Origin of the sequence: Schleiferilactobacillus perolens DSM 12744, from assembly GCF_001435585.1 — a bacterium.
Taxonomy (GTDB): domain Bacteria; phylum Bacillota; class Bacilli; order Lactobacillales; family Lactobacillaceae; genus Schleiferilactobacillus; species Schleiferilactobacillus perolens.
The window spans coordinates 1-56,587 of sequence record NZ_AZEC01000012.1 but is presented as its reverse complement, the minus strand read 5'-3'; the positions used below and the strand labels follow the sequence as shown (position 1 = coordinate 56,587).

Genomic DNA, 56,587 nt, shown 5'->3' with positions numbered 1-56,587 from the left:
AAAGGCCGCGTTGGCCCAGCATCAAGGGCGAGTAGCTCTGGCGATCGCTGGCATTCAACAATAGGAGTGAAAAAATATGCCGATCAAACGTAAAATCACGAATACGCAAAATAGTATGTCGGAAGCGGAGGAAAAGGTCGCCAACTACGTCCTGGCCCACCCCCAGCCTGTCTTGAATATGACCGTCTCGCAATTGGCCCGGGCCGCTCAAACCAGTGCAGCATCGGTAGTACGCCTGTCTAAACGAATTGGCGTAGCGGGGTTCACTGCTTTCAAAATCGAGTTGGCTGCCGATCTCACAAAACAAAATATCGACATTGATCCCGATGCCGATATCACCCGGAACGAAAGTCTCTCCGTCATTAAGGAAAAACTGCTCTATAACGCCAAGGAAGCCTTACAGGACACCGTCGATCAAATCGATCCCCAAGCCTTCACCGACGTCAACAGACTGTTGGGCAGTGCCAAGCAAATCTATATCTTCGGCGTCGGTGCCAGTTTTCTTACAGCCCAAAATATCGCCCAGAAATGGAGTCGGATCGGCTATCCGGCCACAGCCATGAACGATCTCAACGTCCTATTGCCAGCCATTGCCAATGGCACCAAGCGGGATATGCTCTGGGTCGTTTCCAACTCTGGGGAAACCCCTGAAGTCATTTATGCCGCTCAGACCGCTAAAAAATCCCAAGTCTCCGTCGTCTCCCTTACAAAACTAGGGAAGAATTCCGTCACCGCCATCAGTGATGTAGCCATCCATACCAGTTTACCCATTGAACGCCGCCATCGGATCGCAGCGACCAATTCTTTGATGACCCAGTTCATGGTCGTGGACCTGTTATTCTACGATTTTGTCAGCCACCATTATGACGCCAGCACGCGAGCACTAAACCAGTCAAAGCACATCATTGAACAATACCAAACAGGAAAATAAGTCTCCTGAAAGAAATTTTATTTCTTAATCTGCTTAAAAAGTACAAATACTTGAAATATCATTTCAGGTGTGTATACTAAAAATTGTAAGCGATTAAAAATATCTTTGAGGAGGAGAAAAAATGGATCGATTTATGAAATGGGTCGAAAATAAGCTCGTTCCCCCAATGGCCAAAATTGGCGCTCAGCGCCATCTGCTCGCCATTCGTAACGGGGTTGTTTCCACGCTATCATTGATTCTGATTGGCAGTTTCTTTTTGATCTTTGTCAATCTACCATATAAGCCTTGGGCCGATGCCCTGGCACCTTATTCAGCCACCATTGCCCTGCCGTTCCGGATGACCATGGGATTAATGGCCATTTATGCCACCTTCGTTATGGGGTCCGATTTGGCGAAATCGTATGATTTGGATTCCACCACAGGCGGTATTTTGTCACTGGGCACATTCTTTATGCTGCAAATGCCCGTGAACGTATTGACTCCGAAGAAAGCACCGCTGGGTTTCGTTTTACCCATGGGCAATCTGGGCGCCGCCGGGATGTTCACCGGGATCGTATCGATGATCTTTGCCGTCGAAGTTTATCGCTTCTTCAGCGTCCACAAGATCACCATCAAGATGCCGGATCAAGTTCCGCCAGCCGTCGCCCGTTCCTTTGAAGCATTAATTCCAGGGGCGGTCATTATCATCGTCGCCTGGTTAGTCCGAGACATTGCCAACTTTGACGTCAATAGTGCATTACTAACAGTCTTCAAGCCCATTACTGGAATTTTGGGCAACAACCTGTTTGGGGCATTGTTGCCGATGTTCCTGATTCATCTGCTGTGGTCCTTTGGTATTCACGGGATGAGTATTGTGGGTTCCATCGTCCGGCCGATGTGGTTGATCATGCTGAACGCTAACGCAGATGCGGTTACAAAGGGCACCAGTATGACTCACTTGCCTTACATCGCACCGGAACAGTTCTATCAATGGACCGTCACGATTGGCGGGGCCGGGGCTACAGTGGTCGTTGCGGTGATGTTTTTGACCATCTGCAAATCTAAATTCTTGCGGGAAGTCGGTGGGTTCTCCTTGGTCCCTGGGATCTTTAACATTAATGAGCCCATGATCTTTGGGGCACCAATGATTTTAAACCCATACCTGATTTTACCGTTCAACCTGGTACCGCTGGTATTGACCACGATTTCCTACTTCGCAGTAAAATGGGGATTGGTCAATGGCTTCACCACTTATCAAGCTTGGACATTACCGGCTCCAATCGGTGGTTATCTCAGTGCCGGGAACGACTGGCGGGTAATTGTGCTGATCGTGATCAACTTGATCGTGGCCGCCATTATTTACTATCCATTCGTGAAGGCCTACGATAAAAAGATGGTCGCTGACGAACAGGCGAAAGCACATGATGCTGAAGCCGCGCCGGCACCGCAGGCGTAACGAATTAATTGAGGAGTGATCTTCGTGCTTTATTGGGCCGTCATGTTTTTCGCATTCTTATTGTTGCTGGCCGGGACACAATTTTTGTTAGGCTGGCTGAAACAGCGGCATATTCACATTAACCGATGGCTGTTTGGTGTGGCTGCTTTCTTGGTCGTGATTATTCCGCATGTGTTGATGAGGAATGTACCGTTGGCGCTGGATAGTGTGCTTTATCTGTTGTGCGCTGTGTTTGGGATTGCGTTTATGACGGAGACGCATAGTAAGATGCTGAAGTATGAAAAGGATCATCCGTTTACACCTGGCAATAAATGAGTAAATTAGTAATCCATCTGCCGTGCCAAAGCTGCGCAATCTCCGGCTGAATGGCGCTGCGACGCGCAGCTAGTGCGTAGCCGCAGGCGTAGCAAGTGGTGACGGCGCTTTGAGCCCGCAAAGTGCGCGGTCTCAAAGTCGCCTAACAGCATATAAATGTGGCCAGGCCCGGGCCACATTTATTGCTGTTTCCACCACTGAGCGCCATTCAGCCTCCGATTGCTCCGCATTGGCACTACATACGTTCGGATTCAGACTCTCGGTCTGGATCCTTTTTTGTTGCTGTAGAAAGCCGATTACAAATTGGACTATACCAAGCTCCTAACATACGATGTCAAAGAAATTTTGTTTCCGTGTCAAGAATATTTACATAGATCCTTGAAATTGAATTTCAGACTCCTATACTGAGGTTCAATGGCGGTGCGGTATGGGAGATAGCTGTTGGTGTTGATTCAGTTGAATTGATTTCGATGAACGGTGACCTGACCGCATGGATCGCTGAAATTAATGAAGAGGTGTAGACCAATGCGTATTTTGTTATCTTGCAGCGGCGGCATGAGTTCGTCACTGATTGCTGAAGCACTGTCTGATGAAGCAAAGAAGCGGAGTGTTGATTTGGCCGTCGATGCCACGGGTTCAGAATCAGTGGCGGATGACTTGGACGAGAAGCAATACGACGCCGTGTTATTGGCGCCCCAGACGGTTTATCGGAAAGACGCCATTAAAGCGGAAGCGGATAGTCACCACATCCCTTTCTTAATGATTCCCCGGCTGATGTACAGTCCTCTGCAGGCCGGTAAGCTGCTGGATTTAGTTAACGAAAAATTGGGGAAATAACCCGCGGAGGTCGATATTATGGCATTTAATACTGAAAAAATATCCACCGATATGGCGAAAATCGCCGGTAATCGGTATCTTACCGCCATTCGGGATGGGATGGCCGTCATTATTCCAGTCGCCGTGGTGGGCTCTTTCTTCACCATTGCTACCCAGTTGCCAATTGATTCTTGGAAAGCATTTATTAAACCCTATGTGGCCGCATTAGGCTTGCCGATCACGTTCTCCATTGGCTTGATGGCACTGTATTCTTGCTACGCCATTGCCAGCAGTTTGGCGCAAACCTATAAGTTGGATCGTAATTCCAGCGCCACCGTGGCTGTCATGGTGTTCTTGCTCTTAGTCATCAAACCCGGCGCAATCACCGCGGCAATATCTAAAAAGACAGGAATTGCCGTCGGAACAGTCTTCCCGACACAAAACCTCGGTGCTTACGGCCTGTTCACCGCCATGCTGGCCGCCATTGTTTCTGTTGAGGTCATTCATTTCTTCAAGGCACGCAACTTGGTGATTAGAATGCCCAAAGGGGTACCGGCTTCAGTGTCCAACTCCTTCATGGCCTTAGTACCGGCGGCCGTGTTGATTGTAGCGGCTTGGGCGGTTAAGGAAGGGTTGCACTTCGATGTCAATGCCGGGTTATTAACATTGCTGTCGCCATTGGCTCACTTCGGCAAGGATAACTTCTTGTCCGTCATCACCCCCATCTTCTTCAACTCCCTATTCTGGTTGTTTGGCGTTCATGGCGCCGTCAGTTCTACCCCGGTTTATCCCTACTGGTATAAGAACCTATACGCCAATATGGATGCCGTGACCCACGGTGCTACAGCAGCCACTGTACCGCATTTTATGACCGAGCAGTTCTTCCAGTTCTTCGTGTATATCGGCGGTTCAGGTGCCATCTTGGCGTTATGTATTTTACTGGCATTTGCTTCCAAGTCGTCCATGGGGCGGACATTGGGCAAAGTCGTCATTATTCCCAGTATCTTCAATATTAATGAACCGATTATCTTTGGTTTGCCAATTGTATTGAACCCTTATTTTGCTGCACCGTTTATTTTAGCTCCGATTGCCGATGGGATTATCACGTGGCTGGCAATGATCAGTCATCTCGTGAATAAGACCATTGCCCTGGTGCCTTGGACACTACCGGCGCCGATTGGTGCTTACATGGCCACTGGTTTTGACTGGCGCGCTATTATTTTGACACTCGTTAACATTGCAGTGGCGATGGTGATTTACTATCCGTTCTTCAAAGCTTGGGATCGCCGCCAGTTGGCCACAGAACAAGCAGCTGCTGCGGCAGATGCCCAAACCGGTGCAGCTGAAGCTTAGCTTGGAGGATTAACCAATGGATGGATTGGAACAAATCATTTTTGACATCATCAGTAATGCCGGGGAAGCCCGGTCCATACTGATGGGTGTGATTCAAGATTCAGAAAAAGGCGTCTTCACCGATTACGAACAGCACTTGAAAGATGCCGACGAGCGTATTAAAGATGCCGAGAAAGCCCACTTCAAAATCATCAGTTCCGAAGCTAAGCAAAAAGCGGTCCCATTCAATGTTTTGCTGGTTCACGCTGAGGATCAGATGATGGCCGCCGAGATTATCCGTGATTTGGCTAGCAGTATCGTTAAAGCCAATCGCCGCATTGCGGAATTAGAGCACCCGGAAACAAAGTAAGTGGTTGTCAAAGACTTGTGGTTGTCAGATGATGATAACGACAAGTCTTTTATTATTCAAAGGAAGTCATGATATGATCGAAAACACTCAGGGAATTGCCGCCCTCATGCATAACGCACTGGCGGATCAGGCCGCTTTCGGCGTTTCCTACGCGTTGATCGGGCCGGATCAAAATGAGCTCCATTACCTCGGCATGCAGGGTAGCGGCCCCGATGCACTGCCGCTTACTCCGAATATGCAATACGATTTGGCGTCATTAACCAAAGTCGTTGGTACCACCACGCGACTCTTGCAATTGTTGGCCGCCGGCACTATTCAGTTGGCCGATCCGGTGGGAAAATATGTCCCCAATTTGGCCCATCCGCAATTAACGATTGAACAACTCTTATTACATAACAGCGGTCTCCCAGCAGATATCCCAAACGCCTTAACAATGACTGCCGAGGAACTGACTGCCAAGATCAAACAAGCCCCCTTAGCCAATGCCCCGGGGACGAAATTTGTATATTCCGACCTGGGCTTCATTCAGCTGGGTTGGGTGATTCAGCAGGTCGATGGTGATTTAGCGGCCAGTTTACGGGAGAATGTCTTCTCACCACTGGGGATGAAGCAGACCGGGTTTAATCCAGATCAAAGCGACCTAAATGTGTTTGTGCCCACGGAAGATGTGCCAGCACGCGGCGGTGTTTTGCGCGGCGTCGTCCATGATGAAAAGGCGGCAGTCCTCCACGGAATCAGCGGTCATGCAGGCCTCTTCTCCTCGTTGACTGACCTGAATCAATTCGTTCGGATGTACCTCAACCACGGTTACTGTCGGGATCAACAAATCCTGCCGACCAGCGTATTTGATTGGTTTCGCCAGATTCACTTCCAGGGACGCACCCTGGGGTGGCAATGCTGGCGGCCGGGCGGTGATTTACTTTGGCACACCGGTTTTACTGGCACGTCCATTGCCCTGGATCTGACCCATCAAACCGGGTTTGTCTGCCTAACGAACCGCGTTTATCCCACGCGCACCAATCTGCGCTGGCTCACTTGGCGGCGGTTGGCGGTCAGTCTTTTTTACAATCGTCTGGAGGATATCGATGATGAGCAAAACCACAATTGAGCAGATCACCTGTGACCAAATTACATCGCCGTTGAAGCGGCCGTTTATTACCGCTATGCATCAAGTAAACGAAAACCGGGCGATTCGAGTTCGGATTGCGTTGGCGAATGGTCTTGTGGGCGTGGGCACTGCGACGCCGAATGAGAAAGTGACCGGAGAAACCTTAACCACTCTAAAGCAGGTGATGACAGACATCTTCAACCCGGCATTGCTGCATCAGGATGTCGCAGACTGGGGAAATCTGTTGACCCGAGTACGCACAGTCATCGTGAACAATACGCCTGCTAAAGCGGGGTTTGAAATTGCCCTGTATGATTTGCGACGACAACTGTTTGGCGTCTCCTTGACCGAATTGCTGGGCGGTCGGCCCCAGCCAGTGCAAACCGATTACACCATTAGTATTCGGCCGATTCCGGACATGATCGCCGAGGCAAGGGAATTGATCAAGCAGGGCTTTACCGCCTTGAAACTCAAGCTGGGGACACGTCCCTTTAAAGAAGATATCCAAATGGTGGCTCAGATTTCTGCCACAGTCGGCCCGGATATTCGTTTGCGGCTGGACATCAATCAGGCCTGGACCGTGAAACAAACGCTGCAGGCCATTCAAGTATGGTATGCGGCCGGCTTACCCATCGACTTTATTGAACAGCCGGTCGACCGACTGAATATTGCCGGCATGCAGGCCATTACGGCCCAATCCTTGATCCCGATCATGGCCGACGAGAGCGTCTTTTCGGCCCATGATGCGCTCCAAGTAATTCACCACCAGGCCTGCGACATGGTCAATATCAAATTGATGAAATCCGGTGGGCTCAGTGAAGCGGAAAAAATCAACACCATCTGCGAGACCGCAGGGATTCCTTGTATGCTGGGCTGCATGAGCGAATCTGAAATCAGCATTGCGGCAGCTGCGGCCTTTGTGGCCGCCCATCGCAATGTGCACTTTGCCGATCTGGATTCTGTCTTCATGGGCGCACAGCTTCCTGACCCCCACTACTTAACACTGCATCAAGACCAATTGTGGCCCGCTGGTGTCCGCCATGACTGATTTAGCCAATGAATTGGCTGCCCTTTTTGCCAACCAGCCCTTTGACTATGCCTATATGGTGACCGTTCCCGGCGAATCACCGGTGGCCAGTGTCCGAGCCACCCAAACTTTCCGCTCGGCTAGTCTCATTAAAATTGGCATTGCGGATTATCTGGGTCATCAAAGCATCGCTGCACCGCACTTGCTGGAGCAAACAGTGGCAGTACAACCGAATCAACGCGTTGGCGGCTCCGGCGTACTTTTCCATCTGTCCCAATCCACCTGGTCCGTGGGTGATTTATTGGATCTGATGCTGTGTGTGTCCGACAACACGGCCACGAATGTATTGCTGGATCACTTTGGCTTGGCGCCGATCAACCAATGGCTGCAGGCCCGATATCCCACCATTCAGTTGCGCCGCCGCATGATGACCGCCGCTGATCCCGCTCACGAAAATCTGTTGACCCTCACTGATCTCCTGCCGTTATGGAACGACTTGTTGGCCCTGCCCGATCCTGCAGGCGGGCGAATCCGGACTGCCCTGCAACAACAACAAAACCGGCAAAAATTACCGGCATTGGCGGATGCTATTGGATTTTCCGGGACGATTTTTAACAAGACTGGTGAATTATTGCACGAGGAATACGACGCTGCCAGATTCATTTATAGAAACCACATGGTAGATTGTGTTTTACTGACTAGTTTCCCATCCGAAAAGCAAAGAAGCACCGCCATTATAGTATTTCAGCAATTTGGCAGAATCGTCATGAGCCATCTGAAAAACGTTAAAAATAATGAATCATAATTGTTGACACGCGTTCAACCATGGTATATCCTTACGGCGTAAAGTGAATTAGTAATCAATGTCAATTGCTGAAAGGGAGTCTTGACCATGGGTGCGTGGCAATATGTGATCGGTATTGGGTTGGCACTGCTGGGTCTCTATACTTTGTGGGCAACGCGCAACCAGTATCGGTTTATCAAGGCAAAAGGAAACAAGGATACATCACCCTTTGTCATGTGGGGCATGTGGAGCAGCTCATTGATCGGTTTCGTCTTAGTGATGGTCGGGGTTACCACTTTCTTCGGTCAGTGGTAACTGATAAAAGGGCTGAGACAAAATTCCGAAACCAGACGATTGTAGTGCCAATGCGGAGCAAGCGGAGGTGGTAGGTGGCTCAGCTGTGGAAACCACACAGCGCGCTTTTTGCGCTGATGTGGTTAGGCGTCTTTGAAACCGCGCACCTCAGCGGGTTCAAAGCGCCGTCACAGCGTTCCAGCCACCTACCACCGCAGCTTGCGCAGCATTGGCACGGCTCGTCAATAGGAGTTTTGTCCCAGCTTCTTATTGTTCGCTCTGTCGCATAAAGCAGTCCACCAGGGCCTGCTGAACGGTGCTGACTGCACTGCCCTTCAGTGTGATCGCATAATTGATCGTGCGAATTTCTTGGCCTGGCAGTTCATATCGTTGCAGGGTACCCTCTGTTAAGTATGGTTCCGCAAATGGTGCTGGAATAATGGTCAATCCCAAACCGGCTTTGGCCGCATTGATCAGTACCGCAGTGCTGGTGCTTTGCAGCATCGGCTCGATGTCGATCTCCATTTGGTGCATCTGTTCATCAAAGTGGTCTCGCAAAGTACTGCCCTTTTCCCGCAACAGAAACGGTACTGTGAGCAATTCTTTTTTCGTGAGCTGGTTCGTGGGCGCCAGTTGCGGTGCACCCACTGCCAGCAACGGATATTCCGAAATTGGTGTGGCCGTGAAGGACTGGCTTGACTCAAAGCCCTCCAAAAAAGCCACGTCCACATCCCCATCGAGTAAGCGCGCTTTAATCCGCTGCACATTTTCAGAATAGATCTTGAGCGGCGTATCGGGATACAGCTGGCGAAAGCGAGTAACGGCTGCAGGGAGAGAAATTTGCCCAATGGTCATGCTCGTCCCCACGCGCAGTGGCAGCGCCTGAGTCTGGGTGCGGCCGAAACTGGCCAGTTCATGAAATTCCGTTAATAACCGGGTCGCTCGAATCCGAAACGCGCGACCGGCCGAATTCAAATGCAGCCGATTATCGATGCGATCAAACAAGGGGACGCCAATATCCGTTTCCAACTCCCGGATGGTCTTCGAGATGGCCGGTTGGGAAAGATACATTTGCTCCGCTGTTTTCGTAATTGAACCCGTTTCTGCCACGGCGGTAAAGATTTCTAATTGGCGAATATTCATCCACAAATCCTCCTTAACTGATTAGTTATGCTCAGTGTACTGAATATGTACTTTTAGTCAACGGTATGTTCCGGTAAACTGAATCCTAAGGAGGATTTTTCTGTGCACAAAAATTGGATCTTATTTAAAGTATATTTACTCGCCGGGACCTTCACCTTCTCCGGCGGGATGGCGATGTTGCCGGTCATTGAACGGGAACTCGTGGGTAAATACCACCTCATCGAACGCGATCAACTCTATGAATACGCCACGCTGTCCCAGACTTTTCCAGGGGTCATTGCGTTGAATAATGCCTGTTTTGTCGGCAAAAAAATTGGTGGCACCGTGGGCCTGATTGCCGCCAGTTTAGGGGCTATTTCCCCAGCCTTCGTACTGATGCTGGCCGCCACTATTGCCTACCAAATGATTCCCCAGGAGGGCGTCGTGCTGAGCATCATGGCCGCCATTCGGGCTGCTTCGGCGGCGTTCTTATTTAGTGCGGCCTATAGTCTCGCCCGCTTCAACCTCAAGGATGCACCGACCATTATTTTGGCCGTGGCCTGCTTTCTGTTGACAGTGTTGAATCTCGCTAATGCGCCCACCTTGATTGTCATTGCCGGTATCGTCGGGGTGGTACTGAGTCGGGTGAAGCAGGTGAAACGCGCATGATTACAATATTTTTAACGTTTCTCAAAATCGGCTTTCTGGGTTTCGGCGGCGGTTACGCCATGCTATCCCTGATTTTTCAAGAATCAGAAAGACTCGGCATGACGGTGCAGCAATTTGCCGACCTGAACGCTTTGGATGGTTTGATTCCCGGCCCCATTGCCATCAATTCCGCCACCTACCTTGGCCAACTGTACGGTGGCTTTTGGACCGCCGTGGCGGCCACATTGGCGGTGTGTGTGCCCTCGTTTATTTTCGTCCCATTGTTCTTGCACTACGAGGAAAAAAACAACGATAACTGGGTCCTGACAGCAATCCTGGACGGTATTAAGCCCGCTTCTGTCGGCTTGATTCTGGCAGTCGCTTTATCGTTGATGCTGCTGACGGTCTTTGGCATCAATGATATTGGCGCTTGGTCAAAGGCCTCTTTAGACTGGACGAGTTTACTGGTGTTGGGCGTGGTGTTCTTCTTGGATTCGAAGTATCACGTCAATCCTGTGTGGCTGATCCTGCTCGCTGGCGTTATTGGCGGCGTGGTCTATTATTTATAGAACTCTTGGAAAATTACGGTCTTCGGATACGGCCATTCGTCGATATCACTCCGCATCAATCTTGTGAAATACCATTTTCAGGACTTGTGCTGTTGTATCCAGCACCTGGTTTAGATTAGTCGTCCTTACGTAATCATGCTTACGTGAATATCCCCTCCAAGAGCTAAGCATCAACTTGGATGACTGATAATAACTAAGTAGACGCAATCCATCCTCAAGAGTGGCATGAAAAATCCCTTTAGAAGTGGCTGTCTTTTGAAATGCCACTGCCAAGTCCGCCAGTTGAATATCAGCACCTTCCAGCGTATAGATTACGTGGATATCGTACAAATCTTTCACGCGTGAATTTCGAATGTTCTTCACATAAATTGTCACCAGTTTATCCGCAAGCATTTGGACTTGTGGAAATGCTTTGATCAAAACAGTATCGCTGTAATCAATGATGCTATGATGAACAAATTCAATTGGCTGCGGATAAATAGTATCGCCAGTCGACACATCAATGCTCAATAACTGGTGGGTTGTCCCCATTTCTCCCACCAGATGAATGACGGCTCCAGGATATTGATTTTGTGGCATCTTATGATCTTCAATCTTCAAGATTGAAAAATGCACCGGACCATCAGCATCTCTAAATATCTCTGAGAACATTTCTTTCAAAGCACTTGCCTCAAGTGAATGACCGTTCACAGTTATATCCAAGTCCGTCGTCGTTCGTAATTTTGCGCCCATTACAGTTGATAATTCAAATCCACCTTTGAGGACGAAAGAGTCTCGGTACTTTGAGTGAGCCAACTGACGTAATAGTTCCTGTAACCGAAAAAGAATCTGATACGATTCCTTCGATGCCCCATGCGCAATAGCCTGTGCATTAATCTGATTTGAAATTTGCTGTGGCGTCATCGATCCAGTACCGCCATGATAGTGAGTAGTTCCGTAGTGGGATATAATGCTTTGGCATATTTTTCCAGCCGCAAGTTTTCTTCGAGTCCCGGGCGCTGTTTCAAATAATTGGCCACGGCTTCATACTTCACATTGGCACCGATATCTGGATCATTCCAAACATCCAACAGAGTCCGCTCTGGATCATATACTTTAATTGGATCACCACTGGGCGAGGCAATCGTTTCAATGCCTAGTTGATAACGTTCCAAAATTAAATGCCGTGCTGTCACTCGCCATTTATCCAAGTCAGGATTGTGATACCCGTGGGGAAATGTCATCTGAAAAGTCATTGGCATCTCTGTCGTTAATCCGTGCAAAATCAAGGCCGTTTCTTGTGAGAAAACACCCCGGCTAAACTTTTGGCTAAGCAGACTGTATTCGTCAGTCTCGGATCCTGCGATGACATACGTCCCAATTTCTTCCCGAACAATTTCATTTTTTTCGACCGCGGCTTGAAGCATGGATGATGAAACGCCATAACGCCGCGCTGTGCCTGTTGTGAAAGTAGAATGTTTTGCCAATAACCGGTCAAGATTGCGAGCCATTATACCCCTCCTTAAAAGTCCAAATATACTACATCATAAATTTATTGTAGTTTATTTGACCTATCTTGACAAGAATTATCTCAAACTCGAAGCGAATGTTGTTTCAAAGTTGTCTTTCTTCAGCTACGATTGAGATACGAAGCAGGGAGGATGCAAAATGCAGTCAACGGTGTTGTTAGTGGACGATGATCCAGGTATTTTGCAACTGGTCAGCCGGTATTTTAATTTGCAGCTGCCTGACTATGGCCTGGTGACTGCCGATTCCGGGAGCCGTGCCATGACCCAGTTACAAAATAATCCGGATCTTATTTTGCTGGACGTGAATTTACCGGATATTGACGGTTTTACGCTCACCAGCCAGATTCGGACGGTGACCAGTGCGCCAATTATTTTTCTGACCGCCCGGGTCACCGATGCGGATAAAGTCCGCGGCTTGGGTGCTGGCGGTGATGATTACGTGACGAAGCCGTTCAGTCTAGCCGAGTTAGGGGCGCGGATTCAAGCCCATTTGCGCCGTGCGCACTGGCCTGAAAAGCGTGCCCAGGTCGCTGCTTTCGGCGATCTCATTATTAATTACAGTGCCCAGCAAGTCATCGTCAATGGCCAGCCATTGGTCTTAGAAAAGAAGCAATATCAATTGATTGAATTTTTGAGTTTAAATCCTGGCCAAGTTTTCAGCCGGGAACAGCTCTACGAAAAGCTTTGGGGATTCGATGCCGCGGGGGACGCCCGAGTAATCACGGAGCATGTGCGCCGCATTCGCAATACATTCGTTCAAGCAGGGGCAGTGTGTCCCATTGACACTGTCTGGGGAGTGGGATATCGATGGCAAAATTAACTCATTGGCTGCGCAATCAGCCAATCAAAACGGCTTTATTGCGCGTCATTCTAGTGGGTACACTGGTTGCTGGTCTGAGCATTTTAGTCTATCTGCTACTCTGGAATGCCTTAATTTCGCTGTTGGCCCCCTACGTTACGCCCACTTGGCTGATTGCAGTGACCATTGTCTTTGTTACCGGTGCCATCGGGGGCAGTCTCGCGCTGCTTATCGCCATCATGACCGGTGCCGCCCGCCTCTTTTATCGGATTAAACTGGCTGATCCGCTCCAGCAGCTGCAATTTGGCGTCACCCATATCCAGGCCCAAGACTTGGACTTCCACTTGACCGCCACAGCACCCGATGAATTAGGCGCTCTGGTACAGGCCTTTGAAAAGATGCGGCAAGCACTGCAGGATGCTCTGCAGACCGCTTGGCGCTTGGCCGACGATCAAAAGCAAGTCAATGCGGCTTTCGCCCATGACTTACGGACACCATTGACCGTTTTACAGGGTAACGTGGAACTGCTCACATTGGAAAATCAAGAAGCTCAGCCCCTGAACCCGGACATTATCAAGGATATGCAGCAGCAGCTGGATCGCATTAATCATTTCATCCAAACAATGACCCATGTCGCGGCCATTCACGATATTGCGCTCAGCCCCACCCCGACCAGCACGCATGAATTAACCCAAACACTGAAGAACGAGGCCCAGAAACTGGCTGGGACGGTGCCGTTCACTTGGGCGGAAAAGCTAGCCGCCGCCCCGGACCACTTGCTGGCCATCGCGCCGGCTGCCATCCTGGAGGTGTTCGATAACCAACTGACGAACGCCTTTCGGTTTGCCCGCACGACGGTTGGCATTACGGTGACAGTCACCGAGAAAACTGTCCAATTGGCCGTATTCAACGACGGCCAGCCGCTTACCCCCGAGGAGCAAGCCAACGCCCAGCTGCCTTTCTTCTCCAGCGGTAAAGCAGCCAACCACTTGGGGGTGGGCATGTATATCTGCAGAACACTATGCACCGCGCATCACGGTCGTTTTTCAGTCGCCAATGTGGACCACGGCGTCACGTCGACAGCCTTGTTCACCTATTTTTAACAATTCAGAATTCTTGTCTTAATCTTGATAATCGCTTGTTAAAGTCTCCCTATAAGCAAAAGGGAGGCTTTTTTTGATGAATACGATTCAGATCGACCATTTAAGCAAACGCTACCGGGGCCAATCCAGACCGGCATTGAACGATGTATCGCTGACGATCTCGGCCGGTATGTTTGGCTTGCTGGGTAAAAATGGCGCTGGGAAATCCACGTTGATGCGCATCTTGACCACCCTGGACCAGGCCACCACGGGAACCGTCCAGCTATGCGGTATTCCCATCACTCAACGTGCGGCGGTGCGGAATCAGGTAGGTTATTTGCCTCAGAATTTCGGCTTCTATCCGAACATGACCGTCCGGGATGCGTTAACTTACTTAGCCATCTTGGCCCATGTGCCGCCCCGCAGCCAACACCGCCGGATCAACGCGCTGTTGGCCCAGGTGAACTTGACCGATCAAGCCTGCACCAAGGTCAAGGCGCTCTCCGGCGGCATGCGCCAGCGGCTGGGAATTGCCCAAGCGCTAGTCAACCAACCGAAAGTGCTGATTGTGGATGAACCCACCGCTGGCCTTGATCCTGAAGAACGGATCCGGTTCCGCAATCTGCTCACCGAATTTGCCCAGGACCGGATCGTCTTGTTGTCCACCCACATCGTTTCTGATATTGAAGCGACCACGAACCGGATTGGCGTGCTCAATCAAGGGCGGCTGCTGTTTACCGGCACCACTGCGCAATTACAAGCCCAAGCGACGGGTCATGTGTTCACCCGCACTTTGCCGCTGGCGGAATTAAGTGATTACAAGTCCCGCTACGAAATTAGCGAACAGGTCGTGCAAGGCAATACAGCCCACATTCGCTTTCTGGCGACTGCGGGAATACCGGGGGCCAATGTCGTGGCACCGACTTTAGAAGAAGCGTACCTGTATTTACAATCGCGGCAAACCCGCCAAGAGGTGCGCCAATGAGATTATTCTGGTTAGAATTCAAACGGTTTACCACGAGCCTGGCCTTCATTCTGTATACCATCGTCACAGCGGTATTTATTTTACTCAATGTTTGGCCCATGATCGGTCGGGGCTTAGCGACCCCGCCGACGAGCCCCACAGCCCACTATGAGCTGATCACGACCACTGACTTTCACCCCTTAAAGACCAATGCGCTCGATCAATTACAGGAAGCCCACACTGATAATGCGTATGTGACCTATCCATTTGGCTTTGCCAAACGCGTGACCTTGAATGCGCAGGTGCAAGCCAAAGTTGGAAAATTGCTTAACCAAGCACGCAGAATTGATAATCGGCCAACATTGGCAAAAACACTGGGCCATGTAGATCAGTTATTGGGTGGGCATTCCGATTACGCGCCGGCCACTTTGCAACGATTCGCGGTCCGGCCGATGACGCTGGCCGAAGCCCGCCAGGACCATACCCTCATTATGCGTAAAGACCGCATCACCGGCGCCTATGCCCGACTGTTTGCAGATATTGCGGGCATCATCGCTGCGATTCTGCCCACCATTGTCATCATCGCCTACTGTTACATCGATCGGCGAGCCCAAGTTATGCCGACCATTCAAGCCAAGCCGATGGGGACGCTCAAATGGCTGGGTACCCAGTATGCCGCCAGTGTAGCCGGATTAATAATTCCGGTGATTATCGCGGCTCTGGCATTGTTTGGCCGCGTGACCTGGCTTTACCCAGGCGTGGCCCTGGATTATCTGGCCTTCGCCAAAGCCGCCTGCTTTTGGGTGCTGCCTACTTTGATGGTGAGCACCGCGGTCGGTTTTCTCAGCGACGCACTATTCAGCAATTTCACCGGTTTTGCCTTACAGATCGGCTGGTGGCTGATCGTCATGACGATCGGTGCACGCCAAGTGATTGGCAATTACGGCTGGCTGCTTATTCCCCGGCACAACACGCTACACAACGTGGCCTACTTTTATGCTCACCTGTCAGAGTTGGCGATCAATCGGTTAGGCTACACCATCTTAGCCATCACGTTACTAATTTTGACGATGTTACTCATCAATTTGCAGAGAGAAGGAAAATATCGTGGTTTACACATTCGGCCAGCTCACCATTAAAGAAATCCGCGCCAACGAATTCTTACCCAGTTTATTGACAATCGCTTTTTGCGGTATCATCCCGATCCTGTTTACGCTGCATCCGACCACCATCGCGCAGGCCGCACTCCCTGGAGAAATGTTCATGCCCCTAGTAGCGATTCTTTGTTTCGGCGGTATTTTTCTGCCGGAACAAGTGGCCGGGGTAGCTGACGTACTGAATAGCAAAAGGACGCAACTGTTGACGATCTATTTGATCAGGTTGGGCTGGTACACCCTATTGCTCAGCTTAGTCAACACACTGCTGATCCTCAGCTATCAGCTGCCCACCGCGACTGCTGTGTTGTGGTTTGATTTCTTGACCAAGGCGCTGTTTATCGGCTCCTTGACCGTGTTCAGCTACGCCGCATTCGGCTCACTGGCGGCGGCTTACCTCATCCCCACCGTGTATTTCACCCTGTGCCTTGGTTATCCTCACTTGGGTCCATTGAATTTGATGGTGCTGATGCGCCAGCAATCGTGGACGGATAATTGGTGGCAACTGGGGGTGGCGGTTATATTTTTGGTGGTTGGTTTTAGATTGTTGAGAAATGCTGCCGCGAAGTCTTAGCCTGCAACTAATTGGATATCTTAGCTTTGCAAAAGTGATGGTAAATCTTGTATAATGACGCCGTGCAGAACCGTTAAAGACGGCCGGCAGTAAAATCTAATCAATCATAGTGCGATCGTCAGACTACTCCGAAATAGTCTACTGACGATCGTTTTTATGATTGTCGTTCAACTCAATGAGCTTGATCATCACGTCAACAAGCAACAGTACAAGACTGCCGAATGTGAGCATGACAATAAGCACATCAGTGTCAGACAAAATAGCGCCTCCTTTCGCTCGAAGTTTTCACGTTGCCCATAGGCATCAACCCCTTCGCGATCAGATTTGCCGACCGTGGTTCAACTATTCTGCTTGGTTATTGTATCATGACATATGCTGAACCACTAGAGCCGCAAGGGAAGTGGGACTTTTCGGACCGGCTAATGCAGTTCGAAATCGCTCATAAATTTCTTTTTAGCACGTGTCCCCCGCAACACGACTACTCTTGGGGCTGATTTCTGCGCTGCCAGCGCTTTCCGCAACTTATCGCCGTCATAGTGCCAGATAAAAAGCAAAAAGTCCCAATAGTCTTTATCGAAATGTTCCGTGAATTCCGCCGCCATATCTGGGCGGCTATTTTTGTCTCGCCGGTAACGCAGCGACCGGCGAATGACCCGAATGATAGATCGGACCCGGCTGACTTGCAGCCAAATCACTAAGTCCGCTTCGGCCAAACGTACCGCCATCGAACCGCTGTAGTTGCCGTCAATGATCCAGTCGCTGTGGGCCGTCATAAATTTTTTTTGCTGCTGAATAAACCATCGTTTGGCCGTCGTTGAATAATCGGTGGTATGCCAAATTTGGTCCAGATACATCACGGGATACCCCGTCTGAGCCGCCAACCAGCGGGCTAAAGTGGATTTCCCAGTCCCGGCATTGCCGATCAGCATAATTTTCATGCGCGCTTATGCCGCATGAACGTCATCACGTGCAGGATGATTGCCAACAACACGAAGAAAATGACCACGAAGCTCACATAGCGCAGCCAAAAGCCATTTGTGAGCGCCGGCCATAATTGTTGGATTCCCATGGTGGCCAAAGCCATCACGGCGATCATGCAAAATAACAATCCGTAGCGTTTCAAGGTTTCGTCATCCTTTCGCTGATAGTGACTCAGTTGGCGGCCAATTACCCGCGCGCGGGCCAATTTCTTAACCGTGGGTATACGCTGGCGCCAAGTATTTGGGCAAACCAGTTCGGTGATCTTGTGCACGCCCGCCAAGGTCATGGCCCCATCAATTGCCCGTAACGTCAGATCCGTTTGGCCGGTAAATAAATTATCCCATGTTGGTGCAAAGCAACTGGTCACCGAGACATAATGTTTGTCCTGAAAAGTACCGTTCGGCAGACTGTCCCCATTTTTCGTCATCCGGGTCCAGCGGTGGCGCATGACATCAAAGAATTGTTTCAGCTGTCCCGGAATCGTGGTGTAGTATGTCGGCGCACCGAATACCCAAATATCGGCGGCCTGCAATTTAGCAGCCAATTGATCCAAATCAGGGTTCGGCCGCTGCGGGCTTTCTGGATGCAAATCAAAATCATTAAGGTCTAAAAACGCCGTGGTGGCGGGTGCTTGAACCGCGCCCAGGATTTCCTTTACCACGGTCGCGGTGAGGCCGCTGGCGTCTTGGCCGCCATAAATACCCAGTATCTGCATCAGTGCTTCCCTTCTCGATCCAGTTTACGCTGCAACTTTTTCGACAGGGTATGCTTCTTTTCATGGGCATGACCCCGCGCCTCGCCGACACGCTTTTGCGCGTAAAAGACAAAATAGCCGTTGTCTTCGATCACTTTCACCCCGCCAAAAACAGTCCGAATCTTATTTTCGTACCAAGGCCGCCGCTTCGTCACCATATAGAAACGCCCATTGGGATTCAACTGGCGATAGCCGTCTTCGATAAAGTGTTTAGGGACAGAAAAGTTCTCGTGGTACGGCGGATTTGATAATATCACATCGAAATGGGCATCCGCGATCGCGGTGAGACCGTCGCTTTGCTTAATCGTTGGTGATACGTGATTCTTCTCCGCGTTTTCTTGCGCAAGTTGCACAGCATTGGGATCAATATCCACCATAGTCACCTGAGCGGCAGGTAATGTGGCGGCAAAATAAATGCCGACGAAGCCAAACCCGCACCCGAGATCCAGAATCTGGTCCGTGGCGTGGACCACGGCATGATTCAGCATCGCCTCTGTGCCCTTATCCAGACCATGGGGTGAAAAGACCTCCTGATTACTGGTGAAGCTGAGTGTTTTCCCTTGGTACGTGATTTCCATATGCCCGACCGCCTTTCCTAATACCATCATACCGCGTGTGGACATCGTTTCGGCGAGATTTTCAGTAAACGGCAATGACAAATCACACGTTCAAACACGGTTTGGAGAGTGCACCGTGTTTGAACGTGTGCTGGCTTTGGCTAAAAGAACGGGAATAACCGGATAATTCACAATCACACTGATATTGACATTCTCCACAAAAGAGCCAAGGATAGGAAGTTATATAACTCAAACAAGGCGATGACAGTCGTGAATTGGCATGTACTTGGTGACACCTTTTCTTCTTTACGCTCCAAAAACTTCCGTCGGTTCTGGATCGGCCAATGTATTTCCGTCATGGGCACCTGGATTCAACGGACAACGCAAACATGGATGGTTTATCAGATGACCAAGTCGGCCTTCTTGGTGGGCCTGTTAGCGGCCGCCCAATTCGTGCCGATCATGGCGCTCACCTTAGTGGCTGGTACTTTGATCGACCGTTATCCAAAACGCCGGATCCTGCTGATCACGCAATGTGGATTCCTGGTATTGGGCGCCATAATGACCACCATCACCTATCTCAAAATTGTGCAGTATTGGCAAATACTCGCCATTGCCCTGGGTTATGGCATCCTGCAAAGCTTTGATACACCCACGCGGCAGTCTTACGTGATCGAATTAGTCGGCAAGAAGGATTTGATGAATGGCATTTCACTCAACTCATCAATCTTCAACCTGGCTAAAATTGCCGGTCCTTCTTTGGCCGGTATTTTGATGGTCGCCCTGGGCGTGGCCCCGTGTTTCTTGATTGATACCCTGAGCTACATTGCTGTCATTATTGGTCTCTTAATGATCCACCAAGCACATCCCGTGGCCAGCCACACGCCCCGGCATATTGTAGCCGACGTCAAGGAAGGGTTAGCCTATGTCGTGCATCACGACAACGTGAAACTCAGTGCGGAATTGATGATGATCATTTGTACGCTGAACTTCAATAACAACGTCATTATTCCCATCTATGCCCAGGAAGTGCTGGGTCGCGGCGCCCAAGGCTATGCCAACCTCTTGTCGGCCACTGGCATTGGGTCTCTTGCCGCCGCCTTCCTCATGAGCTACTTGTCCCGCTTTGGCTTGCGGCGCGATCTGTATCTGGTGGTGGCGTTGGCCACGGCGTTGATGCAGTCGTTAATGATCTTTGTCCATATTTATTGGCTGGCGATGGTCTTTATGGTGGTCATTGGTTTTTGCAACATGGTCTTTCTGAATCAGTCCAACGCTGCTTTTCAGTTTTCAATCCCCAACGAATTGCGCGGGCGAATCATGAGTGTCTACGTGCTGCTGAATCAGGGCTCAACTCCCATTGGCAGTCTTTATTCCGGCGGTTTCATGGACTTAGCTGGAGGTTTGTGGGGGTTCCCATCCTGCGGCATCTTGGCCCTCATACTGGCCGTTCCCGTCCTGATGAGTCATCGTCAAACTGTCAAACAATGGCTCAACGCATAAAAAAACACATCACCCAATTAGTGATGTGCCTTCATCAATGAAATTAAATCACGTGCGGAGCAAACGACTTGTCCAGGTCCTGATAAGTGACCTCTGTGACAGTTGGATCGACCGTCTTCACTGTGGGAGTCATGTAATGAGAATCTTGGACAACCACCGTGCGCTTGGCCAGATCGAAGCCAGCCCAGTATTGGGTGGAATCTGTGCGGTCAGCATTGTCAGCATCCCGGCCCAATCCTTGGGGCACCATCACCGTTTTGAAGCAATTGTACAATTGTTGAATGCCCTCAGCCCGGTGGAACGGGGGAAGATTACGGGAAACCACCATTGCCCGAACAAAGCGGGATGGTGAGGTGTAATCTCCTGGCAATCCAAACATACCGTAACCCGTCCCGAATTCAATCGGTTGAACGTGATAATCGCCCAATTTGCTGCCATCACCGCGATTAGTCGTATCTAGGGAAACGTAATTCCGTAAATTAGTCGTATGGTAGCCGTATTCGGGACTATTGGTCATCGCGCCGACATTATCGTAAATTTTGAACGCGCCGTGGTCAGTGGGTTCCAATACAACTCCCGCCCCTGTTTCATCCACAAAAGCATAGTGCAGTGGAATTCCCCGAGCGGCTGAATCTTCCAAAATACCAGTTTTGGCAGCCGCCGCCCGAACATCTGCCACCGTCTTGCAGGTGGTCAAAATATAGGCGACATATTCTGTGGCAAAAACACCCTTCAGGCCACGTTCAGCCAATGATTCTTGAGAAGCGGTGGTGGCTTCTACCAAGACCTGCATATCCCCGGCCAACCCATGTTCGTTAACCCCGTCAAATAGTCCGAAAGTACCGGCCACGCCGACACCAGTGGCGGCGTATTGGGTGGTCCAATCCGGTGTTTGGCTCGGAATCTTTACACCCCGGGGAAAGCTAGTGATCTTCCCAGGTAATTGCTGTCCGCCCTTCGGATTAGTCGGATGGAAAAATGAATCTGCAAAGTCCATGGTGCGGCCCCAAAAAACGTCACCCTCCAGTGATTTGATCTGCATCGATGTACACATAAAAATTGCCCCCTTGTATGTATTATCCCCATGGTGCTATTTCTTTGGCTAATAGTCAACCGGCGTCACAGACGGACTCATTTATTTTTCATTTTGACAGTTGACATCCTCAAATTTCCTGTTATGATATGAATCATCAATAAACGAAACGACAAAAGGAAAGACGAGTAAGTTTGGCTATCCCAACAGTGAATCGAGATCAGTGGAAACTCGACGGGGCAAAGCCTTCCTGAATAACACTTTCTTAGTCTCGGGCTGAACGATATTCTAGTAGGCCCCGACGTAACCGGTACGTTATCATCCGGAGGCGTATGCTTGTACGCTGTGTGAGGTGGTCTATTTCATGATAGACAACTTGGGTGGTACCGCGAAAAGTCTTTCGTCCCTTGAACTGGGGCGGAGGACTTTTTATTTTGCCCCGGGAGTTGATGCTTTCAATACTGTCATTGTCTCAATTATTAGGAGGTAATCTTATGCATCTCATCATTCCCCAACATTACGATCCCAAACTGTCGGTTATTCAAACCCAGGGCGCCATTCGTTACATTCGCGAAACTTTCCAAGATGAGTTTGGTCAGCAATTGCATCTGTCCCGGCTGTCTGCTCCCATGTTTGTGGAGAAATCGACCGGACTGAACGATAACTTGAACGGTGTAGAAAAACCGGTCAGCTTCGACATGGCTGATCTCCCCGGCGAACGCATCGAAATCGTCCATTCGCTGGCTAAGTGGAAGCGTGTCGCCCTCAAGCGTTACGGCTTCGGCATGCACCAGGGCCTTTACACCAACATGAACGCCATTCGTAAAGATGAAGATCTTGACAACTTCCATTCCATTTACGTCGATCAATGGGACTGGGAAAAGATCATTGCCCAGGATGAACGGACCATCGAGACATTGCAGGCGACGGTTCGCCAAATTTTCAAAGTGATCAAACACATGGAACACGAAGTTTGGTACAAGTATCCCCAAGCAGTGCATAAGCTGCCGGACGAAATCCATTTCGTTACCACCCAAGAATTGGAAGATCGCTGGCCGGATAAAACGCCCCAGGAACGCGAAGATGCGATCACTAAGGAACTGGGCTGTGTCTTCCTGATGCAAATTGGCTGGCCCTTAAAGTCTGGCAAGCGGCATGACGGCCGGGCGCCAGACTATGATGATTGGAAATTAAACGGTGATATTTTGTTCTGGTATGAACCGCTGCAACGCGCCCTGGAAATTTCCAGCATGGGTATCCGGGTGGATAAAGACGCCATGCTGGCCCAGCTCAAATCAGTAGACGCCGAGGATCGCTTGGCCCTACCCTATCATCAGATGATTGTGAAAGAAGAATTGCCCTTTACGATCGGCGGCGGGATCGGTCAATCCCGGTTGTGCATGTTACTGCTGGGTAAGGCTCATGTCGGTGAAGTCCAGGCCAGTGTGTGGCCGGATGAGATGATCGAAGAATGTGCCGAACACGACATTCATATCCTTTAAATTTGACTTCTTCCGCACCGCTCGCTAAACTACATGTATTCAATCGGTCATAGTAGTGCCGCCCAGAGAGTTGACGAATTGCTGAGACGTCAACATTGTGCACGAATCCTAGCCGATGGTGTCACATCCAGTATTCGCTGGTTATCGTATGTAAAAGAGCAAAGTTCGCTTTGAACGAGGATGGTACCGCCCAGATGGGTGCCTCGGACAGAGCGAACTTTTTTTATTTTTAGGGGGACTCGAATTTGGGTAAGGAACGGGCAATACAGTGTCAGCGGGTGGTCGTCAAGATTGGCACCAGCAGTTTGATTGACGCCGTCACCGGAAAAATCAAATTACGTACCATTGATCGGCTGGCTTTTACCTTGGCAGCACTAAACCACCAGGGTTACGAAGTGGTGCTGGTGTCTTCTGGGGCCATCGGAGTGGGCATGAATCAGCGGCACCTTACCAAACGCCCCAGTGCCATTGCAGAACAACAGGCGCTGGCGGCGGTGGGTCAATGCGAACTGATGCGGTTATACAGTCAACGGTTCAATGACTATGATGCGCAAATTGGCCAGTTATTGTTGACCCATGATGTGTTTGACTATCCGCTGAGCCGGGCTCACGTATTGGACACGATCGATGCGCTCCTGGCCAACCAGGTTATTCCAGTCATCAACGAAAACGATTCGGTGGCTGTGGACGAATTGGATCACCGCACGACGTTTGGCGACAACGATCAACTGTCCGCACTGGTGGCTAATCAAATCGGGGCAGAATTGCTGATCGTGTTATCCGATATTGATGGACTTTATGACAAAGATCCCCATCAATACCCCGATGCTGACCGATTAACCACGGTGCACCATCTTTCTAGCGACATCTTACAGAGCGCCGCCGGCAGTGGCAGCCGTCTGGGCACTGGCGGCATGGTCACCAAGTTAAAGGCGGCCGCCATGATGATGAAAGCCAACCACCAGATGGTCCTGGCCAGTGGGGCTGATCCCCGCATTATTTCACACATTCTGGCCGGCGAAGCCGTGGGAACATGGTTTATCAAGAAAGAGCATACGGAAAAGGAGCATATGGCACAATGATGACACACGAAAGTATCGATTTAACCACCATGGGCCAGGCCGCGCAAGACGCCGCCGGCGTATTGGCGCAGTTATCGAGCGTGAAGAAGAATGCGGTCTTACAGGCCATGGCGGATGCCTTAATTGCCCAAACGGATATGATCACGGCCGCCAATCAGGCCGACTTGGCCCACGCCCAGGATTTACCAAAGAAATTTGTGGATCGGTTGAAATTGACGCCGGCGCGGATTACCGACATGGCCAATGGGTTGCGCCAAGTGGCTGGATTGCCAGATCCGACTGATCAAATTGACAAGGGTTGGACCACTGCTGCAGGGTTGAACATTGTCCAACAGCGGGTGCCGTTGGGGGTCGTGGCAATTATTTATGAAGCCCGGCCCAACGTCACCGTGGATGCGGCCGGTTTAACCTTCAAAAGCGGTAACGCCGTAATCTTGCGCGGTGGCAAGGAAGCCATCCGCAGCAATACGGCACTGGCAAACATTCTCCAAGATGTCCTCAAAGCCCAAGACTTGCCCGTTGCCGCTGTGCAATTAATAACCGATACCAGTCACGCCTCCTCCCAAGCCCTGATGCGCCTAAACGGCTACGTGGATGTCTTGATTCCCCGGGGCAGTGCCCGGTTGATCCAAGCGGTCGTACAAAATGCCACTGTGCCGGTGATCGAAACTGGTGCCGGCAACTGTCATATTTATGTGGACAAGGCGGCGGACTTGCAGATGGCTGAGAATATCGTGGTCAATGCTAAAGTGCAGCGGCCGTCAGTGTGCAACGCCGCCGAGAAACTGTTGATTCACCAGGATGTTGCCAAGGAATATTTGCCGGTGTTGGCAAAAGCTTTGCGCGCCCATGGCGTCGAACTTCGCGGCGACGAGCGGACCCGGGCGATCGTACCGGATATGGTGGCGGCTACCGCGACAGATTGGGATACAGAATACAATGATTTGATCATGGCGGTGAAGGTCGTGGATTCTTTGGACGACGCGATCCATCACATTAACACGCACAACACGAAGCATTCTGAAGCGATCATTACGAATGACTATGCCGCCAGTCAGCGTTTCTTACAGCGGATTGATGCGGCGTGTGTTTACGTGAATGCGTCCACCCGGTTTACGGATGGGTTTGAGTTTGGGTTTGGTGCGGAGATCGGGATTAGTACGCAGAAACTGCATGCGCGGGGACCGATGGGACTGGCGCAGCTGACGACAACTAAGTATGAGATCCGGGGAGACGGGCAAGTACGGGCTTAATCTGCCACCCGTCAATGAAGCATTTGGTTTTACGATGAGCATGTTCCTGGCGATCAATACCGATTTCGCTGAAGTTTTTGAAGGATCTTTTCTGCCCGAAAAGCCCAACGGTTCTCCTCGATGATCGGATGCAAGTCATGTTTACCCGCCAAGGCATCGGCGATTTGCTGGGGACGCAGTGCCACCATATTCTTGGGTAACGCAGTCGGCGCAAAATACGCCAGCTCCTTTGTTTCCGGTCCGCTGCGCACCATTTGACCACCCTGGATCGTGACGACAAAAATCGACTGTTCGTCTTCGTGCAACAACCGAAAATACGTCCCCACCAGGTGATCAATGGTCACGTTGAGTCCAGTTTCTTCCCGGACTTCCCGGCGCACACCAATCTCTGGCAGCTCGTTTTCCTGCAAAGTACCACCAGGTAAATCCCACAATGGAAAATCTCGCCGCCGGACCAGTAATACTTGGCCGGTGTCATTCAAAATCACACCAAACGCGCCCCGTGTTGGCAAATTCAAACCTTCTTTCCGATCGTCTATACCGACTGCTTCTTGCTGTCAGTATAGACGATTTTTGGGTGGGGACGAAGTTTTTGAATTATTCCTTCTCGCTGGCAGTCACGAAAATTTTTATTCGAAGGTAAAAAAAGTCTTCTCTGCAGATGGGAGAAGACGTTTTTCGTGGTTTTTTGATTGACTCAGTGAACGACATTATCGCCATCAGAAGTGTGTAAATAAAGATGGTTCACAGCGGACGTGTTGTGCGTCAGAGTGCCATTTTCTTTGTGCTGGCCAAACAACGCATTGTCATCGCCGCCTTGAACTGTATACCCGTCCTGCCGGTTCGCGCCGCTCACCGTGTTGTCCCCATCAGAATTGCTGACTTTGACCATGTGTTGGAAAGTGCTGCTGTTCGCCGTGAAGTCCCCGTCGGACAAGTTGGCTGTCCCGTGATCAATGGTCGTATGCTGCAGGTCAACATCCCCATCGCTGGCCGTGATGGTTGCCTGACTCAGCAGGCTATTGCGCATCGTCATATCGCCATCGCTATTTTTCAGCGTGGCCCGAGCCGAGGCTTGAACGCGATCCAGAACCGTGTCGCCGTCACTGGTGGCAATCGTGAGATGCTGCGTGTTTTGATCCACCAAATGCACGTCGCCGTCCTGACTATGCACAGTGATGTCGCTGAGCTTCGTCTTTCGCGGTACGGTGATGATAATTCGTTGATTGGTATTCCAAGAAAAGATACCAATGAGCGGTGTGCGGTTGTGGGGTTGGCGAATGGTCAACTCGCCGCCCCGCACCGTGGCCGTGAAGTCCTGACGGTTATGCCCAGCTGTTTCCACCTGGAACTTTTCACCTGTTTGAATCGTGATGTCCCCAGCGGCCAGGTCGGCAGAAATCTTGGTGAACGCCCCCACCGTCCGCACCTGTTTGCCGGTGGTGTTGATTTCGGGCTGACCATTACTGCCAAAAGCGACGCTGCGCAACCCGCCGTGGGCGATCCCGATGCCTGCCAGGATGGCGCCAATAATCAAGAAGAGCAGTCCTGTTTTCATCAATTTCTTCATGCTGCGCCACCGCCTTCAACTGGTTTGTGCTGGAACGTGATTTTGCGGTAAATAAACGTGGCAAAACCGCCGATTACGTGCGCAGATGCGCGGGTAAGCTGGCGGCAGAAGGGAAACAGCAGTAGAGCAAGCCCAACCCCGGCCAAACCGAATCCGATGTAAGTGAGAGCCATAAAGTAATTGGCCCACAGGAGGCTGATTCCGATATAAAGGCCGGCCAGACCCACACCGGCCCCCGTCAAAATCAGAGCACCCACTGCCACGATGGCGGTAAAGGCTGTCGAAGCCAGGATTAACAGGCCGGAGAGTAAAAGGACCGCTACAATAATCACCAAAGGTAAGGATAATGGTGCCGATAATACGGCTAAGACGATGAGCCACACCATATGGGCATTCTTTTGATATCGCCGTTTGGGCGCGGTCACGGGTTCCGCTGCTTCTTCGATGGATTTATCCGCCAACAAATGGGCGGCCAACTGTTTAGGCGTGCCCAGCCGCTGAATCACCAACGTACTATCGGTGAGTCCGGCATCCTCAACATATTCTCGATAGTAATCCAACGCACTGGCCCGGTCATCCGGCTGCATGGGGCTGAGCGCTTGTTCTAATGCAATAAAATATTGATCAATCGTCATGATTGTTGGACTCCTTCCCCGGCAAAAATGCAGTACCAGTGGGACTTAAAATACCATCAATGCTGGTTTTATACTCTTGCCAATCCCCTAATATGGTCGTTAACGCTTTTTCTCCCGCTGGGGTAATTCGATAGTAGCGGCGGTTGCGGCCTTGATAAGATTTATCGTAGGTATCCAGCAACCCCGCTTTTTGCAACCGGCGCAGAACCGGATACATGGTGGAGATTGAAATCGGGACGGCGCTGGCAATGCGATTCGTAATAATGTAGCCGTACATGTCCTCTTGCCGAATCAGCGCCAGGACCATACCGTCCAGCAGTTCACTGCTGACTTGGATACTCGTCGCACCCACCTCCTTCTTACTTACGGTGCAATACTATATGAGATATAATATAATGTCAAGAATAATCGAAGCTTTTCGTCACCATGACACTCCAAAAAAGGCACCTGTTTCTTTTCACCCTTTTCTTCCCCAAATCCACGCCATTTTCAGAAAACTAGTGTATACTGGAAGTGAGCCTTGATTGAGTGCTCACTCAAAATGTGGGAGGATGTGTTAACGCATGGCGAGAGTGCAATACTTTGATTCTTATACCCAAGACATGGTGGCACTGCCTCCAGTCGACACGCCGGATCCGCGGGCGTTATCGCGGGAATACAACCCGACCGTGTATGCGGCAGCCAAGGCATTTGCGGAGTTGCTTTGTCGGGGAGCACTACATGTGCGCGTACAAAATGAACAGGTCTTAGACCCTTATCGGGGGCAGGGCTACTTTCTTTATGGCAATCACACCCAACCCATGGGGGATGCCTTTTTACCCATGCTGCTGGCCAAGGGCGTTCCAGCGAAAACGATCGCCAATGTAGCCAATTTACAGGTACCGATCATCGGTCCGTATATTCAGGCCGGTGGTGCATTGGTGGTGCCGCCGGATTTGCACCGAATGCCTGCATTCTTGCAAACCGTCACAGCCTGTATTCAGGCTGGCGAACCAGTGACGATTTATCCCGAAGCCCATGTGTGGCCGTATGACACACAAATTCGACCGTTCAGCCGCGCAGCTTTTCATTATCCGGTGACCTTACAGGTGCCCAGTTTCGCGATGACCAGTACGTATCAAGCGCGGCGGCTGGGGACAAAGCCGAAGATCACAGTTTATCTGGATGGCCCGTTTTGGCCCGATTCTACTCTGTCCACCCGCCAAGCTCAGCAGCAATTGGCCGATACTGTTCATGGTCAAATGGTGAAGCGCGCGGCGCAGTTCAGTACGTATGCCTATATTGATTATCGAAAGCGGGTGACATCTTGAATATTCTCTATTCTGGTGATGCGCGCATCGGTGATGGGGTGCTCACGTCCTTATTATCTTTGTTAAAAAATGTCTCGGCACCGTTGCACGTCTACATTTTGACGGCGGAGATGACCGTCGCCGATCACCAGTATCGGCCCTTAACTGACCAGCAGGCGGCCTTCTTGAATCATTTGGTCAGTCAGCAGCGACCAGGCAGCGATGTGACTAAAATCGATATCACCGACCTGTTTGACCAACAGCTGCCAGTCGCCAATATGGCCACCCGGTTCACGCCCGGCTGTATGTTGCGGCTGTATGCCGACGAAGTACCGCAACTGCCGGATCGGCTGCTTTACTTGGACAATGATGTATTGTGCCGCCAAGACTGCCAAACATTTTATCAGCAGTCCCTGGCCCACACGCAACTCGTTGGCGTTCTGGATCACTATGGCAAATGGTTCTTCCATCATCGCTGGCGCCCCTTCGACTACATGAATTCCGGTGTCCTGTTATTGAACATGCCGGAAATCAAACGGACGGGCTTGTTTGCGGATTGCCGCCAGCGAATGCAAACCAAAAAAATGTTCATGCCGGATCAATCGGCCTTAAATAAGCTGGCCACTACGAAGCGGCTGGCGCCGACCCGGTACAACGAACAGCATTCATTAAAACCCAATACCGTTTTTCAGCACTTCAGCACGACTCTGCACTTATTTCCCAAATTCCATACCCAAACCGTGAAGCCCTGGCAACCAGAGGCCATGCACCAAATTCTCCATGTGCATGCCTACGATGATATTTTACAGGAATACACTGCCCTGGCCCCGCAACTGAAAGGAAGCAATCTGCATGACTGAAACCACGTTACCGATTTTCTTCTCCATTAACGATGCTTATGTCCCCTGTTTGACGGTCGCCATTCATTCCCTGATTAACCACGCCCACTCTCGCCACCATTATCAGATCATCATTCTGCACCAAGGCCTGCAACCGGAAAACCAGGCGGCCCTCAAAGCTCTGGCCACCAATCAGGTATCGATTGAACTCCTGGCCATGGACGAAAAGCTAGAAAACCAAATCAACGACGAGAGTAATAAGCTGCGGGGAGATTATTTCACCTACACGATCTACTTCCGGCTATTCATCGCCGATATGTTTCCCCAGTTCGATAAAGCACTATACTTGGACGCCGATGTGGTGGTGCAAGACGACATCGCTGATCTTTTCAGCACCGACTTGGGTAATCATCTTTTTGGCGGCGTATCCGATGCCTTCATGGGCAGCGATCCGGCCATGGGGCATTATGCTGAGGCGGCCGTGGGTGTGCCGATCCACGACTACATCAATTCTGGTGTGTTGCTAATGAACTTGGCGGCACTGCGCCGGGAACGGTTCAGCCAGCATTTCTTAACATTACTGCACAAGTATCATTTTCAAAGTCTTGCCCCGGATCAAGATTATTTAAACGCCATGGGTCACGGCCGAATCCTTTACCTGCCGGCCAACTGGAATGTGCAGGCCCGGGCGACAGGAATCCCGGCGGAAGAGACTCATTTGGTCCACTACAATTTATTCCGCAAGCCTTGGCGTTACGCCGATGCCGCCTATGGTGATTACTTCTGGAACGCGGCCCAAGATCTTGATATCTGTGCGCAGCTGACCGCCGTCCGAGACGGTTATTCTGCCGTCCAGCGCCAAACCGACGAAGCCAAGCTGGCGCATTTGGAAAAATTGGCCTGTGATATCCCGAAGCAGCACCCGAGTTTTCGGGAGATTCAAGCAGCCACTGAGGAAGTGACAGTATGATTGCCCAATTATTTGCCCCCAGTGATCGGGCCCCGGTCATCGAGAATATTGAAAAAGCGGTGGCTTCCGATCAATTCAATCGCAAAGTGGAGACCGATGATCCCAACATCTCTAATACTAAGGAAAAACAGCTGTTGGCGGATTATGTTCAAAATCTGCAGACTTGGTCTTATCGGGTGAACAATTTGACCGCCCGTACCGCCATGAACGCGGCCGCCCGCATCATTACCCGGGATATGCCCATTGATGGTCAGGAAAACCTGGCCAAAATCACCGGTGGTGCCATTGTCACCAGCAATCACTTCAGCCCCATTGAAAACATGCTGGTCCGCCGCGGCATGGGCATGCATCGGCTGTACATCATCAGCGAAGCCACCAATTTCTTCATGGATGGCTGGCTGGGTTATCTGATGCGCTACGCCGACACAATTCCCATCAGCAAGGACCTGCATTATGCAGGCATTACGCTGCCGGAGATGTTGAAAAAGCGGCTGGATGCCGGTGCCCGGGTCCTAATTTATCCTGAACAGGAAATGTGGTTCAATTATCGCAAACCCCGTCCGCCTAAGCGTGGGGCTTACTTCTATGCGGCCCAGCTGCAGGTGCCGATTATTTCCTGTTTCGTGGAGATCGCCGATATGCCCAAACAGTTGACCGATCAATTCAACGAAACCCAATATCGGCTGCATATTCTGCCACCGATTTTTCCGGATACCAGTCTTTCCCCGCGGGACGACAGCCTGCGAATGGAAGCCCAGGATTATGCCCAGAAAAAAGCCGCCTACGAAAAAGCGTATCAGCGGCCGTTAGACTATGATTTTTCTCCAGCAGATATTGCCGGGTGGACCGGCCGTTTGGCGGTGCAGCATGGCCGAAACTGACTTGCAGCTGTTCCGCGACACCGGCATGCTTCAGGGCATGACCACGAAACAAATCAGCATTATCGCAGCGGCGGTGGATGTCTTTGCCGAGAACGGCTACGCTAATTCCAGCACAAAAGAGATCGCCAAACGCGCCGGCGTGGCGGAAGGTAATATTTTCAGTACCTTCACCAATAAGCGCGGCTTGCTCCACGCGATTATCGATCCGGTCAGCCAGTCGCTTTTCCCCCAGGCAGTGGAAAATCTGGTTCAAGGTAAGCTGTCCACGCACTATGCCACCCTGGCCGACTTTTTGAACGGAATCGCGTGGAACCGCATTGATTATCTGCGCCAGAATAGTAAAGTGATCAAGATCTTCGTGGCGGAAGTCTTTTACGACGAAAAGCTGCGGCAACGGTTCATCAGAAACTTCCCGATCAGTTACTGGCTGCGGTTTGATCATCAGTTTAGCCAGTTGAAAAGGGCGGGCCAGCTGGTGCAGTGGCCGAATGCTCAGATTGGGTCGACGATGGCGGGAATCATTGGCGAGGTGTTCTTGGGCTACTTATTTTTCAAGCAGCCGCTGACGGACGCGACGATTCAGCGGACGATCGATACGTTAGTGCTGGTATTGACGCCAAAATAAAAAGCAGGCTTGACGCAGAAATACGCCAAGCCTGTTTTTTAGTGGATCCCAAACGCTGGATCGTAATGAAGACGACCGTGCACATCAGTTAGAGCACCTTCCATTAACGGTTTGATCATGAAATTCTCGTCTGCTACCGTAAATGGGGCTGTGATTTTGTACTGACTGGCCGGAATAAAGCCAAAGCGACCGTAGTAGCCTGGATCGCCCAGGACAGCGATGGCCCGTAAACCATCACCGAAAGCCATGGCTTCCAGATACATGATCAACGCTGTCCCGAGGCCCTTGTTTTGGTCTGCAGGTAAAACACTGACCGGCGCCAGTACCCAGACGGGCCAAGCCTGGCCACTTTCAGCGACGACTTGGGCCTTGCTCAACATGGCGTGGCCGACCACAGCTTGGTCGTCGTTTACCGCCACGACATCGTATTCTGGACGGTAGGTTTCCCCAGCCCGCAGTTTCTGCACCAACTGAGCCTCATTCCCGTCACTGTGGGCGGCTTGGGCAAAGGCCGCGGTGATAACCGCTAAACTCTTTTGCGCGGTGTCGGGCGTGACCGGTGTAATTTGCAAAATGACTCACGCTTTCTGATTAGGTTTCTTCTCCATTGTACCCGTTTGGACAGCGGCCTGAGAATCCTGGCGCCATTGACGATACATGATCACGCCAAAAGCCACGGTGAGGACCAGTAAAATCAGCTCTGTGGCCACCGTGCCGATGGCTTGGGCCTGGCTGAGTGCTGGAACAAAATCCACAACGGCATGGACCAGGATCGGCACGCCCACCCAATAGAATTTCTTACCAGTGCGGACAAAATGCCACACGAGGATGGAAAAACCGATCTGTAGGATTAACGCCATGATGCGCTCTGCTAACGCTAAAGAAAAGAGACCGGCCGCACCACCGGTTAATTGTTTCACTGTGCTGGCCAGTAACGGATACTTTTGCAAAAAGGCGGTTGGACCGGTTTGATTAATGGTGAAAGACAACACCAGCGTGGATAAAGTGGAGAAGCCGCCGATGATCACCATTTCGATCCCGCCGTGGCCGAGGCCGTATAGGAGCGGAGTGCCGGGGCGCTGGAGCCGGTCGACACCTTTCTTCATGATGTGACGCATCCCGAGCCAGCGACCGATTTCTTCGAACACGCCGGCTAGCAAAGCACCATAAAGGGCATACAGCCACGGCGTGTTTTTGAAATTGGCGGCGATGCCCCGGAATGGAGTCTCTAGCAGCATGGCAAAGAGGATATAGACCACCAGGCCGACACCCACGGTCGCCCAGCTGTCGACGGCGGGATGGCGGTGAATCCACCAGAATGCGGCGCCGACGGGGATGAGGATGGATAATGCGATGGTGACGATTAAGATTGTTAATGTGGCTGATGTGACCATGACTTTTTCTCCAATCGCGGGGCTGGGACAAAATTTGGGTGGTAAACTGCCGTGCCAAAGCTGCGCAATCTGCGGCTGAAATGGGCTGGAACGCTGTGACGGCGGTTTGAGCCCGCAAAGTGCGCGGTCTCAAACACGCCTAACGTCATCAGTGGCCAAAACCGGGCCACTGTGACGTTTCCACAGCTGAGCCCATTTCAGCCTCCGATTGCTCCGCATTGGCACTACACTCATCATGATTCAAAATTTTGTTGCAACCCAAATTATTGTTTTCAGAATACCATACCCATACTGGAGTGCAAGGGAGGTATTAGACCCAGTAGGTGCGGCCGTCGCGGGTGCGCTGGAGGAAGCCGTATTCGATTAGGTAGCGGCGTACTGTGACGTAGTCGGCAACATGTTGTTGCAAGATTTCGTTGACTGCTTGTTCGGAATAATTTTTCTGGGGCGCAAAGTCTTCGCTGAGTTTTGCCAGGAGGACGAGCTTGCGTTTCTCCTTACTGGGCCAGGTGCTGATCCAGCCCTTTTCATCCATCAAGTTCTTGAGAATCTGTTGTTGCTCTTTCGGGGTGATGTCGTAGCGCTCATCTAACTGAGTGGCACCTGGGTGCGGTAGAAGTGTTTCTTTCTGACCCGCATGCATATTGTTCAAGACAGCGAGAAAGCGGGTGGCTTGGCGTTCTTTCTCCCGCAGCTTGAAGCGATGGTTACGGACGGTCGACGTGGAAATACCCATACGCTGAGCGATTACGGTATCGGTTAACCCCTTGGCTTGCAGTTGTAAAATATCGAATTGAGCTTGGGCCAGTCCCAGACTTTCCCGGCCCTGGGCAAACAACGCCGCCAAGGCTCCTTGGTGGACTCGGGCTAAGTGGGCCTGCATGGCCAATGGCGCCGTCAATAAGTCCTGGTCCTGGGGGTAGACCACCCCAATGCGGTAAGTCTGATCGCAGTACAAGCAGTGCAAGACTTCACCAATCTGTGTATAGCCTTGCTGATAATCCTTCATAGTATAAACGGTATGGTTATCCATCGTTTGTCCCTCCAACGTTTTTCCATTTTGTTTAAAGGATAACACAATTTTTTCCTGCAAACAAATTGATTGATCGTTTGCGTAAAAACAAACGGTTTAATCATTGCGTGGGAGCACAAGCTGGCCTACACTTTCAGTATGTACTTTGAAGGAGGAGATATTCCGTGTCTGAACGTATTGCTTTATTGGCGGATGTCCACGGCAATGCCACGGCCCTAGAAGCGGTGCTGGCCGATGCTAAAGCCCATCACGCCACCCGTTACTGGTTTTTGGGCGACATGATTTTACCCGGACCCGGGGCCGACAATTTGTACGACATGTTGGCTGATGTGGGAACCGATGTGATTTTGAACGGTAATTGGGAAGAGGCTTTCTTCGCTGCTTTGGCCGGTGCAATTTATCCCAATGACCCTTCAGATGTCTATTTCGTTCGGTTAAGCGAGTATTTGCAAACCCGTTTGTCCCCGGCTTTGCTGGCAACCATGAAAAAAAGACCTGTGGCGACGGTCCAAAAAATTGGTCCGTTAACCATTGGTCTTTCCCATAATTTGCCTCATCATGCGGGCGGCAACGCGCTTTATCCGGATCAGCCCCAGGATCATTACGACCACTTGTTTGATGCCCCTCATCTGGACGTGGCCATCTTTGCCCACATCCATCAGCAACTCCTGCGGTACAGCAGCCAAGGCCAACTGATCATCAACCCCGGTGCAGTAGGCCAAGCCTTTGATCCCTGGGCATCGCTGTCCACGGATCATCGCGCCCAGTATGCCCTGCTGGATATCGCCGCCAATGGCGTCAACCAGGTGGATATGCGCCGGGTGCCTTATGATGTAGACAAGGAACTGGCCGTAGCGAAGGCGGCGGATTTGCCCTACTTTGAACTTTACGAAAAACTGCGCCGTACCGGTAAAACCTATACCCACAACGATCCCGTGTTAGCCAAGATCAATGCCGCCCATGGGTATCGCCAAGATGTGATCGAGTTTTCTCATCATTTGGACGATCCCCAATAGTTAATCTCGTTTGGGCAAAAAGCGCAATTGGCGACGAGCGCGATGGCGATTGACCCGCCGAACCAGTCCCCGCGGCCAAGTCCTAAAGGGAACGGCCAAGTCGTATTTTTGCCGCCAGTGGGCCAGATCCGCGGCAATTTGCTGACGGCTCCAAAAGTCATAGTCGTGTTGCACGTACACCAGGGCATCTCGAATATCCTGGTCATCATTGCCCCGCCAGCGATCAGGCATAATAAACTGGGCGCGGGGGCGCGTTGAAAATCCGCGCTTTTGCCGTTGGACATAAATAATGCGGCCTAATCCCATTGGCGGGATGGTTTGGGACGTATAAGGACCCAGGGGATACACGATGAGTGCGCCCCGCAAATATTGGGTGGCAGCATCCAAGCCGTGATCGATTGTATATTGTCGCAGTGCACGTTGAAGATCGGTGGAAAACGTCATCCAGAAATAACGCCTTTTCCCGTGTCCATCCAGCCCCTCAATCTTGACGTTGTACCGATTCTTAGTAGTCACACTGCCTCGCCCCCCGCTCCTGCTGTATGTTAACTCTGGCAGGCCGGGGAAATCTTGTCAACTGTGAAAAAAATTCGCAGCGAATATCGATTGCTTAGGAAAACGCGGGACACCAAATAGAACCGACGCCGACCAAGTTCTAATGGGTATCGGTTCTATTTATTGGCCGCTTCTTAATGTGTCTTAGCATGTGTGGAACGAATCTGATAGTGCCGAAAAACGTATTGGAACGCCACAAGTAGATACAGAAACGTCACGGCGAGGCTGATGGTCCATGCGAGCACGCCGTTAATGCCTATTGTTGACAATAGCTTATCAACAGCGCCGAATGCACAAAAACCTAAAAAAAACACCAGTGTCAAAATCAACTGGCCTTTACGTTCTGGTCGCATACAAATCACCTTCTATATGTATTACTCGTAGCCTAAAGCAGGCCCATCTTTCAGTCAACCATCGAGAAATCCGCCTCATTCCGCTATGTCTCCATAAAAGCCGTTATTTTATACAGGCCATTATTTCCCATAATTGGTATAGAGCCACCATAATTCCTGATTAAAAACGACCACTCATGTTGTTTATCCGTTTGTGTTGCGCATAGACGCGGCAAGAATGTGACAACAATGTTAGTTTTCCGTTCAAAAAATAGGCGTACCCCCGAAGGAGTGCGCCAATGATACATGATTGAGTGTCTCACGGAGGGAATCGATCACCCGTTTTCCGAAAGTGCATAAACTTTTCCGCCTGGTGTACGCGCAATTAACGAATCAAATCCTGCTCCGGATGTTGCAGTACCTGTTCAATATCCGCCAAGCTAGCCGCTGGCGTATCATCGTAGGTACTGTGGGCCAACACATCATTGATGATGGCGATGGCCAATGTCCGCTCTGCTTCCCAGCCTTGTTCCCGGCCAAAGATAATCCCCGCGGCATACGCATCACCGGTCCCAATACGGTCCAGGACCTGGACGGGATATTGGTTGGAATAACGAACTTCGGTCGCATCTGCCCAGAATCCGGTGATGGTGCCCTGCCCATGGTCTTTACCCCGCTGCACCCCGGCAAAACCACTGAGATCATAATCGGCAACGAACCGCTGATACAAATCTTCGTTCGTCGCCTCTGCCGGATAGTCCAGTAGCGCCGTCAGATCCCGGCGGCTGCCGAAGACAAAATCGCACAACGGCAAAATTTGGCGATACGCCTGGCGGATTTCATCATGTCCGCGTTTTTCATTCAAGCTCGGCCGAAAGTTAAAGTCAAAATAGACCCGCTTTCCTAGAGTTTGTGCTTGCCGAGCTAACATGAGTGCCGCGGTCCGGGTGGCCGGAGTCAGACTCAGCGAGATACCGCAAATGTGAACGGCATCCACACGTGTCAGGGCCGTGGTGAAATCATAGGCGGCTGCTTCTGCTTGACCAAAGCTGGACGCACGCCGATTTTGATACGTGACATAAGTCGGCCGCGCCCCAAAGCCCAATTCCACGAAGAATGATCCCAGATGGTCGCCCTGCAGGCCGATAAAATCGGTGTGCAGGCCCTTTTGCCATAGGCCTGCCAACGCCGCTTGCCCCAACCGGTTGGCGGGAAGTTGACTGATCATGTAACTCTCCGCGCCCAACTGGTGCAAACTGCTTAAAATATTCACGCCGGTACCGGTATAACTGCTTTGCAGCATATTATTCTGCGTCAGCAATTGATGCTCCGGCACCGTGAGCCGTAACATAATCTCCCCAAACGCTGCAATCTTCATGATTTTCGCTTCCTAACCCAGCACTTTTTGGACAACGCTGAATAACTGCGCCACATCCTCTGGCCGAGTGTTGCCGGTGGCTTTATCAATGATCGAGCTGTACACGTGGGGAATAATTTTCGCCACGCCCGCATCCACAGCTACCTGTAACACGGTTTCGAAATTCTCTAGATCCAGCCCGCCGGTGGGTTCCAACGCAAAGTCCGCTTCCGCGCAGGCTTTCGCCACAGCCTTGAATTCATCCAAATGGGCCAGCCCGCCCATGGGAAAATACTTCACAGACGATCCGCCCATATCCTTGATCATGGCAATCGCGGTCGCCACGGGTACGTTACCCGCCGCCGTTTGACTGCTCAAGGGACCTGTCGCCACATTCACGACACCTGGCGTCCCTGTAGGTGAAACCAGGGCGTTAATGAAGGTCTCGTTTTCACCCAGCAAGGCGCGGGTGGCGCCGACGCCGGTGAAGACCTGATTCACGTGCTGGGGCTTGATGGCCGCACTGACCCGGGCCACCATCGCGCTTTGGCGCGGATCACCGGCACCCAGGCCGACAGAGACCGCATTATGGATTGCATCTTGATAAATCCGCATATCGTTGATGGCTGCTTCATCTGTGGCATAGTTTTTCGTCAACACACCCAAGACAATATGCCCATCAGCGGCGTCATAACACGCTTTGGCATTCACGACCGAATTAGCCAGTACGTTCAAGGCCACGCGGTCATGGTAGAAATTCGGTTGTAAGTCGCTCATCAATTTTTCTCCTTTGTGATAATGGTTTGAATTTGATCCACAATTTGCTGCAATTCTTCTTCCGTCAACGCCCGGGGATCGATTTCAAGAATCCCTTCGTTCACCCGATAAGCGCGCACATAAATGGCTGGGTTACCGTCACGTAAAGCATCCGCCAACTTCTCCGGCGCAATCACTTGGGGATCAACTTTAAGGCTGGCCCGGAAAATATCCCGGCCGGCACTGTCTTGGACGATATTGGCGGTGATCCCGTGAATAGCATTGAGCTGGCTGATCAGCGGTGTCAGTTGCTGTTTCATCGTGTCGCCGGATTTGGGCGGGACGGTCGTGTATTCGTCCAGGGCGGCGACTAGACCAAGAATATTTTCTTTCCCAATCTTCATCGCCCGACCGATGCCTTGTCCCTGCATACGGACCCAGTCAATGTATTGCTGGCGGCCGACCACAAAGCCAGACGTCGGACCGGAGAAAGCCTTGGTACCGCTGTAAATCACAAGATCCGCACCGGCAGTAATGTATTCGTGGAGATCTTCTTCCGCTGCCGCATCAATAATGATCGGCACGTGGCGAGCATGAGCGGCCGCGATTGCTTCGCTGGCCGTGAGCATACTCTTTTGGACGGCATGGTGGCTCTTCACGAATAGGACGGCCGCCGTTTGTTCAGTGATCATCATGTCCACCTGTGCCGGGGTGCATTCGTTGGCATAACCGGCATGGACCACTTGGCCACCGGCCATTTCGATCATCAGACTTTCTGGTGCACCGTAGTTGATGTCTTGGCCCAGAGGCAGAACGATTTCACGGCGGCTCAACGTCGGTTCAAAGGGGTGAAACACATGGTGCATGCTGCCTTGGCCAATCAAAGCAGCGACAGATTGCACGATGCCGGCAGAGGCAGAGTTCACGATGATCCCGGCTTCGGCACCCGTTAACTGCGCAATGTACTGGCCAGTGGCCTGACTCAGCGCGGCGATTTCAAAGAAGCGCTGGGCGCCTAACTTTTCCCCTGCGACCACGGCATCGGACAATGTCGATGCCCCAAGAATGGTCATCTTACCATCTGCATTGATTACTTTTTTTAAACCGAATCGCGTATACGGATCGAAATTAGTGTTTGTCAAGAGCGTAAACCTCCCCGCCGACAATGGCGTATTCTGGTTGCAGATAATGGTTGGTGGTGCGCTGATTACCATCGGAGTCGGTCAGCGTCTTGGCGCCATTCTTGTCTTGGAAAATAGTGATGTCGGCATCAAAACCGGGCGCTAACTGTCCCTTACCGGCCAGGTGGAAATTAGCCGCCGGGGCGGTGGTGATCATATCAATCACGGTGGGCAGCGAATAGCCGATCAGGCGCATTTTATCCAATGTTGTCGCCATATCGTAAACCGGTCCATTCATCCGGTTACGGGAATAAATGTCCGTACTGATCGAGGTGGGATCCAGCCCTACCGTGAAAGCAGTCGCGGCTGTCTTGAAGTCCCAACTATCGGTGCCATGACCAACGTCGAAGATCACGCCGCGCCGGTATGCCGCAAACACAAAGGTCTTGACGTTGCCGTCCGCATCCAAGATGCCGTTGGTCTTCCCGTTATACGCATGGGTCAGAATGTCATCCTGACTCATCAGTGCCAAGATATCCGATAACTCCGGTGGATTGGCCCCCACATGGACCATCAAGGGCATATCTTCCAGAGTGGCTTGAATTTCTTTGGCCCGCTGCAGCGGAATCACGCCGTTTTCTTTGACGACGGAGTGCGAAATCCGGGCTTTCAAACCGACAATAAACCCCGGTAAATCAGCCACCGCCGCCTGCATCAGAGCCGGTTGAATCTTTGTCAGATCACCCAGCTCGTTTTGTGCCGGAATCCCAGTCTTCGCAATGTTCAACATCGCAAAGACATTGGTTTTCTTAGCTCGGGTGATTTGATAAAAGTCACGGATGTTGTCCGCCCCTGTAGAGCCGGCATCAATGACCGTCGTCACCCCGGTTTTGTACCCATCTTCATCGGGATCGTCATAGTAAAGGGTCAGTTTCTCGTAACAGTGGGTGTGATCATCGATCCAGCCCGCTGACACATAACTATTCCGGTGCAAATCGATGGTTTGCGCGGCCTCAACACCGTGTAATTCAGTGTCCACCGCCAAGATTTGACCATTGCCGACGGCGACTTCGATGGGTTCGCCAGTGACTTTTAAACCGTTTTTGATCAGTAATTGTGCTTGCAATGTTAACGTTCCTCCGTTGTTTGTTTTTGAAACTGCGCTTTATCCCAAAAGCCTAATGCCGTTAAAACTTGCGGCCCTTTTCCAGTTTAGCAAAGCTCACGCGATAACGATGGGCGATGGCACTGGCGACGGCGAGTGATACAAAAATCACCAATGGCGCCGCCTGTTTGAAGCCAAACGTGAGCAGCACGCTCAGTAAAATCACGCCGCTGCCGCCAAAGATGAGTTGCCATGGCTTGCGGCCATCAATCCAATGCGCCACCGGCGCAAACTCTGTCAAAGCAAAGATTGCGATCACCGGTATGAAGAATCCCAGTAATACCATCATCAGAACTCACGACTCCTTTTCTGCTAATGCCGCAAGATCGGCTGCTTCCTTATCCAGTTGTTGCCGTTCAAAGGCCTTGAAGAATGGATAGTAAATAGCCAAATCAATAATAAAGTTGAGAATGCCCAGCAGCAATGCCCAAACACTCCAGTTTGTACTGATCCAGGCACCAATGGGGCCCGGGACAGTGAATGGCAGACGAGCCATCATCATGGGAATCAACCCAGACACAGTCCCAATATAAGCAATCGTGGCTGTGATTAACGGCGCGATGATAAACGGAATGGCCAAAATAGGGTTCATGACGACAGGTGCACCGAACATAATTGGTTCATTGATGTTGAATAGTCCCGGTAGAAAAGCCAATTTACCGAGTTCTTTCAAATATTTGGACTTAGAAAACATGAACAAGACGACCAAGGCTAATGTACCGCCAGCCCCGCCGATCCAGACGAACCATTGCAAGAACTGTTCAGTGAAGATTGTGGACAGATGATGGGCACTGGTACCGGCTGTGAATTCGGCCATGTTAGTCGCAATCGATACTTCCCAGAACGGGCGAATTAACGGGTCCATGATCGCAGCTCCGTGAATCCCCATGGTCCAAAACGCACAGATCAAGAAGATCGTCAGTAAGCCGCCCGGTAATGAGTTGCCGACCAGAATGCCCTTCAACGGCATCAAGACGGTGCTCAAGAATGTGGCAATGTTGAAGTTCAAGATGTGCCGAATCACCCAGAACACGATCAACACGGCTGCTGCAGGAAACAGTGCCACAAACGAATTGGAAACTTCTGGCGGTACACCCGCCGGCATCTTGATCGTGATGTTCTTTTCCTTCAAGAAACGGAATATTTCCACCGTGACAATGGCCGTCACGATAGAAGCAAATAACGACGAGGCGCCCAAGTTGGCAATGTTCAAATACCGCCCGGGTTCAATGACGTTCTTCACGCCCTTCAGCACATGAATCGGAGCAGCTGTCGAAACCAGAAACGCCATGGTGGCCAGCAACCCCGAGGTTAAGCCATCCATTTTGTAACTTTGGGCCAACGAAAACGCAATACCGAATACAGCATATAATGCCAACATACCCACAGTGAAACGGAAAGGAATATCAAGAACCTCTTTGTACGGGGCCATGGCCGCCGCAACGGAAGGAATCGGAATATTATTCAAAATCGTGAAGAACGACCCGACGATCGTCAAGGGTAAGGTCCCGATAATCCCTTTACGAATCGCAGTCATATGCCGTTGATTACCCATTTTATTGGCAATCGGCAGCAGCTTGGCATCGAGCCAGGCAATAAGCTTGTCCATAATGAAAACGCCTCCTTGTGTTGTCGTAAACATAATAACATTATGATGTTTGTCGCGCAACAAAAAGTTTTGAGTCTCCAAGATGCATTTGTCTGGCCCCATGATGATTGTTTAACCGTCTTTAATCAGTCGTTCTGACTGCAATTCTACATATTCTGCTCTACGAACACCGCCCATCGTTGCCCTACCACCATGCCAATATCGTTGCTTATTGATTCTTTCTTCCCTGCGGGTGGAGCATTTTAATGCGGCTGTACTTGTGCATGATGATCAGTGAGACAAAAATGGTGACGGCCGGGACCACGACATACTTAATCGGCCATAAGCCCGTGAGCAGTACACTGGCTACAATGGTCACAATTGCTAAAATAATCGTTTGAAACCCGGACAATCGATAAATAAACGCCGGCAATTTGTTCTTCTCAACCAGAAAAACACTCCCCACGATAAACACAAACATCCAAAACACCATCATATAACTCGCCCCTTCCAAGGAGAAGATAACATTATAATCTCATACAGCAAACATTGCCTATACTTCGTACTGAATCTCGTAAGGATGCACTTGCGTGTTGTACACCGCTTCAGAATACTCAACCAACTCATCAAACTGATCAAAGCCGCGCCGAATACGTTCCATTCCCATCGGTTTAGTTATTCGCAACACTTTTTTTGCCTTTGGCGAAACCTCTGAAACTGTGAATTGATCGTCGAACCGTTTGACACTGATCCCAGCAATTTTTAAAACCTGGTACAATGAGTGGTTTTCCAAAAATTGGGCGGAAACTTGTTCAATTGGCACTCGTAAGTAATGTGTAAATAGAATAAACGGCTTGTCATCGAGATAATACACCCGCTCAATGCGCGTGATTTGTCCTTGCGCTTGTTCAAATTCTTGGGGGATGGTGCCCTCTTCACCCACAGAGATGCTCAGTATCTTTTTGGTCAGTTGATTCCCCTCGTACTCCAACATTGCCGAAAAAGAATCGGCTTTTGATAATCGATTAAAGGGACGATTACTGATGACAAATGTGCCTTTACCGCTCTTCTTCTGAAGATAGCCCTCTGACACTAAGATATCAACGGCATTTCTGACCGTAATCTTGCTTACCCCATAATCATCCACCAATTCATTTTCGGTGGGAATCATTTGGCCCACGCCATACCGATCTTGAAAGATTTTATTTTTAATATCATCCGCAATATCGCGATAGAGTACACCGGTTTTTTTCACGGTATCCCATCCCTTCCCATCACCATTGACTACATTAGTTGCAGTATACCACACCACTTTCCACGATTGAGTCATGCCAGTCTCTCGCTGATAGGCCTCTTCATATGGTCTCTAAATCGGGTTTCCTGAATAATACCATGATAAAAGACACCCTCAATGGATGTCTTTTTTCGTATGAGCGCTTCACATTACTTTGTCTCGATCGCTTGATCCTCTAAACTGCCTTCCTGAGCAATCTGTGTCTTTTCAAATGCCCGGAAGAACGGATAGTAGATGGCGAGTGACACCGCAAAGCAGACAAACACCATCAGACACGCAAACCAATTCCAGTTTGTCGTCAGTAAAGCGCCGATTGGTGCTGGAATCGAAAATGGCGGTTTCATCATCATTCGGGGCATCCATCCAATGGCGGTCACCACATAGATGATGATGGTATTCACGATTGGCACCAGTACAAAGGGAATCGCCAATATCGGGTTCATTACGATCGGTGCGCCGAAGATAATCGGTTCATTGATATTGAAAATTCCCGGTAAAATCGACAAACGACCAAGCTGTTTCAAATACTGTGATTTTGAGAAAAGAAACAGGACGACCAACGCTAATGTGGCGCCAGTGCCACCCATCTGGGCATACCACTGGAAAAATTGTTCTGTGAACATATTCGGCAATTTAAATGCGCTCATGCCGTTTTGGAAAAGCTCGGCATTTTCTAAAATGGCTTGATCCCAGAAGGGACGGATAATCGGTCCCATAACCGCATGACCGTGGATACCCATAATCCAAAATAAACAGATAAAGAATTGCGTGACGATCCCGCCAAGTAAGTTATTACCTGTTAGAAATCCCTTCAAAGGGGAAATGAGCGTCGTTAGAAATGCGTTGATATTAATATTGAAAAAATGACGCGGAATCCAGAACAGTAATACCACAAGCAATGTCGGCAACAGTGCTGCAAATGATTCACCAACAACCGGTGGAACACCATTTGGCATTTTAATTTCTAATTTGTGTACCTTGCAAAAGCGATAAACCTCAACTGCCACCAATGATGCGATAATTGCGCCAAACAAGCCTTGCGAACCAAGGGGGGTTAAGGGAATATACCGTCCTGCCTCCACCGCCTTACCCGTCACATCGGTACCCTTGGCGATATTTACGGGAACAATCATTAATAAAGTGGCCAACATTGCTAGGATACCGCCGGTGACTTTATCTAGCTTGTAAGAACTGGCCAGGTAAGCACCGATCGTGTACGCAGCGTAAACTGACATTAGCCCAACTGTGAATCGAAAGGGGACATCCAGAGCAGATAAATATGGGGCAATAAAATCCGAGTATCCAGACACGGGTAAATTCAACAGAATTGTGAAAAACGAACCCACAATAGTTAGCGGCAAAATTGAGATCAAGCCATTCCGAATCGCTTGTAGATGACGCTGGCTCCCAATCTTATTCGCTATCGGCAATAATTTAGCTGACAGCATATCGAAAAGATGCAGCATGATGCTTCCTCCTCATCATTCTTTGGAATATTCAAAACCGTTATCTTCAATCAATTGGTGGAACCAAATACCGGACTTCTTGACTGATTTCTCCCCAGTGTCAAGATCCAGCCGGTAAAATCCATACCGATTTTTGTATGCATTCATCCAAGACCAGCAATCCACAAATGTCCACATGTGATAGCCCAGACAGTGACTACCCTCTTGAATTGCTTTGTGGAGATAATACAGATGCTCCTTCAGAAAATCGATTCGATAATCATCTTGCACCATACCATCTTGAATGAATTGCTCTTCGTTTTGAATACCGATACCGTTCTCGGACACAAACCACGGAATATCTGGGTACTCGTTATCAATTTTCTTAGCGATGTCATAAATTGCTTCGGGATAAATCTCAATTCCCCGAGAAGTGTTCATTCTCCGACCAGGCATTTCGTAAGCATCAAAGAACCATTCTGGAGAAAAAATGCCGTGACGATTTGGTTCTGAATCCCGTGTTTTAACTCGCCGCGGGCGGTAGTAATTAATCCCCAACAAGTCAATTTTGGTATTTCGAATCAGATCAAGTTCGCCCGCAGTGATTTCCGCAGGCAACTGATCATATTGTTTCAAGATACTGACAAGTTCTTCTGGATAACTCCCTTTGAGAATCACTTCATTAAGTGAACGTGTATAGAACAAATCCGCCATGTGGGCTGCTTTCAAATCTGCCGGATTCTGACTGCGCGGATACACCGGGATGACATCCATAATAATGCCAATGTTGGTTGGCAAATGTGTTTGGCGAAAAGCACTAATTGCTTCACAGTGTGCGACCACAATATTGTGCAAAACCTGTGCGGCACGCCGAAAATCGACGACAAACGGATAATGACGATCATGTAAATAGCCTGCTTCAGCGGGAATCATCGGTTCGTTAAAGGTGAACCAAGTGTCGACCAAATCACCAAACTGTTCAAAGCAAACTTCTGCATACCGTCGATAGGCCGCGATGGTGTCCTTGTTTTCCCACCCACCCTGTTCTTGTAGATACATCGGCAAATCGAAATGAAACAAATTGACAAAGGGCTTAACACCCGCATCTCTCATTCTCGCAAAGACATCACGATAAAACTGAACAGCTGTCGCATTAACATGACCAGAGGCATCTGGAATCAATCGCGACCACGAGATTGATGTGCGCAGTGAATTTAGTCCGATGCCTTGCATTCTTTGAATATCATCCTGGTATTCTGCGTAGAATCGTGACGTATCTTGCGTTGTCACGCCATCATAAAACCGATTATTGAATACCCGGGAAGAATAGTCCCAAATGTTGTCGCCTTTGCCATCTCCCGGCACTGTTCCTTCAGATTGCGTCACGCTGGTCGCTGCTCCCCACCAAAAGTCTTTTGGAAACTTCATCATTGTCATTGTCGTGACCAACCTCCTCATTGACTTGAATACAACATAACAATATAATGTAAGCGCGAACAAGTCTAGCCGTTTTCGGGTTTCTGTCACATGTCATTGTTCCTTGTTCCGTGTGTCAACAATAAAACACACCGTGACAAAAAATGGAGGAAAAAATGCTATTCTTAGACTCTACCCCTCAACTGGGCCCCCTAGATCTGGAGATACTAGGGTATGTGACTAATCATCTCGCGCTTATTCCTTATCTCCCAATTCGGACGCTGGCGTCAAAAACGCACACCAGTACCGCGTCAATTCTACGCTTCTGCAAAAAGTTCAGCTGTTCTGGCTACGGTGAGTTTAAGGTCCGGCTTAAATTATATTTGGAAAGGGAGAACGTCAAATCAGAAATTGATAACCACATTGACGAATACTCGGAGTTTCTTTCGTCAACGCGGAATACTTCAACGACAGATGCAGTCAACAAAGTCGTTCAAATACTGCGGACAAAGGAGATCGTTCTTTTCCTTGGTGCGGGGACCTCTGAAACGATTGCGCAATATGGATCGCTCTATTTTGCCAACTTATCCATTCCCGCATTGAAAATTTCAGACCCGTCCAATTATCCGGCCAATATGTTTTCCGCCGACCTTTTGGAAAAGGCCTGTTTCGTTGTGATGTCGATTAGTGGTGAAACCAAAGAGATTATTGAGTATTTAGGTCACATCCGAGAAAGCCGCACAACCATTGTTTCCATCTGCAACTCCGACGCCTCAACAATTGCCCGCATGGCGGATATTAATATCCCTTACAACATCACCCGAGAGACCGTCCAAAAAAGCCTGCGCGATCCAGAGAAGGAAACTGAGATTACGTCGCAATTGCCTGCGTTATTCTTGCTTGAAAAAATTGCTCGAGAGTACAACAAAAACTGAGCAAACACAGTCACGTCTTGACGTTCAATCACTGATTGAGTACACAAATTGTTGCTTACTCTGTGTTGGTTTGTCAGAACAGGCGCATAAGTTGAATTTCACCAAGTAATCAGTGTAATGTTACATAAAGGGTACACACCATAAACAATGTTCTAAGGGGATTGAAACATGAACGAACACAGAATTTTGCGCGCACTTTGCTACATCTCGGTCCTATTTGCACCTTTCCTGTTTCCATTGATCGTCTGGATCGTGACCGATAAAGGTTCCGCTACCCAGTCTGATGCAAAAACGGCGCTATGGCTGCATATCATTCCGTTCTTAATGACGATTGGTATTTTCTTCTTGGTCGGTGTCGCCGGTTTAGCGAGCAACAGCGTCCATTTCACAGCATTTTTCAGTGTACCTCTGATGATCGTCTTTTTTGTGGTCGACCTTGGCCTGGTCATTTATAACCTATATAAAGGGATCAAAATACTGGCCGAAGCTTAACCCGCAGTGCGTAAAAGACCCATACTGGCAAAAACCGCCGGGTAGGGGTCTTTCTTCACTTCGAGAACATTGCATTCAATGCGGCCAAAATAAAAACAACCCCAATGAAATATGAGAAATACACGCCCAGCAACGAAAACGGTGACGTATTTTTGTTACCGTATTTTTTGATTGACCTAAAATACCGTCTGGCCAAAAACAGTTGCAGTACCCCTAACGCGATAAAGACGACACCAATCAGCCACTTCGACGTGAAAAAGCGCACCACTGCATCCATATCACTCTGCCCCCTCCAAACATCCGTGAACAAAAAGCAATCGTCCTGCCATGCTCAATGTAGAGCAATGGTGGGACGATTGCAATTAATCTGTCTCCGATTTTGTTTACAAATTGACAGCTGCACCGTTCACGGTAATCGTAAACGCCTTGGTGCTGAAGTCCGCCGCCAATTTAGCGGTACGGCTGCCATCTTGGTTTGTCCGAGTGATCATAATTTCATGATCTGTGGGCGTGGCCACATCGATGCTGCCCTCTAAGTCAAAGGCCTCTTCATGATTGCGGAAGGCCAGGAGATTATGCAGCTTTTGCACCACCGGCCGTTCCATTTCCTGATCCACTTCCGCGGCCGTGTAGTAATGGCGATTGATATTGCGGCCTTCTTTGGTCTTTTCCAACAAGTCGAGGTCGTTTTTACCCGCCAGCAGGCCGACGTAATAAACCTGGGGAATGCCCGGTGCAAACATTTGCACCGCACGGGCCAGCAGATAGGCCGCATCGTTATCCCCTAAGGCAGAGTAATACGTTGTGTTGATCTGGTAAATATCCAAGTTGTTATAGGCTGCACTGGAATATTTCCGTTTCACATTGGCACCGACTTTATACAACTCGTTCTTGGTATCGTCTAATTCCTCTGGGGATAAAAGATCCTTAGCGTCCACGACGCCCAACCCATCGTGGGTATCCAATGTGGTGAATTGTTTCATGGGTGAAATCTTCAACCAATGGGCCAATCGTCGACTGTCCCCCCGATACAGACTGTGAAGCAGAATCATCGGCAGGGCAAAGTCGTAACAATAATATCCATGCGCGGCCAGTTTGTGCACGATCGTATAGTGTTCATGAATCTCCGGCAGCAAAGTCACGCCGTGGGGCGTCACGATGTCTTGGAGTTGGCCTAAAAGATCCCAAATTTCTGGTTCCACGAAGAAGTCGTCAGTATCCAATTTTTTGACCGCATAGGCAAAGGCGTCCAGGCGAATGATATTCATGCCGTGGTGAATCAAACTTTCCAGCGTGTCTTTGAAGAACTTCTGGGTCGTAGCACTGCGCACATCCAGATCCATTTGTTCTTCACCAAAGGTGTTCCAGACTTGCCCGGTGGTACCGTCCGCAAAATGGACCGGCGCCACGGGGGCTTTATCCTTACGCTTATAGATCAAATCAATATCTGCTTGGGTCGGTCGACCAGCTGGCCAAAACTTGTCCCAATCTAGAAATAAATCCCGCCAAGCCGAATCGTTATGCCTAGCGACCCAGTCCTGGAACTGTGGCGAGTGACGCGAAATATGATTGACCATGAAGTCGGTCATCAAATCATAGTGCTTCGCCAATTGCTCCACATCAGCCCAAGTCCCTAATGCTGGGTCCACTTCGTCGTACCGTAGTGGTGCAAAACCGCGGTCCCCAGAGGACGGGAAGAACGGCAACAGGTGCACCATGCTTAACGCGTCGCGGTAATGTTTATCTAACACCCCTTGCAGTTCATGGACATTCTTCCCCATGCTGTCTGCATAGGTAATTAACATCACGCCGTTTTTCACTGTATATGCACTCGCTTTCGTTCATAAAGGACACCGCCAAAGGTTGGCAGCTCGTTTGGCTGACCGGCAGTGGTGGTTTGCAACATGACCCGACCGTCAAAATCAGCCACGGCCGCTGGTACCGGCGCAGCATGACCGCTCAAGTTCACCACGACCAAGAACTCTTCGTCGCCATTGACCCGGCGATAGGCAAAGACTTGGTCGTCATCAATGACCTCTGGCACGTATCGGCCGGTCACTAATGCGGGATGGGCAGCCCGAATGGCAATCAATTGCTGGTAGAAGTGCCACACAGAATTCGGGTCGGCCATCTCGGTGGCGGCGTTGACCTGGGGTGTATTGGTGTTCACCGGCAGCCATGGCGTGCCCGTCGTGAAACCGCCCGTTGGCGTCCATTGCATCGGTGTCCGGGCATTATCCCGGGAATGGTCGCTGACCGCCTGCAGCGCAGTCTTGGCGTCTTGACCTTGATGCAGCCGATAAGCATATTCTTGTTTGGCTGCCACGTCATCCATTTCATCCACAGATTCCCACGGATAATTAGTCATCCCAAGTTCTTGGCCTTGATAGATGTACGGCGTACCCTGCAGCAGGAAATACATCAAGGCAATCGCTTTCGCCGAACGGGCCCGATATTTTCCCGGATCGCCATAGACATTGACGGCTCGCGGCAAGTCGTGATTTTCCACAAACAGCGCGTTCCAGCCACGGCCCGCCAATTGTTCCTGCCATGTGGTGAAGGCCTGGGCCAACTTCGGCACTGTGAGGGACGATTCGCCATCAGCCTCCCAAAAGTTGATGTGGTCGCCAGTGAAAATCATGTTCATGAAGCCGGTCTGGTAATTCACCCAGGGCAGAGCTTCCGTCGGGGTCACTTCGCCGGCCTCGCCCACCGTCATGATAGGATATTCATGAAAAATATCCCGCAGTTCTTTTAAGTAATCAAAGAGACCGTCCACATTGGTATAGGCTTCGTCACTGTTTTTAACATCAGCAAAAGTTTGCAGCTTCTTGATGTGCCCAATCGCGTCGATGCGGAACCCGTCGATGCCTTTGTCCAGCCACCAGCGGATCATCTTATGAATTGCCGCTCGGACAGCCGGGTTCTCCCAATTCAAATCCGGCTGGGCTGACGCAAAGGTGTGCATGTAATATTCATCTGTGGCTGGGTTATACGTCCAGGCCGGACCCTTAAAAATACTTTGCCAATTATTAGGCGCTTGACCGTCTTTTCCTGGCTTCCAGATATACCAATCATGATACGGATTGGTCCGGGAAGAACGGGCTTCTTTGAACCAATGATGCTGATCACTGGTGTGATTCACGACCAAGTCGATGATCACCTTGATGTCGACCGCATGGAGCCGATCAAATAACTTCAACAGACCAGGCAAGTCCCCATAATTTGGGTCGACATCCTGATAATCGCTAATATCGTACCCATTATCGACATCCGGTGAAGGATAGAATGGAGAAAGCCAGACAAAGCCGACTCCTAACTGTTTCAGATAATCCACCTTTTGATCAATACCGGCGATATCGCCGATCCCATCTCCGTTGCTGTCCAAAAAACTCTTGGGATAGATCTGGTAACCAACGGCCTTTTGCCACCACTGTGTCACGCTTGATCCCTTCTTTCTAATAGATAATAACTCACGATGGCGGATGCACTGCCACCCATGAGAATGAATATGAAGCCCCATTGTAACTGGAACGTCAAGCCAATGACAATCAACGTGACGATAGCGCTGATTAACCCACGGCCAATGGACCACGCGTTGACCGGTGCAGACCAGCCCTTGACCCAACGGTTAAGGGCCACGGCCACACCCGTCACGAGAATGCCGAGCATGAGGGCCCGGGCAAATACCAGATTGTTGAGCAGTCGCCAATACAGCGGCAAGATGGTGACCAGCACGGCCCCAATCAAGTTAAATACCCACTGGGTGCGCAGGTTTTGCCGCCAGGATTGCCAGTAGGCCTTCCAGTGCAGCGGTTTTTTGCCCTGCCATGTGCGGACATCCTGAAACATTGCGGCGGTGGCGGGTAAGAGCAAGGCAAACGCCGTCAGTGTCAGCAGCGGTGATAATACGATTGCTTGGGGCACATTCAGGAACGACTGCATCGCCAGTAACAGCCAGAATGCTGCACTGACGCTGAGCCAGTGGAGATTGACGATGACTAATTGGGCTAACCAGTCGAGGGCGATCATGAACTGGCTGTCGCGTCTCAGAAATGACAACATGGAGGGACTCCTTTCGTTGATGAAGATCGTGGGGAACCGCCGTGCCAAAGCTGCGCAATGGCACTAGATGCCTCACACTTCAGGACTTTCTGCAACACATCAATGCGTATACGTTCTAATTCTTGTTACTTCACAGAACCATCTGTGACACTTTTGATGATCCAGCGTTGGGCGAAGAAGTAGAATACAACGACTGGTAAGATGCCGAGCATTAAGCCGGCCAGGGCGAGGTTCCACTGTTTGGTGAATTGGCCAAAGAAGAAGAATGTTTGCAGTGGGATGGTGTAACCGCTCTGGGGCAATACCAAACTAGGCAACAGGTAGTCGTTCCAGATCCAGACGATGTTCAAGACGGCCACGGTGACAGTCATCGGGTTGAGCATCGGCAAGATGATGGTGAAGAAGATTCGACCAGGGCCGGCCCCTTCAATGGTCGCTGCTTCGTCCAAAGCTTCTGGAATACCGGCGATGGCGCCTTGATAGAGGAAGATCGACAGACTGGCGCCAAAGCCCAAGTACATGAAGATCAAGCCAGGAATGTTCAGCATTTGTACTTTACCAAAGATCGTTGTCAAAGGAATCATGACGGACTGGAACGGAATCAACATCGCGGCCACGAACAACATCAGGATGACGTTCGAAATCTTGCTGTGATTCCGTTGAATGGCGTAAGCGGCCATGGCACTGGCCAAACAAATCAGAACAACAGAGACAATGGTAATCGTTAAAGAGTTAAACAGCGACCGGATAAAGTCCAGGGCTGCCCAAGCTTGGGTGTAATTACCAAATGTTCCGCCCACCGGCAGGCCGATGACGCTGGAGAAGATACCCTTCGGTGTTTTGAAACTGTTGGTAATGATCAGGTAGAAGGGAAAAAGCCAGAGAAGGCCTAGCACTAAACCGATAATGCCCAGAATCCAATTTTTTGCATGCTTACTCATGATAAGTTCTCCTCCCGTTTACGACTGAAGTACACTTGCAGCAGGGAAATCGCGGCGACGACGAGGAAGAAAATGATTGCTTTGGCTTCCCCATAAGCCAGCTTATTGTTGGTGAACGCTGTCCGGACGATGTTCATGGACAGCATTTGGGTGGACAGGTACGGGCCGCCATTCGTTAAGGACAAGTTTTGGTCGTAAACCTTGAAGCCGTTGGACAGCGTCAAGAAAAGACTAACCGTGAAGGCCGGTGCGACCATTGGGAAAGTGATGTACCGGAATCTTTGCCACGGGCTCGTGCCGTCAATTTCAGCGGCTTCAATTATTTCCCGGGGAATAGCTTCCAAGTAGGCGATGTAGATCAGCATGATGTAGCCGGACATTTGCCAGATGGTTAAAATCACCAAGCCCCAGAATCCAGTTTGCGGGTTGGAAAGCCAACCGGTCAGTGCGCCGATATGCAACGCTGTACCGATGGCCGCAAAGACCCGAACAAAGATAAATTGCCAAATGAACCCGAGAATCAAACCACCGATTAAGTTCGGCATGAAGAAAATGGTCCGTAAGGCGTTAGCACCTTTGATCTTTTGCGTCACAAGCAGCGCCAGCCCCAGGCCGATAATATTGACAGCAATGATGACGGCGATGGCGTATTTCACAGTGAACCAAAAGGCGTTCAAGAACCCAGAATCACGGAAGGCGGCCACATAGTTTGAAAAGCCCACTGACTTGGTAAAGAACAAGCCATTCCAGTCCGTGAAGGAATAAAACAACCCCAACAACATCGGCACGATGACCACGCAGAGAAGGCCGATCAGCGCTGGTGCCAGAAACAACCAATATGCTTTGCTTTTTGTCTTCAACATTTTTGATAGACCCCCTACTTCGTGGACTGCAGGTTCGCCCATGCTTGTTTAGCATCGGTGACCAGCTCATTCCAAGTCATGACTTTCGAGAGATATTTCTGAACATCTGGCCCCAAGGTATCGGCTTCCCAAGAGACGGGATAACCATTGAATACCCAGCCAGTGGTCGTCTTGGCCTGGGTATGCTGGAAGACAGATTCAGATAGCGGATCTTGCATCTTCATGCCTTCAAAGCCCTTATAGGCCGGGACGAAGTGGAGCAGGTCCACGACGTCTTTTTTACCCTGGTCAGTCGTATATAACCAGTCCAAGAAGTCCTTGGCGGCTTGTTGTTCTTTCTTTGGGCGAGTGCTGTTGACGGCCCAATAGTTGGGTACGCCGACTGGCATCTTGCCTGCATAGCCGTCCACCGGAATCGGAATCATGCCAATCCCGTTCTTGGCAAACTTCGGATCAATTTGTGCGACGGTTTGATAGATCCAGTCCCCTTGTTGAATCATGGCAACTTGATGCAACCCGAAATACTGGGAAACCTGTTGTGAATAGTCGGTTTGCATCACATTACCCACGGAGTAATTGGCTTCCAAATCCAACATGCGCTTATACTCTTTGGCTCGGGTCAGTGGCAGGGTTTTGCTGGTATAAGCTGTTTTGACATTGCCGTTGAAATCTGGCGCGATGAACACATTCCCCAAGTGGTTCGTCATGACCCAGCTTTCTTGACCAGGCAGCGAGAAGACGCCTTTGATACCCAGCTTTTCCTTTTGTGCATTAAGTTTCTTGACTGCTGCCAAGAGCTGGTCGTAAGTCTTCAACTGGTTGGCATCGATACCGGCTTTTTTGAAAACCTCTTTATTGTAAACAAAGCCGTAACCTTCCAAGTTAAACGGCAACCCGAGAATCTTCTTGCCTTCCTTCACCGCATCAAGCGTGTCCGGCAAAGCCAGCTTAGCGGCCTTTGTGTCGGAAACGTCAGCGATCTTGGTGCGGAATTGGGATACTTCGGACGGCCCTGCCACGGAGAAAATCGTGGGTTCATCGCCCGCTGACATCCGGGTCTTCAAGGTGCCCAGGTAATCCGATCCGCCCCCCACGGAGGTAATGATAACCTTGATGTTTGGATGGGATTTTTCATATTGCGCCGCGATCTGTTTAAACTGCGTGTTGTTCTCCACCTTGCCTTGCAAGATGTTGATGGTCACGCCTTTGCCGCTGCTCTCATTATTATTTGAGCCACAGGCGCTCAATAGAACAATGCTCACAATGCTGAGCATGATAATGGCTAAAAACTGCCGGACCTGCTTCATTATTTGGTTCCCCCTTCAAAAGAATGCGCTTAACGTTCTGTAACCGTTTCCTATGATACACGATTTTTAAGGTATGTCAATCGTTTACATATTGGTTTATTTTGTCTCCCCAGAATTCGGTATCATCCTTATTAATAAACCGTGTTATCGTTTACAGAATTGTCTGATGTGTGCTAAACTAACGAGGAATAAGTGAGGTGAAGTACAATGGCTACTATTACAGATGTCGCTAAACAGGCCGGCGTCTCTGTCGCCACGGTGTCTCGGGTCATTAATAATCGCGGCTATTTAAGTGCCAACACGAAGGCCAAGGTGCAGGCAGCGATGGATGCACTGCATTATCAGCCCAATATTGCGGCTCGTAATTTGCACGGTAAAGCCACCCATACTGTGGGCGTGATTTTACCGGATATCATCAATCCCTTTTACGCAGAATTATTTCAGACCGTTGAGCAGCTGCTTTTTGCCGCCCACTATCAAACTGTTTTGTGTACTACCAATGGCGAACCGGAGAAAGAAAAGAAATATCTGCGACTGATGGCTGCCAACCAGGTCGATGGCATCATCAGCAGTACCCACAACCCCGATCTGGCAGACTATCAAAATCCAGCGGTGCCGACTGTCGCCTTTGACCGAGTGCTGTCCGATCAGATTCCTATGGTGGGAAGTGATAATGAAGCCGGGGGGCGGCTCATTGGCGATTACGTCGCACAGCACCAGCCCAAATGTTGCTTGATTTTAGCCGGCAGCCAAGAAGACTTGGCGCCGCTTTCGCCTCGAATTGCTGGCATGCAGGCTGCCTTGGCGGTCACGCCCAGTGCAGTGGATCAAGTCGCAGTGCCCTTCGATCAGCCTGCGCCTGTCCGGAATCAATTGATTCGCCAGCAGTTGGCCGAGAAAGACTATGATGCGATCCTGTGTACTGACGATTTGACGGCCATCACTGTTTTTGAATCTTATCCGGCCGACCGGTGGCCGCTGATCACCGGCTTTGACGGTTCAAAATTCATTCGCCAATATTACCCGGCGCTGACCACTGTGATTCAACCCTTGGAAGATCTATGTCAACTGGCGATTCGTTTGTTGCGGAACAACATCGACGGGGGAAAAGAAAAAGCAGCATCCTATCAATTACCCGTGACCTTACATGTGGGGCAGACAAAATAAAAGACACGGCCGGCTTGAAGTGCCCCATAATTGTTAGAC

At 50.3% G+C, this 56,587-nt stretch carries 64 protein-coding genes (1 of these 64 cut by a window edge); 31 read left to right on the top strand and 33 right to left on the bottom strand.

Annotated features, from left to right (window positions below; genetic code table 11):
* From murQ to FD09_RS11770, 11 genes are all read left to right on the top strand, one after another.
* Positions 1-64: the final stretch of an N-acetylmuramic acid 6-phosphate etherase gene (gene murQ, locus FD09_RS11820; protein ID WP_057821626.1), read on the top strand. 836 nt of this gene lie to the left of the window's left edge; 64 of the gene's 900 nt are visible here — the last part of the coding sequence; its start codon lies beyond the left edge, outside the window; it ends in the stop codon at positions 62-64.
* Between the two features lie 12 nt (positions 65-76).
* Complete coding sequence (locus tag FD09_RS11815; RefSeq protein WP_057821624.1) at positions 77-931, top strand: MurR/RpiR family transcriptional regulator; 855 nt, start codon at positions 77-79, stop codon at positions 929-931.
* 121 nt (positions 932-1,052) lie between these two features.
* Positions 1,053-2,366 (top strand): PTS sugar transporter subunit IIC, encoded by a 1,314-nt coding sequence (locus FD09_RS11810; protein ID WP_057821623.1) that lies wholly within the window; start codon positions 1,053-1,055, stop codon positions 2,364-2,366.
* 24 nt (positions 2,367-2,390) lie between these two features.
* On the top strand, positions 2,391-2,681 hold the full coding sequence (locus tag FD09_RS11805; protein WP_057821621.1) for a hypothetical protein: 291 nt from the start codon (positions 2,391-2,393) through the stop codon (positions 2,679-2,681).
* A 525-nt stretch (positions 2,682-3,206) separates the two neighbouring features.
* Positions 3,207-3,518: a PTS sugar transporter subunit IIB gene (locus FD09_RS11800; RefSeq protein ID WP_057821619.1), complete on the top strand. Its 312-nt coding sequence runs from the start codon at positions 3,207-3,209 to the stop codon at positions 3,516-3,518.
* A gap of 18 nt (positions 3,519-3,536) precedes the next feature.
* A complete protein-coding gene (locus FD09_RS11795) occupies positions 3,537-4,850 on the top strand; it encodes a PTS sugar transporter subunit IIC (RefSeq protein ID WP_057821617.1) in 1,314 nt (437 codons plus the stop codon).
* Positions 4,851-4,866: 16 nt separating this feature from the next.
* Complete coding sequence (locus FD09_RS11790; RefSeq protein WP_057821615.1) at positions 4,867-5,199, top strand: PTS lactose/cellobiose transporter subunit IIA; 333 nt, start codon at positions 4,867-4,869, stop codon at positions 5,197-5,199.
* A gap of 73 nt (positions 5,200-5,272) precedes the next feature.
* Complete coding sequence (locus FD09_RS11785) at positions 5,273-6,307, top strand: serine hydrolase domain-containing protein (protein ID WP_057821613.1); 1,035 nt, start codon at positions 5,273-5,275, stop codon at positions 6,305-6,307.
* Complete coding sequence (locus FD09_RS11780) at positions 6,288-7,355, top strand: dipeptide epimerase (RefSeq protein ID WP_235812285.1); 1,068 nt, start codon at positions 6,288-6,290, stop codon at positions 7,353-7,355. Before FD09_RS11785 ends, FD09_RS11780 begins: the two co-directional genes overlap by 20 nt.
* Positions 7,348-8,139 (top strand): serine hydrolase, encoded by a 792-nt coding sequence (locus FD09_RS11775; RefSeq protein WP_057821608.1) that lies wholly within the window; start codon positions 7,348-7,350, stop codon positions 8,137-8,139. Before FD09_RS11780 ends, FD09_RS11775 begins: the two co-directional genes overlap by 8 nt.
* Positions 8,140-8,226: 87 nt before the next feature.
* Entirely contained in the window at positions 8,227-8,433 is a 207-nt protein-coding gene (locus FD09_RS11770) for a hypothetical protein (RefSeq protein ID WP_057821606.1), read from the top strand.
* Between the two features lie 246 nt (positions 8,434-8,679).
* Here the strand turns inward: FD09_RS11770 and FD09_RS11765 are convergent, their stop codons facing one another.
* Complete coding sequence (locus tag FD09_RS11765; protein ID WP_057821604.1) at positions 8,680-9,555, bottom strand: LysR family transcriptional regulator; 876 nt, start codon at positions 9,553-9,555, stop codon at positions 8,680-8,682.
* A 102-nt stretch (positions 9,556-9,657) separates the two neighbouring features.
* Between FD09_RS11765 and FD09_RS11760 the strand changes: the two genes are divergently transcribed.
* Both FD09_RS11760 and FD09_RS11755 read left to right on the top strand, forming a co-directional pair.
* Positions 9,658-10,203 (top strand): chromate transporter, encoded by a 546-nt coding sequence (locus FD09_RS11760; protein ID WP_057821600.1) that lies wholly within the window; start codon positions 9,658-9,660, stop codon positions 10,201-10,203.
* On the top strand, positions 10,200-10,751 hold the full coding sequence (locus FD09_RS11755) for a chromate transporter (protein ID WP_057821598.1): 552 nt from the start codon (positions 10,200-10,202) through the stop codon (positions 10,749-10,751). Before FD09_RS11760 ends, FD09_RS11755 begins: the two co-directional genes overlap by 4 nt.
* Positions 10,752-10,796: 45 nt before the next feature.
* Here the strand turns inward: FD09_RS11755 and FD09_RS11750 are convergent, their stop codons facing one another.
* Positions 10,797-11,654 carry a nucleotidyl transferase AbiEii/AbiGii toxin family protein gene (locus FD09_RS11750; protein WP_057821595.1) on the bottom strand — a complete coding sequence of 286 codons (858 nt, stop codon included), beginning with the start codon at positions 11,652-11,654 and terminating at the stop codon, positions 10,797-10,799.
* Positions 11,651-12,241, bottom strand: coding sequence for a type IV toxin-antitoxin system AbiEi family antitoxin domain-containing protein (locus FD09_RS11745; protein ID WP_057821593.1), 591 nt, complete (start codon positions 12,239-12,241; stop codon positions 11,651-11,653). The genes FD09_RS11750 and FD09_RS11745 overlap by 4 nt, the downstream gene beginning before the upstream one ends.
* A gap of 157 nt (positions 12,242-12,398) precedes the next feature.
* Here FD09_RS11745 and FD09_RS11740 point away from each other — a divergent pair, with 157 nt between their 5' ends.
* The 5 genes from FD09_RS11740 to FD09_RS11720 all read left to right on the top strand — a co-directional run bounded on the left by FD09_RS11740 (position 12,399) and on the right by FD09_RS11720 (position 16,832).
* Positions 12,399-13,079, top strand: coding sequence for a response regulator transcription factor (locus tag FD09_RS11740; protein ID WP_057821591.1), 681 nt, complete (start codon positions 12,399-12,401; stop codon positions 13,077-13,079).
* On the top strand, positions 13,067-14,161 hold the full coding sequence (locus FD09_RS11735) for a HAMP domain-containing sensor histidine kinase (RefSeq protein ID WP_057821588.1): 1,095 nt from the start codon (positions 13,067-13,069) through the stop codon (positions 14,159-14,161). The genes FD09_RS11740 and FD09_RS11735 overlap by 13 nt, the downstream gene beginning before the upstream one ends.
* A 76-nt stretch (positions 14,162-14,237) precedes the next feature.
* Positions 14,238-15,125: an ABC transporter ATP-binding protein gene (locus tag FD09_RS11730; RefSeq protein WP_057821585.1), complete on the top strand. Its 888-nt coding sequence runs from the start codon at positions 14,238-14,240 to the stop codon at positions 15,123-15,125.
* Positions 15,122-16,243 (top strand): ABC transporter permease, encoded by a 1,122-nt coding sequence (locus tag FD09_RS11725; protein WP_057821583.1) that lies wholly within the window; start codon positions 15,122-15,124, stop codon positions 16,241-16,243. The genes FD09_RS11730 and FD09_RS11725 overlap by 4 nt, the downstream gene beginning before the upstream one ends.
* Positions 16,212-16,832, top strand: a complete 621-nt coding sequence (locus FD09_RS11720; RefSeq protein WP_057821581.1) for a hypothetical protein — start codon at positions 16,212-16,214, stop codon at positions 16,830-16,832. The genes FD09_RS11725 and FD09_RS11720 overlap by 32 nt, the downstream gene beginning before the upstream one ends.
* A gap of 138 nt (positions 16,833-16,970) precedes the next feature.
* On the opposite strand, the gene FD09_RS16790 is transcribed toward FD09_RS11720, so the two are convergent.
* The 4 genes from FD09_RS16790 to FD09_RS11705 form a co-directional block, all read right to left on the bottom strand.
* Positions 16,971-17,090: a putative holin-like toxin gene (locus FD09_RS16790; protein WP_235812284.1), complete on the bottom strand. Its 120-nt coding sequence runs from the start codon at positions 17,088-17,090 to the stop codon at positions 16,971-16,973.
* A gap of 161 nt (positions 17,091-17,251) precedes the next feature.
* Positions 17,252-17,770 (bottom strand): AAA family ATPase, encoded by a 519-nt coding sequence (locus FD09_RS11715; protein ID WP_057821579.1) that lies wholly within the window; start codon positions 17,768-17,770, stop codon positions 17,252-17,254.
* The gene (locus FD09_RS11710; protein WP_057821576.1) at positions 17,767-18,528 is read right to left on the bottom strand and encodes an NAD(P)H-dependent oxidoreductase; all 762 of its coding nucleotides are present in this window, start codon (positions 18,526-18,528) and stop codon (positions 17,767-17,769) included. The genes FD09_RS11715 and FD09_RS11710 overlap by 4 nt, the downstream gene beginning before the upstream one ends.
* Positions 18,528-19,175, bottom strand: a complete 648-nt coding sequence (locus tag FD09_RS11705) for a class I SAM-dependent methyltransferase (protein ID WP_235812283.1) — start codon at positions 19,173-19,175, stop codon at positions 18,528-18,530. The genes FD09_RS11710 and FD09_RS11705 overlap by 1 nt, the downstream gene beginning before the upstream one ends.
* 210 nt (positions 19,176-19,385) lie before the next feature.
* On the opposite strand from FD09_RS11705, the gene FD09_RS11700 reads away from it, so the two are divergent.
* Entirely contained in the window at positions 19,386-20,627 is a 1,242-nt protein-coding gene (locus FD09_RS11700) for an MFS transporter (protein WP_420542900.1), read from the top strand.
* A 43-nt stretch (positions 20,628-20,670) separates the two neighbouring features.
* Here the strand turns inward: FD09_RS11700 and FD09_RS11695 are convergent, their stop codons facing one another.
* The gene (locus FD09_RS11695) at positions 20,671-21,681 is read right to left on the bottom strand and encodes a linear amide C-N hydrolase (RefSeq protein ID WP_057821572.1); all 1,011 of its coding nucleotides are present in this window, start codon (positions 21,679-21,681) and stop codon (positions 20,671-20,673) included.
* A 473-nt stretch (positions 21,682-22,154) separates the two neighbouring features.
* On the opposite strand from FD09_RS11695, the gene asnA reads away from it, so the two are divergent.
* The 3 genes from asnA to FD09_RS11680 all read left to right on the top strand — a co-directional run bounded on the left by asnA (position 22,155) and on the right by FD09_RS11680 (position 25,497).
* Complete coding sequence (asnA, locus tag FD09_RS11690; RefSeq protein ID WP_057821570.1) at positions 22,155-23,162, top strand: aspartate--ammonia ligase; 1,008 nt, start codon at positions 22,155-22,157, stop codon at positions 23,160-23,162.
* 245 nt (positions 23,163-23,407) lie between these two features.
* The gene (proB, locus tag FD09_RS11685) at positions 23,408-24,244 is read left to right on the top strand and encodes a glutamate 5-kinase (protein WP_057821568.1); all 837 of its coding nucleotides are present in this window, start codon (positions 23,408-23,410) and stop codon (positions 24,242-24,244) included.
* Positions 24,244-25,497, top strand: coding sequence for a glutamate-5-semialdehyde dehydrogenase (locus FD09_RS11680; RefSeq protein WP_057821686.1), 1,254 nt, complete (start codon positions 24,244-24,246; stop codon positions 25,495-25,497). The genes proB and FD09_RS11680 overlap by 1 nt, the downstream gene beginning before the upstream one ends.
* A gap of 53 nt (positions 25,498-25,550) precedes the next feature.
* Here the strand turns inward: FD09_RS11680 and FD09_RS11675 are convergent, their stop codons facing one another.
* The 4 genes from FD09_RS11675 to FD09_RS11660 all read right to left on the bottom strand — a co-directional run bounded on the left by FD09_RS11675 (position 25,551) and on the right by FD09_RS11660 (position 28,009).
* Positions 25,551-26,009 (bottom strand): NUDIX domain-containing protein, encoded by a 459-nt coding sequence (locus FD09_RS11675; RefSeq protein ID WP_057821566.1) that lies wholly within the window; start codon positions 26,007-26,009, stop codon positions 25,551-25,553.
* Between the two features lie 185 nt (positions 26,010-26,194).
* Positions 26,195-27,067, bottom strand: a complete 873-nt coding sequence (locus FD09_RS11670) for a DUF4097 family beta strand repeat-containing protein (RefSeq protein WP_057821564.1) — start codon at positions 27,065-27,067, stop codon at positions 26,195-26,197.
* Positions 27,064-27,702 carry a DUF1700 domain-containing protein gene (locus FD09_RS11665; RefSeq protein WP_057821562.1) on the bottom strand — a complete coding sequence of 213 codons (639 nt, stop codon included), beginning with the start codon at positions 27,700-27,702 and terminating at the stop codon, positions 27,064-27,066. Before FD09_RS11665 ends, FD09_RS11670 begins: the two co-directional genes overlap by 4 nt.
* Complete coding sequence (locus FD09_RS11660) at positions 27,692-28,009, bottom strand: PadR family transcriptional regulator (protein ID WP_057821684.1); 318 nt, start codon at positions 28,007-28,009, stop codon at positions 27,692-27,694. The genes FD09_RS11665 and FD09_RS11660 overlap by 11 nt, the downstream gene beginning before the upstream one ends.
* Before the next feature lie 256 nt (positions 28,010-28,265).
* Between FD09_RS11660 and FD09_RS11655 the strand changes: the two genes are divergently transcribed.
* Genes FD09_RS11655 through FD09_RS11635 form a run of 5 tightly spaced genes read left to right on the top strand, consistent with a single transcriptional unit; the run spans position 28,266 to position 32,306 of the window.
* Complete coding sequence (locus tag FD09_RS11655) at positions 28,266-29,012, top strand: 1-acyl-sn-glycerol-3-phosphate acyltransferase (RefSeq protein ID WP_057821559.1); 747 nt, start codon at positions 28,266-28,268, stop codon at positions 29,010-29,012.
* Positions 29,009-29,851, top strand: a complete 843-nt coding sequence (locus FD09_RS11650) for a glycosyltransferase (protein WP_057821557.1) — start codon at positions 29,009-29,011, stop codon at positions 29,849-29,851. Before FD09_RS11655 ends, FD09_RS11650 begins: the two co-directional genes overlap by 4 nt.
* Positions 29,844-30,800, top strand: coding sequence for a glycosyltransferase family 8 protein (locus tag FD09_RS11645; RefSeq protein ID WP_057821555.1), 957 nt, complete (start codon positions 29,844-29,846; stop codon positions 30,798-30,800). Before FD09_RS11650 ends, FD09_RS11645 begins: the two co-directional genes overlap by 8 nt.
* A complete protein-coding gene (locus tag FD09_RS11640; protein ID WP_057821554.1) occupies positions 30,797-31,681 on the top strand; it encodes a lysophospholipid acyltransferase family protein in 885 nt (294 codons plus the stop codon). Before FD09_RS11645 ends, FD09_RS11640 begins: the two co-directional genes overlap by 4 nt.
* Positions 31,668-32,306: a TetR/AcrR family transcriptional regulator gene (locus tag FD09_RS11635; RefSeq protein WP_057821552.1), complete on the top strand. Its 639-nt coding sequence runs from the start codon at positions 31,668-31,670 to the stop codon at positions 32,304-32,306. Before FD09_RS11640 ends, FD09_RS11635 begins: the two co-directional genes overlap by 14 nt.
* A gap of 38 nt (positions 32,307-32,344) precedes the next feature.
* Here FD09_RS11635 and FD09_RS11630 read toward each other — a convergent pair whose 3' ends face one another.
* The 3 genes from FD09_RS11630 to FD09_RS11620 all read right to left on the bottom strand — a co-directional run bounded on the left by FD09_RS11630 (position 32,345) and on the right by FD09_RS11620 (position 34,733).
* On the bottom strand, positions 32,345-32,878 hold the full coding sequence (locus FD09_RS11630) for a GNAT family N-acetyltransferase (protein ID WP_057821550.1): 534 nt from the start codon (positions 32,876-32,878) through the stop codon (positions 32,345-32,347).
* A 6-nt stretch (positions 32,879-32,884) separates the two neighbouring features.
* Positions 32,885-33,700, bottom strand: a complete 816-nt coding sequence (locus FD09_RS11625) for a YhfC family intramembrane metalloprotease (protein WP_057821547.1) — start codon at positions 33,698-33,700, stop codon at positions 32,885-32,887.
* A gap of 310 nt (positions 33,701-34,010) precedes the next feature.
* Complete coding sequence (locus FD09_RS11620; RefSeq protein ID WP_057821545.1) at positions 34,011-34,733, bottom strand: DUF2087 domain-containing protein; 723 nt, start codon at positions 34,731-34,733, stop codon at positions 34,011-34,013.
* A gap of 164 nt (positions 34,734-34,897) precedes the next feature.
* On the opposite strand from FD09_RS11620, the gene FD09_RS11615 reads away from it, so the two are divergent.
* Positions 34,898-35,749: a metallophosphoesterase family protein gene (locus FD09_RS11615; RefSeq protein ID WP_057821543.1), complete on the top strand. Its 852-nt coding sequence runs from the start codon at positions 34,898-34,900 to the stop codon at positions 35,747-35,749.
* Here the strand turns inward: FD09_RS11615 and FD09_RS11610 are convergent, their stop codons facing one another.
* From FD09_RS11610 to FD09_RS11555, 11 genes are all read right to left on the bottom strand, one after another.
* A complete protein-coding gene (locus FD09_RS11610; RefSeq protein ID WP_157053792.1) occupies positions 35,750-36,265 on the bottom strand; it encodes a DUF7679 family protein in 516 nt (171 codons plus the stop codon).
* Positions 36,266-37,021: 756 nt separating this feature from the next.
* Complete coding sequence (locus FD09_RS11600; protein ID WP_057821537.1) at positions 37,022-38,014, bottom strand: sugar kinase; 993 nt, start codon at positions 38,012-38,014, stop codon at positions 37,022-37,024.
* Between the two features lie 12 nt (positions 38,015-38,026).
* On the bottom strand, positions 38,027-38,770 hold the full coding sequence (dagF, locus tag FD09_RS11595) for a 2-dehydro-3-deoxy-phosphogluconate aldolase (RefSeq protein WP_057821535.1): 744 nt from the start codon (positions 38,768-38,770) through the stop codon (positions 38,027-38,029).
* Positions 38,770-39,891, bottom strand: a complete 1,122-nt coding sequence (locus FD09_RS11590; RefSeq protein WP_268873295.1) for a DgaE family pyridoxal phosphate-dependent ammonia lyase — start codon at positions 39,889-39,891, stop codon at positions 38,770-38,772. The genes dagF and FD09_RS11590 overlap by 1 nt, the downstream gene beginning before the upstream one ends.
* Complete coding sequence (locus FD09_RS11585; RefSeq protein WP_057821533.1) at positions 39,878-40,996, bottom strand: amidohydrolase/deacetylase family metallohydrolase; 1,119 nt, start codon at positions 40,994-40,996, stop codon at positions 39,878-39,880. The genes FD09_RS11590 and FD09_RS11585 overlap by 14 nt, the downstream gene beginning before the upstream one ends.
* A gap of 61 nt (positions 40,997-41,057) precedes the next feature.
* On the bottom strand, positions 41,058-41,324 hold the full coding sequence (locus FD09_RS11580; protein WP_057821531.1) for a hypothetical protein: 267 nt from the start codon (positions 41,322-41,324) through the stop codon (positions 41,058-41,060).
* Between the two features lie 6 nt (positions 41,325-41,330).
* Entirely contained in the window at positions 41,331-42,644 is a 1,314-nt protein-coding gene (locus FD09_RS11575; RefSeq protein ID WP_057821529.1) for a PTS sugar transporter subunit IIC, read from the bottom strand.
* Between the two features lie 208 nt (positions 42,645-42,852).
* Complete coding sequence (locus tag FD09_RS11570) at positions 42,853-43,119, bottom strand: hypothetical protein (RefSeq protein WP_057821527.1); 267 nt, start codon at positions 43,117-43,119, stop codon at positions 42,853-42,855.
* Positions 43,120-43,176: 57 nt separating this feature from the next.
* Complete coding sequence (locus FD09_RS11565; protein WP_057821524.1) at positions 43,177-43,953, bottom strand: GntR family transcriptional regulator; 777 nt, start codon at positions 43,951-43,953, stop codon at positions 43,177-43,179.
* Positions 43,954-44,066: 113 nt separating this feature from the next.
* Positions 44,067-45,383 carry a PTS sugar transporter subunit IIC gene (locus tag FD09_RS11560; RefSeq protein WP_420806859.1) on the bottom strand — a complete coding sequence of 439 codons (1,317 nt, stop codon included), beginning with the start codon at positions 45,381-45,383 and terminating at the stop codon, positions 44,067-44,069.
* Positions 45,384-45,398: 15 nt separating this feature from the next.
* The gene (locus tag FD09_RS11555; RefSeq protein WP_201782877.1) at positions 45,399-46,793 is read right to left on the bottom strand and encodes a family 1 glycosylhydrolase; all 1,395 of its coding nucleotides are present in this window, start codon (positions 46,791-46,793) and stop codon (positions 45,399-45,401) included.
* 161 nt (positions 46,794-46,954) lie between these two features.
* Between FD09_RS11555 and FD09_RS11550 the strand changes: the two genes are divergently transcribed.
* Together FD09_RS11550 and FD09_RS11545 are read left to right on the top strand one after the other, a co-directional pair.
* On the top strand, positions 46,955-47,713 hold the full coding sequence (locus FD09_RS11550; protein ID WP_057821521.1) for a MurR/RpiR family transcriptional regulator: 759 nt from the start codon (positions 46,955-46,957) through the stop codon (positions 47,711-47,713).
* Between the two features lie 168 nt (positions 47,714-47,881).
* Positions 47,882-48,205, top strand: a complete 324-nt coding sequence (locus tag FD09_RS11545; protein WP_057821519.1) for a magnetosome magnetite crystal formation protein family — start codon at positions 47,882-47,884, stop codon at positions 48,203-48,205.
* 55 nt (positions 48,206-48,260) lie between these two features.
* Here the strand turns inward: FD09_RS11545 and FD09_RS11540 are convergent, their stop codons facing one another.
* The 7 genes from FD09_RS11540 to FD09_RS11510 form a co-directional block, all read right to left on the bottom strand.
* Positions 48,261-48,482 carry a hypothetical protein gene (locus FD09_RS11540; RefSeq protein ID WP_057821517.1) on the bottom strand — a complete coding sequence of 74 codons (222 nt, stop codon included), beginning with the start codon at positions 48,480-48,482 and terminating at the stop codon, positions 48,261-48,263.
* Between the two features lie 106 nt (positions 48,483-48,588).
* Positions 48,589-50,010, bottom strand: coding sequence for a sucrose phosphorylase (gtfA, locus tag FD09_RS11535; protein ID WP_057821515.1), 1,422 nt, complete (start codon positions 50,008-50,010; stop codon positions 48,589-48,591).
* 11 nt (positions 50,011-50,021) lie between these two features.
* Entirely contained in the window at positions 50,022-51,647 is a 1,626-nt protein-coding gene (locus tag FD09_RS11530) for an alpha-glucosidase (protein ID WP_057821512.1), read from the bottom strand.
* A complete protein-coding gene (locus tag FD09_RS11525) occupies positions 51,644-52,270 on the bottom strand; it encodes a DUF624 domain-containing protein (protein WP_057821511.1) in 627 nt (208 codons plus the stop codon). Before FD09_RS11525 ends, FD09_RS11530 begins: the two co-directional genes overlap by 4 nt.
* Positions 52,271-52,395: 125 nt before the next feature.
* The gene (locus tag FD09_RS11520) at positions 52,396-53,211 is read right to left on the bottom strand and encodes a carbohydrate ABC transporter permease (protein WP_057821509.1); all 816 of its coding nucleotides are present in this window, start codon (positions 53,209-53,211) and stop codon (positions 52,396-52,398) included.
* Positions 53,208-54,074, bottom strand: coding sequence for a carbohydrate ABC transporter permease (locus FD09_RS11515; RefSeq protein WP_415649862.1), 867 nt, complete (start codon positions 54,072-54,074; stop codon positions 53,208-53,210). Before FD09_RS11515 ends, FD09_RS11520 begins: the two co-directional genes overlap by 4 nt.
* A gap of 14 nt (positions 54,075-54,088) precedes the next feature.
* Entirely contained in the window at positions 54,089-55,381 is a 1,293-nt protein-coding gene (locus tag FD09_RS11510) for an ABC transporter substrate-binding protein (RefSeq protein WP_057821507.1), read from the bottom strand.
* A 207-nt stretch (positions 55,382-55,588) separates the two neighbouring features.
* Here FD09_RS11510 and FD09_RS11505 point away from each other — a divergent pair, with 207 nt between their 5' ends.
* A complete protein-coding gene (locus FD09_RS11505) occupies positions 55,589-56,548 on the top strand; it encodes a LacI family DNA-binding transcriptional regulator (protein ID WP_057821505.1) in 960 nt (319 codons plus the stop codon).
* Positions 56,549-56,587: the final 39 nt, after the last annotated feature.

Bases quoted from the DNA above. Each gene is read 5' to 3' on its own strand.
- FD09_RS11815 (WP_057821624.1), top strand. From the start codon at position 77: ATGCCGATCAAACGTAAAATCACGAATACGCAAAATAGTATGTCGGAA.
- FD09_RS11810 (WP_057821623.1), top strand. From the start codon at position 1,053: ATGGATCGATTTATGAAATGGGTCGAAAATAAGCTCGTTCCCCCAATG.
- FD09_RS11800 (WP_057821619.1), top strand. From the start codon at position 3,207: ATGCGTATTTTGTTATCTTGCAGCGGCGGCATGAGTTCGTCACTGATT.
- FD09_RS11795 (WP_057821617.1), top strand. From the start codon at position 3,537: ATGGCATTTAATACTGAAAAAATATCCACCGATATGGCGAAAATCGCC.
- FD09_RS11790 (WP_057821615.1), top strand. From the start codon at position 4,867: ATGGATGGATTGGAACAAATCATTTTTGACATCATCAGTAATGCCGGG.
- FD09_RS11785 (WP_057821613.1), top strand. From the start codon at position 5,273: ATGATCGAAAACACTCAGGGAATTGCCGCCCTCATGCATAACGCACTG.
- FD09_RS11780 (WP_235812285.1), top strand. From the start codon at position 6,288: ATGAGCAAAACCACAATTGAGCAGATCACCTGTGACCAAATTACATCG.
- FD09_RS11775 (WP_057821608.1), top strand. From the start codon at position 7,348: ATGACTGATTTAGCCAATGAATTGGCTGCCCTTTTTGCCAACCAGCCC.
- FD09_RS11770 (WP_057821606.1), top strand. From the start codon at position 8,227: ATGGGTGCGTGGCAATATGTGATCGGTATTGGGTTGGCACTGCTGGGT.
- FD09_RS11765 (WP_057821604.1), bottom strand. From the start codon at position 9,555: ATGAATATTCGCCAATTAGAAATCTTTACCGCCGTGGCAGAAACGGGT.
- FD09_RS11755 (WP_057821598.1), top strand. From the start codon at position 10,200: ATGATTACAATATTTTTAACGTTTCTCAAAATCGGCTTTCTGGGTTTC.
- FD09_RS11750 (WP_057821595.1), bottom strand. From the start codon at position 11,654: ATGACGCCACAGCAAATTTCAAATCAGATTAATGCACAGGCTATTGCG.
- FD09_RS11745 (WP_057821593.1), bottom strand. From the start codon at position 12,241: ATGGCTCGCAATCTTGACCGGTTATTGGCAAAACATTCTACTTTCACA.
- FD09_RS11740 (WP_057821591.1), top strand. From the start codon at position 12,399: ATGCAGTCAACGGTGTTGTTAGTGGACGATGATCCAGGTATTTTGCAA.
- FD09_RS11735 (WP_057821588.1), top strand. From the start codon at position 13,067: ATGGCAAAATTAACTCATTGGCTGCGCAATCAGCCAATCAAAACGGCT.
- FD09_RS11730 (WP_057821585.1), top strand. From the start codon at position 14,238: ATGAATACGATTCAGATCGACCATTTAAGCAAACGCTACCGGGGCCAA.
- FD09_RS11725 (WP_057821583.1), top strand. From the start codon at position 15,122: ATGAGATTATTCTGGTTAGAATTCAAACGGTTTACCACGAGCCTGGCC.
- FD09_RS11715 (WP_057821579.1), bottom strand. From the start codon at position 17,770: ATGAAAATTATGCTGATCGGCAATGCCGGGACTGGGAAATCCACTTTA.
- FD09_RS11710 (WP_057821576.1), bottom strand. From the start codon at position 18,528: ATGCAGATACTGGGTATTTATGGCGGCCAAGACGCCAGCGGCCTCACC.
- FD09_RS11705 (WP_235812283.1), bottom strand. From the start codon at position 19,175: ATGATGGTATTAGGAAAGGCGGTCGGGCATATGGAAATCACGTACCAA.
- FD09_RS11700 (WP_420542900.1), top strand. From the start codon at position 19,386: ATGACAGTCGTGAATTGGCATGTACTTGGTGACACCTTTTCTTCTTTA.
- FD09_RS11695 (WP_057821572.1), bottom strand. From the start codon at position 21,681: ATGTGTACATCGATGCAGATCAAATCACTGGAGGGTGACGTTTTTTGG.
- asnA (WP_057821570.1), top strand. From the start codon at position 22,155: ATGCATCTCATCATTCCCCAACATTACGATCCCAAACTGTCGGTTATT.
- FD09_RS11680 (WP_057821686.1), top strand. From the start codon at position 24,244: ATGACACACGAAAGTATCGATTTAACCACCATGGGCCAGGCCGCGCAA.
- FD09_RS11670 (WP_057821564.1), bottom strand. From the start codon at position 27,067: ATGAAGAAATTGATGAAAACAGGACTGCTCTTCTTGATTATTGGCGCC.
- FD09_RS11665 (WP_057821562.1), bottom strand. From the start codon at position 27,702: ATGACGATTGATCAATATTTTATTGCATTAGAACAAGCGCTCAGCCCC.
- FD09_RS11660 (WP_057821684.1), bottom strand. From the start codon at position 28,009: ATGGTCCTGGCGCTGATTCGGCAAGAGGACATGTACGGCTACATTATT.
- FD09_RS11655 (WP_057821559.1), top strand. From the start codon at position 28,266: ATGGCGAGAGTGCAATACTTTGATTCTTATACCCAAGACATGGTGGCA.
- FD09_RS11645 (WP_057821555.1), top strand. From the start codon at position 29,844: ATGACTGAAACCACGTTACCGATTTTCTTCTCCATTAACGATGCTTAT.
- FD09_RS11640 (WP_057821554.1), top strand. From the start codon at position 30,797: ATGATTGCCCAATTATTTGCCCCCAGTGATCGGGCCCCGGTCATCGAG.
- FD09_RS11635 (WP_057821552.1), top strand. From the start codon at position 31,668: ATGGCCGAAACTGACTTGCAGCTGTTCCGCGACACCGGCATGCTTCAG.
- FD09_RS11625 (WP_057821547.1), bottom strand. From the start codon at position 33,700: ATGGTCACATCAGCCACATTAACAATCTTAATCGTCACCATCGCATTA.
- FD09_RS11620 (WP_057821545.1), bottom strand. From the start codon at position 34,733: ATGGATAACCATACCGTTTATACTATGAAGGATTATCAGCAAGGCTAT.
- FD09_RS11600 (WP_057821537.1), bottom strand. From the start codon at position 38,014: ATGAAGATTGCAGCGTTTGGGGAGATTATGTTACGGCTCACGGTGCCG.
- dagF (WP_057821535.1), bottom strand. From the start codon at position 38,770: ATGAGCGACTTACAACCGAATTTCTACCATGACCGCGTGGCCTTGAAC.
- FD09_RS11580 (WP_057821531.1), bottom strand. From the start codon at position 41,324: ATGATGGTATTACTGGGATTCTTCATACCGGTGATCGCAATCTTTGCT.
- FD09_RS11575 (WP_057821529.1), bottom strand. From the start codon at position 42,644: ATGGACAAGCTTATTGCCTGGCTCGATGCCAAGCTGCTGCCGATTGCC.
- FD09_RS11570 (WP_057821527.1), bottom strand. From the start codon at position 43,119: ATGATGGTGTTTTGGATGTTTGTGTTTATCGTGGGGAGTGTTTTTCTG.
- FD09_RS11565 (WP_057821524.1), bottom strand. From the start codon at position 43,953: ATGACTCAATCGTGGAAAGTGGTGTGGTATACTGCAACTAATGTAGTC.
- FD09_RS11560 (WP_420806859.1), bottom strand. From the start codon at position 45,383: ATGCTGCATCTTTTCGATATGCTGTCAGCTAAATTATTGCCGATAGCG.
- FD09_RS11555 (WP_201782877.1), bottom strand. From the start codon at position 46,793: ATGATGAAGTTTCCAAAAGACTTTTGGTGGGGAGCAGCGACCAGCGTG.
- FD09_RS11550 (WP_057821521.1), top strand. From the start codon at position 46,955: ATGCTATTCTTAGACTCTACCCCTCAACTGGGCCCCCTAGATCTGGAG.
- FD09_RS11545 (WP_057821519.1), top strand. From the start codon at position 47,882: ATGAACGAACACAGAATTTTGCGCGCACTTTGCTACATCTCGGTCCTA.
- FD09_RS11540 (WP_057821517.1), bottom strand. From the start codon at position 48,482: ATGGATGCAGTGGTGCGCTTTTTCACGTCGAAGTGGCTGATTGGTGTC.
- gtfA (WP_057821515.1), bottom strand. From the start codon at position 50,010: ATGTTAATTACCTATGCAGACAGCATGGGGAAGAATGTCCATGAACTG.
- FD09_RS11525 (WP_057821511.1), bottom strand. From the start codon at position 52,270: ATGTTGTCATTTCTGAGACGCGACAGCCAGTTCATGATCGCCCTCGAC.
- FD09_RS11520 (WP_057821509.1), bottom strand. From the start codon at position 53,211: ATGAGTAAGCATGCAAAAAATTGGATTCTGGGCATTATCGGTTTAGTG.
- FD09_RS11515 (WP_415649862.1), bottom strand. From the start codon at position 54,074: ATGTTGAAGACAAAAAGCAAAGCATATTGGTTGTTTCTGGCACCAGCG.
- FD09_RS11510 (WP_057821507.1), bottom strand. From the start codon at position 55,381: ATGAAGCAGGTCCGGCAGTTTTTAGCCATTATCATGCTCAGCATTGTG.
- FD09_RS11505 (WP_057821505.1), top strand. From the start codon at position 55,589: ATGGCTACTATTACAGATGTCGCTAAACAGGCCGGCGTCTCTGTCGCC.